At 36.4% G+C, this 41,612-nt stretch carries 33 protein-coding genes and 3 pseudogenes; 19 read left to right on the top strand and 17 right to left on the bottom strand.

What is annotated here, in order from left to right; genetic code table 11:
- Positions 1–61: 61 nt before the first annotated feature.
- The 8 genes and pseudogenes from PVK71_RS19040 to PVK71_RS19010 all read left to right on the top strand — a co-directional run bounded on the left by PVK71_RS19040 (position 62) and on the right by PVK71_RS19010 (position 7,997).
- A complete protein-coding gene (locus tag PVK71_RS19040) occupies positions 62–835 on the top strand; it encodes a helix-turn-helix transcriptional regulator (protein ID WP_274420717.1) in 774 nt (257 codons plus the stop codon).
- A gap of 24 nt (positions 836–859) precedes the next feature.
- Complete coding sequence (locus PVK71_RS19035; protein ID WP_274420718.1) at positions 860–1,729, top strand: EAL domain-containing protein; 870 nt, start codon at positions 860–862, stop codon at positions 1,727–1,729.
- A 1,154-nt stretch (positions 1,730–2,883) separates the two neighbouring features.
- Positions 2,884–3,600: pseudogene (locus PVK71_RS20560) on the top strand (methyl-accepting chemotaxis protein); the annotation flags it as partial.
- A pseudogene (locus PVK71_RS20555) lies at positions 3,597–3,776 on the top strand (methyl-accepting chemotaxis protein); the annotation flags it as partial. The pseudogenes PVK71_RS20560 and PVK71_RS20555, both read left to right, overlap by 4 nt.
- Before the next feature lie 576 nt (positions 3,777–4,352).
- Positions 4,353–5,087 carry a nicotinamide riboside transporter PnuC gene (pnuC, locus tag PVK71_RS19025; RefSeq protein ID WP_274420720.1) on the top strand — a complete coding sequence of 245 codons (735 nt, stop codon included), beginning with the start codon at positions 4,353–4,355 and terminating at the stop codon, positions 5,085–5,087.
- The gene (locus tag PVK71_RS19020) at positions 5,084–5,818 is read left to right on the top strand and encodes a nucleoside phosphorylase (RefSeq protein WP_274420722.1); all 735 of its coding nucleotides are present in this window, start codon (positions 5,084–5,086) and stop codon (positions 5,816–5,818) included. The genes pnuC and PVK71_RS19020 overlap by 4 nt, the downstream gene beginning before the upstream one ends.
- 130 nt (positions 5,819–5,948) lie before the next feature.
- Positions 5,949–6,632 (top strand): Crp/Fnr family transcriptional regulator, encoded by a 684-nt coding sequence (locus PVK71_RS19015; RefSeq protein WP_274420724.1) that lies wholly within the window; start codon positions 5,949–5,951, stop codon positions 6,630–6,632.
- 351 nt (positions 6,633–6,983) lie between these two features.
- Positions 6,984–7,997, top strand: coding sequence for a LacI family DNA-binding transcriptional regulator (locus PVK71_RS19010; protein WP_274420726.1), 1,014 nt, complete (start codon positions 6,984–6,986; stop codon positions 7,995–7,997).
- A 78-nt stretch (positions 7,998–8,075) separates the two neighbouring features.
- Here the strand turns inward: PVK71_RS19010 and edd are convergent, their stop codons facing one another.
- Both edd and PVK71_RS19000 read right to left on the bottom strand, forming a co-directional pair.
- Positions 8,076–9,875, bottom strand: a complete 1,800-nt coding sequence (gene edd, locus PVK71_RS19005; protein WP_274420728.1) for a phosphogluconate dehydratase — start codon at positions 9,873–9,875, stop codon at positions 8,076–8,078.
- Entirely contained in the window at positions 9,872–10,408 is a 537-nt protein-coding gene (locus PVK71_RS19000) for a gluconokinase (protein ID WP_274420730.1), read from the bottom strand. Before PVK71_RS19000 ends, edd begins: the two co-directional genes overlap by 4 nt.
- Before the next feature lie 160 nt (positions 10,409–10,568).
- On the opposite strand from PVK71_RS19000, the gene PVK71_RS18995 reads away from it, so the two are divergent.
- The 3 genes from PVK71_RS18995 (at position 10,569) to PVK71_RS18985 (ending at position 13,625) form a co-directional block, all read left to right on the top strand.
- Positions 10,569–11,945 (top strand): GntP family permease, encoded by a 1,377-nt coding sequence (locus tag PVK71_RS18995; RefSeq protein WP_274420732.1) that lies wholly within the window; start codon positions 10,569–10,571, stop codon positions 11,943–11,945.
- Between the two features lie 9 nt (positions 11,946–11,954).
- Entirely contained in the window at positions 11,955–12,563 is a 609-nt protein-coding gene (locus PVK71_RS18990) for a bifunctional 4-hydroxy-2-oxoglutarate aldolase/2-dehydro-3-deoxy-phosphogluconate aldolase (RefSeq protein WP_122034886.1), read from the top strand.
- Between the two features lie 249 nt (positions 12,564–12,812).
- A complete protein-coding gene (locus tag PVK71_RS18985) occupies positions 12,813–13,625 on the top strand; it encodes a hypothetical protein (protein WP_274420735.1) in 813 nt (270 codons plus the stop codon).
- A 37-nt stretch (positions 13,626–13,662) separates the two neighbouring features.
- Here PVK71_RS18985 and PVK71_RS18980 read toward each other — a convergent pair whose 3' ends face one another.
- The 5 genes and pseudogenes from PVK71_RS18980 to PVK71_RS18960 form a co-directional block, all read right to left on the bottom strand.
- The gene (locus tag PVK71_RS18980) at positions 13,663–13,989 is read right to left on the bottom strand and encodes a PTS lactose/cellobiose transporter subunit IIA (RefSeq protein ID WP_274420737.1); all 327 of its coding nucleotides are present in this window, start codon (positions 13,987–13,989) and stop codon (positions 13,663–13,665) included.
- A 1-nt stretch (position 13,990) separates the two neighbouring features.
- The gene (locus PVK71_RS18975) at positions 13,991–14,302 is read right to left on the bottom strand and encodes a PTS sugar transporter subunit IIB (RefSeq protein ID WP_274420738.1); all 312 of its coding nucleotides are present in this window, start codon (positions 14,300–14,302) and stop codon (positions 13,991–13,993) included.
- Positions 14,303–14,316: 14 nt separating this feature from the next.
- Positions 14,317–15,279 (bottom strand): N(4)-(beta-N-acetylglucosaminyl)-L-asparaginase, encoded by a 963-nt coding sequence (locus PVK71_RS18970; protein WP_274420739.1) that lies wholly within the window; start codon positions 15,277–15,279, stop codon positions 14,317–14,319.
- A gap of 2 nt (positions 15,280–15,281) precedes the next feature.
- Positions 15,282–16,604: a PTS cellobiose transporter subunit IIC gene (gene celB / locus PVK71_RS18965; RefSeq protein WP_274420740.1), complete on the bottom strand. Its 1,323-nt coding sequence runs from the start codon at positions 16,602–16,604 to the stop codon at positions 15,282–15,284.
- 285 nt (positions 16,605–16,889) lie between these two features.
- Positions 16,890–17,109, bottom strand: a pseudogene (locus PVK71_RS18960) (transposase); the annotation flags it as partial.
- A gap of 236 nt (positions 17,110–17,345) precedes the next feature.
- On the opposite strand from PVK71_RS18960, the gene PVK71_RS18955 reads away from it, so the two are divergent.
- Positions 17,346–18,992: a methyl-accepting chemotaxis protein gene (locus PVK71_RS18955; protein ID WP_274420758.1), complete on the top strand. Its 1,647-nt coding sequence runs from the start codon at positions 17,346–17,348 to the stop codon at positions 18,990–18,992.
- A 62-nt stretch (positions 18,993–19,054) separates the two neighbouring features.
- Here PVK71_RS18955 and mtnK read toward each other — a convergent pair whose 3' ends face one another.
- The 10 genes from mtnK to PVK71_RS18905 all read right to left on the bottom strand — a co-directional run bounded on the left by mtnK (position 19,055) and on the right by PVK71_RS18905 (position 27,967).
- Positions 19,055–20,224, bottom strand: coding sequence for an S-methyl-5-thioribose kinase (mtnK, locus tag PVK71_RS18950; RefSeq protein WP_274420742.1), 1,170 nt, complete (start codon positions 20,222–20,224; stop codon positions 19,055–19,057).
- Positions 20,225–20,230: 6 nt separating this feature from the next.
- Entirely contained in the window at positions 20,231–21,181 is a 951-nt protein-coding gene (locus PVK71_RS18945) for a metallophosphoesterase family protein (protein WP_274420744.1), read from the bottom strand.
- Positions 21,181–22,572 (bottom strand): sodium:solute symporter family transporter, encoded by a 1,392-nt coding sequence (locus PVK71_RS18940; protein WP_274420745.1) that lies wholly within the window; start codon positions 22,570–22,572, stop codon positions 21,181–21,183. Before PVK71_RS18940 ends, PVK71_RS18945 begins: the two co-directional genes overlap by 1 nt.
- A gap of 40 nt (positions 22,573–22,612) precedes the next feature.
- Entirely contained in the window at positions 22,613–23,227 is a 615-nt protein-coding gene (locus PVK71_RS18935) for a TIGR04282 family arsenosugar biosynthesis glycosyltransferase (RefSeq protein ID WP_274420746.1), read from the bottom strand.
- Positions 23,224–23,913 carry a TIGR04283 family arsenosugar biosynthesis glycosyltransferase gene (locus tag PVK71_RS18930; RefSeq protein ID WP_274420747.1) on the bottom strand — a complete coding sequence of 230 codons (690 nt, stop codon included), beginning with the start codon at positions 23,911–23,913 and terminating at the stop codon, positions 23,224–23,226. The genes PVK71_RS18935 and PVK71_RS18930 overlap by 4 nt, the downstream gene beginning before the upstream one ends.
- Positions 23,910–24,866 (bottom strand): arsenosugar biosynthesis radical SAM (seleno)protein ArsS, encoded by a 957-nt coding sequence (arsS, locus tag PVK71_RS18925; protein ID WP_274420748.1) that lies wholly within the window; start codon positions 24,864–24,866, stop codon positions 23,910–23,912. The genes PVK71_RS18930 and arsS overlap by 4 nt, the downstream gene beginning before the upstream one ends.
- Before the next feature lie 42 nt (positions 24,867–24,908).
- Positions 24,909–25,325 carry a hypothetical protein gene (locus tag PVK71_RS18920; protein WP_274420759.1) on the bottom strand — a complete coding sequence of 139 codons (417 nt, stop codon included), beginning with the start codon at positions 25,323–25,325 and terminating at the stop codon, positions 24,909–24,911.
- Between the two features lie 113 nt (positions 25,326–25,438).
- Positions 25,439–26,167, bottom strand: coding sequence for a MipA/OmpV family protein (locus tag PVK71_RS18915; protein ID WP_274420749.1), 729 nt, complete (start codon positions 26,165–26,167; stop codon positions 25,439–25,441).
- Between the two features lie 51 nt (positions 26,168–26,218).
- Positions 26,219–26,623 (bottom strand): VOC family protein, encoded by a 405-nt coding sequence (locus PVK71_RS18910; protein ID WP_274420750.1) that lies wholly within the window; start codon positions 26,621–26,623, stop codon positions 26,219–26,221.
- 492 nt (positions 26,624–27,115) lie between these two features.
- Positions 27,116–27,967, bottom strand: coding sequence for a WYL domain-containing protein (locus tag PVK71_RS18905; RefSeq protein ID WP_274420751.1), 852 nt, complete (start codon positions 27,965–27,967; stop codon positions 27,116–27,118).
- A 218-nt stretch (positions 27,968–28,185) separates the two neighbouring features.
- Between PVK71_RS18905 and PVK71_RS18900 the strand changes: the two genes are divergently transcribed.
- The 7 genes from PVK71_RS18900 (at position 28,186) to PVK71_RS18870 (ending at position 41,544) form a co-directional block, all read left to right on the top strand.
- A complete protein-coding gene (locus PVK71_RS18900; protein ID WP_274421891.1) occupies positions 28,186–31,848 on the top strand; it encodes an ATP-binding protein in 3,663 nt (1,220 codons plus the stop codon).
- Positions 31,845–32,483, top strand: a complete 639-nt coding sequence (locus tag PVK71_RS18895; protein WP_274420752.1) for a hypothetical protein — start codon at positions 31,845–31,847, stop codon at positions 32,481–32,483. Before PVK71_RS18900 ends, PVK71_RS18895 begins: the two co-directional genes overlap by 4 nt.
- Positions 32,483–33,781, top strand: coding sequence for a hypothetical protein (locus PVK71_RS18890; protein WP_274420753.1), 1,299 nt, complete (start codon positions 32,483–32,485; stop codon positions 33,779–33,781). Before PVK71_RS18895 ends, PVK71_RS18890 begins: the two co-directional genes overlap by 1 nt.
- A complete protein-coding gene (locus tag PVK71_RS18885) occupies positions 33,778–34,623 on the top strand; it encodes a DUF7281 domain-containing protein (protein ID WP_274420754.1) in 846 nt (281 codons plus the stop codon). Before PVK71_RS18890 ends, PVK71_RS18885 begins: the two co-directional genes overlap by 4 nt.
- A gap of 225 nt (positions 34,624–34,848) precedes the next feature.
- Complete coding sequence (locus PVK71_RS18880; protein WP_274420755.1) at positions 34,849–36,468, top strand: class I SAM-dependent DNA methyltransferase; 1,620 nt, start codon at positions 34,849–34,851, stop codon at positions 36,466–36,468.
- Entirely contained in the window at positions 36,458–37,894 is a 1,437-nt protein-coding gene (locus PVK71_RS18875; protein ID WP_274420756.1) for a restriction endonuclease subunit S, read from the top strand. The genes PVK71_RS18880 and PVK71_RS18875 overlap by 11 nt, the downstream gene beginning before the upstream one ends.
- A gap of 350 nt (positions 37,895–38,244) precedes the next feature.
- Positions 38,245–41,544, top strand: a complete 3,300-nt coding sequence (locus PVK71_RS18870) for a type I restriction endonuclease subunit R (RefSeq protein WP_274420757.1) — start codon at positions 38,245–38,247, stop codon at positions 41,542–41,544.
- The last annotated feature ends 68 nt before the right edge of the window (positions 41,545–41,612 follow it).

Genomic DNA, 41,612 nt, shown 5'->3' with positions numbered 1-41,612 from the left:
ATTTAAAGTAAGTTTAAAAATAAAAATAAAAAGGAAAAAGAACTGAAATTAGGATTGGAAATTGTTTAAAGCCTCTACCTATGAAGGGAATAATGTACAAAAACTTAAAAATGTTGTAATTAATAATCCATGTATAATCTGGATTGTCTGTGGCGTAAAAAATATATCAGTGGATGGTTATAAATATACTCTAAGAAAAGATGATGCTATATTTTTAAGTGGCAATAGCAATATAAGTTTTGAGAATTTCACAGAAAATGGTTTTTTTATTTCAAAACAAATAACTTTTATTAGAAAACCAAATGTAGAAACAGTTCGGAAAAATAAGTTTGAGTTAAGTAAATATAGGAGTGTGAAATTAGATCATCAATTAAAAATGACTATAGAATGTTTGCACCAAGCTGATTCTGTTTTAAATAATATAAAAACGAGGAGTATGTGGCTAGATGGTTTATATTTGTTACTATTAGACTATGATTATCTTGAAATGTTATTCCGACCTAATGAGGTAAGTTTTAATGAAAAAATATATGAAATCTTAGATAAAATGGATCCTAAAGAACATAAAATAGAAAATATATGTTTGGTTTTAAGTATAAGTAAAGCAACTCTTATTCGTCGTTTGAAGAAATCGGGAACACAATTCAAAAAAATAGTAAGACAGGTTAGAATGAATAAAGCTCTGTTTCTTATACAGAAAAGAACAATACCTTTAGATGAAATATCATTCTCTTGTGGATATCAGTCAGTAGAACTTTTCAATTTATATTTTGAAGCTGAATTTGGTGTGTCTCCAAAGAATTATATAAAAACGTGTAATGGTATATTAACGTAATTAAATTTTAATTATGGAAAATTAATGAAATTAACTGAAGCAAAATTGGCATATCAACCTAAAACAAGAAATAATAAGCTTGTATCATTAGAGGTATTGTTAAGGCCTTATAATTGTTCGAATGTAGAAGAATTTGTCAAAAGTTACAAATCACCTATAAAACTTGATTGTAAAGTATTGGAAATGACTTATTCAGATATGATTAATGCTAATTTAATCTATCCTGTATCTATAAATGTATCTTACTTTAGTTTAACTGATACGAATTTTATTCGTAATGCAATAGCTTTATTTAGAGGGTTTGATATTACATTTGAATTAACTGAACATTATAATGTTGAAAATTTAGATAAGCTTAAGAAAAATATTGGAATATTACAATGTAACGGATTTAATGTTTCTTTAGATGATTTTGGCAAAGGTTTCTCTAGTGTTAAACTACTAACTCAAATTGATTTTAATGAGGTTAAAATAGATAAGTCGATTGTATCCAATATAGATAATGATTTTTATAGTTATAAGCATCTTGTTTTTTTATCTGAAAAAATAAAAACTCTTGGTGTTAATAATATTGTATATGAAGGGATAGAAAGAAAAACACAACTTAACTTGATTAAGTTATTTGATAACAATGCAATAATTCAAGGTTATTATCATTCATATCCATTGGCATTAGAATGTATAATTAAAAATAGATACAGTGTTGAAAAAATGGCAGTATCTTTAAGAAGAACCACTGTTTTAGAAGAAATTGAAAAGAAAATATTTAAAATGATTATTTCTGAAGGAAAGGATGAAATTAATAGTGAAATAAAAGATATTGATACAATGTTAGAAGTTTACGATTCTAATTATGAAAACACTATTTTAAATTTCAAACAAATTTATTATTGATTAATATTATAAGTTTGTATCATTCTTTATTAAGAATGAAAAACCAAGTTTTTACTTTAGTTTTAGGCATGTTGAGTCTAGGTCAATATTTTATGGAATAAGTAGGTTAATAGTATATAACTAATTCTTGCTCAGGATTATGAACATAGAAATTAAGTCTGCTTATTTATCATGTATATAGATTTAAATCTTAAGATTATTTGTAAAAAATAAAACAAAAGCATAAAACAAATGCTGTTAATTAAAACCAAGTTAGTCTTTTTAGGATATAAGTATAAATGAATAAAATAACATTAAAAATGTTTTTTAATATAATGATAAGCATAATAATCATAATATCTACCTCATCTATTTTAATCTTCAACATAACTACTATTGAGATTAAAGAGAAAGAAAACTTTTTACAAGAACAAATTATTGGATCGCTTAATAGTATTAATAGAATAAATGGTCTAATTAATTAAATAAGAAAGAGTGACATTCTTATATTCAGCAATATTAATATAGAGAGTGCTAAAAAAAATCGTGAAAATTTTAATGAGGAATTAGTTAAAGAGCTTAATACATATTCTCAGTTTCATGCTAATGAAGCTGATGCGAAAGCTTTTGATAAGTTGAAAATCACAATATCAAAATACAATGAAACCTTAACATTTGACATGGTTGATTATGAGCATAGCTTGTCTCTTATAGTTGATATACTAAAGCTAACTGATGAACTAACACTTATTAATAATGGCTATGTTTCAGATTACATGGAAAGTAATGAAAAAAATCTAAATGATAATATAAAATACATATCTATCTTTTTCTTGGTTACTTTAATTATTACTATTTTGTTTACGATGAGAATGATGAAAGATATTAATTCAAGAATTAAACTCATTAATGATGCAATAAAGAGATTTGTAAGTCTAGACATTAGAACTAGTGAGCTATGTTATTTTATAGAATCTAATAAATTTAAAAATGATGAAATAGGTTCTATTATGCTAAATTTGAAAGAGTTTAGAATTAAAATAACGGAAGTTTTAACTTTAACTAGTAACTCTGTAGATAATAATAAGATTGGTGTTGATAAAATCGGAGGTTCTTTATCTGATAATAAAAATTTTATGATTACACAATTTGATAATATGAGTCAGTTAGTAACTGCGATAAACGAACTTCAATGCGCAGCAATGGAAGTTGCTAGTAATATTAATCAATCGGCTGGGTTAACACAAGAATCATCACAGCAATGTATTGAAACAAAAGATGTAATTCAGGGAACAAAAAAAGCAATTAATAATACAAGTTTAAGTCTCGAAGAGTGCAATAGTATCGCTGATCTTCTTCAAAAAGATAGCGAACAAATTGCATCTGTTTTAGTTTTGATAAGAAATATTGCAGACCAAACGAATCTATTAGCGTTAAATGCAGCAATTGAAGCAGCACGAGCGGGTGAATCAGGTCGTGGTTTTGCTGTTGTAGCAGATGAAGTTCGTAACCTTGCTTCTAAAACTCAAGAATCGACACAGAGCATTCAAGAAATTATTACTCAATTGCAAGCTCAATCTGAAAGAGCTAATGATAATATGATAAGCAATGTAGAACTTATTCAAGAATTAGTTGTTCTATCTGAAAACGTAAAATCATCTTTTGGCTATATTGAGAATTCAGTTCAATCAATTTCCCAAATGAATGCTTTGGTAGCAACTACTTCTCAAGAACAATTCACTCTTACTGAAAGGATTGGACTGAATGTTAGCAATACAGTTAATTTAGTTAACCAAAATGTGCTAACGATGAATCAAACGCAGCAATCAACTAAAGAATTGTCGCAATTAGCTGTAAAACAAAAAGAAGAACTGGAATTTTTTAAAGTGTAATAACTACTTCTCAAGAACAATTCACTCTTACTGAAAGGATTGGACTGAATGTTAGCAATACAGTTAATTTAGTTAACCAAAATGTGCTAACGATGAATCAAACGCAGCAATCAACTAAAGAATTGTCGCAATTAGCTGTAAAACAAAAAGAAGAACTGGAATTTTTTAAAGTGTAATTAATGGCTTTATTCACAAGAAGTATGTGTAATTGGGGTTAAATAATTTAACCCCGGTAGAAGCTTAATCTAATGAAGAGCAGTTTTATGCTGCTTATTCTATCGTAATTACTCGAAGTATATATAATCTTTCCCTGTCTCAATTCGGTTACAGGGTCACTATATTTAAGTTGCTACAATTTCCCTCCTTTTGGACGTATACATAATCCTAACCAGCAGATAATTTATTTTCTTTTCTCGTTGAAGCGACTGCTCTTATCTATCTATCTATCTATCTATCTATTACCTCCTTTGAATCTCGTTACTTTAGACTATAGAGCAACTCTGTAATAGCTGAGTGGTTATGTTGATTATCCAAAAGCAGCACATCAAACAGTCCAAACAATTGATGGTTTAATTTCATCGATAGGCTGTATTTGAGATTTTGCTGAAATTTGAATGCGTTCAAGTTGGTATATTTAAGGGCTAGTATATAAAAATCAGATAACGCTCTATTGTGAGGGGACAAATGTCCTCTTCATTCTATATGATCCTGTTTTATGATTCTGGCACTGATAATAATAAAGGATAAAAAACATGGACCTATTTTCTCTATTAGATATAAATAATACGCTAGTCAATATTCCAATTGGTGGTGGGTATGCCATGAGTTGGGTAGAGGGCTTTGGTACTATTTTTGGTTTATTGTGTATTTGGTTTGCAAGCCAAGAAAAAACCATTAATTACGTTTTTGGTTTACTGAATGTCACATTATTCGCTGTCATTTTCTTTCAAATACAACTTTATGGTCTGTTATTACTTCAGCTCTTCTTTTTCTGTGCCAACATTTATGGCTGGTATGCATGGACAAAACCTAACTCTAGTGGAGAAACACTTGAAGTTCGTTGGTTAAGTCAATCTAAACTTCTTGCTATATCAGGAGTGAGTATTGTTGCTATAACTTTACTAACTATCTACATCGATCCATTTTTCTTTAGTTTAGCAACCATCGCTGTTGATGGAATGAATCTATTTGGTGCTGAGCTAGCTAAACCAGTATTAGCGCCTGATGCATTTCCGTTTTGGGATTCGACTATGACCGTTTTATCTATCGTCGCTCAGATTCTAATGACTCGTAAATATGTTGAAAACTGGATGCTCTGGATAGTCATTAACATCATTAGTATTGGTATTTATGCAACTCAAGGTGTTTTTGCTATGTCTGTTCAATACTCAATTCTTATGTTTATTGCCGCTAATGGTGCTCGTGAGTGGGCTCGTACAGCAAAAGAAAATAGTAATGATAAAAAAGTAGAAAAGGCAATCGCATGAGTAAACAACCACATATTTGTGTTAATGAAAATCAAGTTGCCCCTTATGTCATTGTGTGTGGAGAACCAGATCGAGTAAATCGAATCGTTGAATTGATGGATAACGTAGAGCTACTTGCTGAAAACCGAGAATATCGAGTGTTTAATGGTGTGTATAAAGGCACAACGATAACGATTTGTAGTACAGGAATTGGCGCACCATCCATGATCATTGCTGTTGAAGAGCTGAAACTATGCGGTGCTACACACGTTATACGAGTGGGTTCTGCTGGTGCAATGCAAGATCATATCCAGTTAGGAGAATTGATTGTTGCTGAAGGTGCAGTGCGTGATGAAGGAGGATCTAAAGCTTATATTAGCTCTGCTTATCCAGCTTATGCGAGCTTTGCTTTATTAAAAGAAATAAGCCATTTTTTAGAAAATCAATCTGTAAAGCACTACTTTGGCGTAGTTCGATCTCACGATAGCTTTTATACCGATGAAGAAGAGCAACTCTGCCAGTACTGGAATAAGAAAGGTATCCTAGGTGCCGATATGGAAACATCAGCACTATTCACTGTAGGGAGACTTCGTGGATTACAGGTTGCTTCTATTCTTAATAATGTCGTTCTTTACCAACAAGATGTTAAAGAGGGCGTAAATCAATATGTGAATGATAATGAAGCAATGATGAACGGTGAAAGGTTAGCCGCCATTACCGCATTAGAAACTCTATGTAAGCAAGGAGCATAGAGTAATTAAAATTGTGCTTTAGTGAATTAAAGCGATCTAAAGCACAACTTATGGGCAAAAGGCTAGAAAGAGTTGTATTTATGGTTGGATCTAATTAACGTTGCAGCCATTGTTTCTCGATGAGTTCATTATGAAAATCAGTCCTTATTCTTCTGGTCGCTTTTACTCATTTTTAGCCAGTAAAAGTAATAAATTTAAAGAGCTGCTTTATCAATGCCAAGTAAGTACGGGTTATGTTGATGTAGGTACTGAAATTCTTCGTCAAGGAGAGGCGCTAGACTACATTTATATTGTTCCTGGCGGTCGTGTGTCTATGAGTATTTTGGCTATTAATGGGCGACGATTTCAGCTTGGTGAGGCTAATTGTGATTATCATATTTTTGGCGAAATGGAGTTTTTCACTCAAACGCCTTGTCAGTGGACAGTCGCAGCGGATGAGTATTTGCAAGTAGATACTATTTGCTTAAAAGCATTAACTAAAGCCTTATATAAACAGCCAGAGATGATGTTCTTTTTTGCGGCAGCATTAGCAGAAGATTATCAAGACTCAATGGATATTTATACCAACCGTTTGTTACATCCTATTGCGTATAATATTGGGTATGACCTATTAATGCAGAAAAGTGGTATAACTGCGGCATTAGGGAGTTTTGATAAAGTACTCCAAGAAGCAGAGCGATTTGGAACATCAGAAAGAGTATATCGAAGAGCGGTTAAAAGCCTAGTAGATAAAAATCTTATTGAAAAAAGTGATCAAGGTTTAGTAATTATTAATGAAGATGAATTAAGAGCTTTTTTAGAAGGACATGAATAGAATATAAAGCTCGCATCGAAAGGTGCAGGCTTTTTGTGTTTTTGCTAATTTGAAAGCCAAATAATATGTGTGGATCGGCTCCTTTAAAATTTGGTGTCTTGGGATACGTAAATTATGGTAAACCTTAATACTGGTAGAATCAATAAATTCAATATACATTGGTTCCCTTTCGCGATACTTTTCTTCTTGGGCGAAAACTCTGATCGAAGAACTAGCTTTTATTTTCTATCTATTTTCACCCTGAACTCAGGTTCATTAAGTAAATAAGTGATTAAAAAATAATAATTAAAATATTGAAATCAAGAAGTACAACTGCTTTACTTGTTACAAGTAACATTGATTGAGATTTTTATGAGCAACTTACATACACAACGAAAAACACGACCGACATTGCAAGATATTGCTGATCGCGTTGGCGTAACAAAAATGACAGTGTCTAGATTTATCCGTGATCCTAATTCGGTTGCAGAAAAGACTCGTGAAAAAATATCTGACATAATTAATGAGCTTGGTTATATTCAAAATCGAGCGCCCGCAATGTTATCTAAATCTTCCAGTAAAGCAATTGGCATTCTTCTCCCATCTCTATCTAACCAAGTTTTTGCCAATTTAGTTCAAGGTATTGAGCAAGTAACAAAACAGCGTGGCTACCACACGCTTATTGCACATTGTAATTACAATGAATTAGAGGAAGAGGAACAAATCGCATTTTTACTTTCTTATCAGGTAGATGGCTTAATTCTTACCGAAACAAAACACACTGAAAAAACACGCCAAATGTTGAGATCTGCAGGGGTGCCTGTTGTCGAAACTATGGAACTACCAGAACAACCGATTGATATGGCTGTAGGGCTAAATCATATGGAAGCGGCTTATCATGTGATCAATAAAATGATAGCGAGTGGAAAGCGTCATATTATGTATTTCGGTGCTCGATTAGATACTCGAACCAAGCTACGAATGGAGGGGTATAATAAAGCAATGTTAGAAGCAGGTTTAACGCCTCAACATATTTTGACTGACGAACATTCAAGTTTTACCTTAGGTGGTGAGTTACTCCTCGAAGGCCTTAAACAAAATTCTGAGCTTGACGGTATTTTCTGTACTAATGATGATATTGCAATTGGAGCGATGATGGAGTGCGCTAATAAAGGTATATCAGTGCCTGAGCAGATTAGTATTGTTGGTTATAACGCCTTAGATATAGGCCAAGCTATTTCTCCAAAGCTAGTCAGTGTTGATACACCACGTTTTGAGATTGGAAAGAAAAGTGCAGAATTACTGTTAGATACATTAGCAGGAAAGAGACAGAAAAATAGTCTTGTAGATATGGGGTTCTCATTAACACTTGGTGAGAGTTTATAGTACAAAGGTTAAAGGGGGAGTTATTATTAAATAGCTCCCCCTTAACTATATATTCCAAGTTATTGCTAAAACTCGGAGTTAATTATATAAGAATGATGCGCCTTGATCTGCACTTGAGACGTTATCTCTGAATACTTTAAAAATATCACGGCCCCATGTTTGTTGGCTCTGCTCTGTATCTAGTGTTACAGAACTGCTGTGTATCGTATCTGAAAGGTTCTCGACGGTGCCAGTTGTCGCATCTAATCGAATAATATCTCCTTCCTGAATTAACCCAATAGCACCACCACGCAAGGCCTCCGGTGAAACATGGATTGCGGCAGGTATTTTACCCGAAGCTCCGGATAAACGACCATCTGTAACTAATGCAACTTGATAGCCTAATTTTTGAATGTTCCCTAAAATTGGCATCAGCTTATGAAGTTCTGGCATCCCATTAGCCGCAGGGCCATTGAAGCGAACAACAACAACGCAATCTTTATTTAACTCACCACGTTTATAGGCAGCTTCTACGTCATGTTGGCAGTGGAATACTTTAGCAGGAGCTTCGATAATTCGATGCTGCTCAGAAACAGCGGACACTTTAATGACAGCTTGTCCAAGATTGCCAGATAATACTTTAATACCGCCAGACGATTGAAAAACATGGCCTGATGGGGCGATTACTTCAGGGTCGGTCGTTTCACCACAATTGTGCCATTCAAGTATACCATTCACTAATGCTGGGCGTTTCATACAATCGGTAAAATCTCCGAAAGCAGGTAAGGCATCAGTGTTTAATAGTCCAAGTTCATTCAAGCGTTTCATTAGCATTGGAACGCCACCTGCTTGCTCAAACTCATTGATATCAGCAGATCCGTTAGGGTAAACATTGACTAATAATGGAACCACATCAGATAAATCACTAAAGTCTTCCCACGCAAGATGAATACCAGCTGCTCGTGCCATCGCAACAAGGTGAATAGTGTGATTAGTACTACCACCAGAAGCAAGTAACGCCACTACACCATTCACGACACTTTTCTCAGTTACAACGTCACAAAGAGGGCGGTAATTTGATGAATCTGCCGTCATAGAGGCAATTCGAATCGTCGCATGTTCAGTTAAGGCATCACGAAGTTCTGTATGAGGGGGAACAAAAGCAGAACCAGGCAGCATTAAGCCCATGGCTTCAAATACTAATTGGTTCGTATTGGCTGTGCCATAAAAGGTACACGTTCCAGAAGAATGATAAGAGCCACACTCCATGTCTAATAATGCATTACGATCAACTTTCCCTGCTGCGTATTTTTGACGAACATCGACTTTTTCATCGTTAGTCACACCTGTAGACATAGGGCCTGCAGGAATAAAGGCGGTAGGAAGGTGTGCGTAAGTTAGTGCGCCCATCAGTTGTCCGGGAGCAATTTTATCGCAGATACCAAGTAATAAAGTACCATCGAACATATTATGACTAAGTGAGAAGGCGGTTGCTTGAGCAATTAAATCTCGTGAGAAAAGAGACATGTCCATGCCTGCTTGTCCCTGTGTGACGCCATCACACATAGCGGGTACACCACCTGCAATTTGTGCAGTATGTCCGTAATTTGCTAGAGCTTGTTTTATCTTGTCTGGGTAGTTCTTGTAAACCTGATGAGCACTTAGCATGTCGTTGTAAGCAGTAATAATAGCCAGATTTACACGAGTTAAATTTAAAATATTTTCTTTTTCAGTAGAGCAAGAGGCCGCCACTGCGTGTGCTAAATTACCGCAAGAAAGTGATGCTTTGCCTTTTCCACTAAGTTTTTGTGCTTCTATCTTTGCCATAAAAGCAGAACGAAGAGGCTTACTTCGCTCTATAATTCGTTGAGTTACGGAAATGATTGTATTATTAATCATGCGGTTACCTTTATATTGTTGCGTGTTGTTAGCGCATGTAATGCAGTGATAGAGTTGCTAACTACGGCATCAATGTCAGTATCAATATCAACAACAGCGACTTGGCCTTCATTATCTGGGCGCTCTAATGTATTGAATTGACTCTCAACCATGTTTGATTTCATAAAGTGACCTTTACGTGCAGCCATACGATTCATAATTAGATCAAAGCTGCCATCAAGAAAAAGAAAGGTCACATTTTTATTGCCATCACGGATCTGATCTCGGTAACTTTTCTTTAATGCAGAGCACACAATAATACCTTGCTCATTCTTACTTTCTAGGCTGAATGCTGCATCGCGAATACGTTCTAGCCAAGGCTTACGATCATCGTCATTAAGTGGCTCACCACGTGACATTTTTAGAATGTTGGCTTTAGGATGAAGATCATCCCCATCAATAAATTTTGCACCAAGGCGTTGTGCTATCTTTTCGCCAATAGTGGTTTTACCACTAGCACATACACCCATAACGATAATGCTATTACCACTCATACCTGACTCCTGTTTAGTAATTTGAGCGAGCTCTCATTTTTGATAGATACTGACAAATTTGACTTTAACTTATTTAAGTTACGGGTAACATGTTACCCGTAACCTTTGGGGCTGTAAACTAAAAACAACCAATAAAATAGATAATATTTAGGTGAATAAAATGGAATTAATTAGTCAAAGTAATGATCCGGTTTACTTATTAACACTAGCTGCATGTTCAATTGTTGCTTTGTTAATATTAATAATGAAGTTAAGAATCCACGCTTTTGCGGCATTAACATTAGTGAGTTTAGGCACGGCTTTAGCTGCAGGTGTTTCAGTAGACAATGTAGTACCTACAATGATGTCCGGTTTTGGCGGAACGCTTGCATCAGTTGCTCTACTCGTTGGTTTAGGGGCAATGATTGGTAAAATATTAGAAGTGACGGGTGGGGCGAAAGTGCTCGCCGATACATTAATCAATCGCTTTGGGGAAAATAAAGCACCATTAGCATTAGGTGTCGCTTCTTTACTGTTTGGCTTTCCAATATTTTTTGATGCCGGTCTGATTGTAATGATGCCAATCATTTTTAGTGTCGCAAAACGTTTTGATGATTCTCCAATAAAATATGCCTTACCTTCTGCTGGTGCATTTGCGGTAATGCATGCCTTTGTTCCTCCTCATCCAGGACCTGTTGCTGCCTCTGAGTTACTAGGTGCTGATCTAGGTTTACTACTGATGGTAGGTATTCTTGTTGCAATTCCAACATGGTACTTTGGTGCGTATTTATTTGGCTTGTATGCAGGTAAAAAATTCAACATCCCAATGTCAAAAGGGATATTTGGCACTGATGTTATTATCGATGAAGATAAATTACCTAAGTTCGGTACGGTGCTTGCGATCCTTGTAATGCCAGTATTACTTATCTTTATGGATACAGGGTTAAACACATTAACGGTTGCAGGTGTTATTGAGGGCAAAACTCCAGTTGTTGAATTTTTACGCATGCTAGGTAAGACACCAGTAGCACTTCTGATTACTCTACTTACCTGTTTAGCTGTATTTGCTAAAGATTACGGAATGAAGCAATTAGAGAAATTATGTGGTGACTCTTTAGCTCCAATCTGTGCTGTTATCTTAGTAACTGGTGCTGGTGGTATGTTTGGTGGGGTTTTACGTGCAAGTGGTATTGGTGAGGCGCTTGCGGGTGTTTTATCTGACACAGGCATGCCAATCATTGTTGCTGCGTTTTTAATATCTACCTGTCTACGTGTTGCACAAGGTTCAGCAACAGTTGCACTTACAACAACGGCGGCACTTATTGCCCCAATAGTTGCTCAAACAGTGGGATTAAGTCAATTTGATTTATGCTTCATTGTTATCGCAATTGCTGGCGGCGCAACGGTATTGTCTCATTTCAATGATTCAGGCTTCTGGCTGGTTTCTCGTTTACTTGATATGGATGAGAAAACAACACTTAAAACATGGACAGTAATGGAAACATTATTAGGAACAATCGCATTTGTGATTGTAGCTGCGCTAAGCGTTATTTTATAAGGTTAAAAAATGAAAACTATTGAACAACGATTAAAAGAAATAAAAATTGTCCCTGTAATTGCAATTAATAGTGCAGATCAGGCGTTACCATTAGCAAAAGTATTAATGGAAAATGGCCTTCCTTGCGCAGAGGTAACATTCAGAACAGAAGCGGCTGTTGAATCGATTCGTTTAATGCGTGAAGCTTACCCAGATATGCTGATTGGTGCGGGCACGGTACTAACAGCAGCGCAAGTTGATCAAGCTATTGATGCTGGTGTAGATTTTGTTGTAAGCCCTGGATTCAATCCAACTACAGTGAAATACTGTCAACAGCGTAACATGCCAATTATTCCTGGGGTTAATAACCCAAGTTTAGTAGAGCAAGCAATGGAGATGGGATTAAAAACACTCAAGTTTTTCCCGGCTGAGCCATCTGGTGGTATCTCAATGTTAAAGGCATTGACGGCGGTTTATCCTGTAAGCTTTATGCCAACGGGCGGTGTAAGTCCAAGTAACGTAAATGATTACTTAGCGATTAAATCGGTCGTTGCTTGTGGTGGTACTTGGATGGTCCCAACTGATTTAATGGATAAGGGCGATTGGGATAGTATTGCTGAATTGATTAAAGCACTGTAAATAAAATAATTTTAGATAAAACTCACGATAGCCTCTATCGTGAGTTTTTTGTTTTTATAATTAGATTATTAACTCTTTTAACTCTTAATATTTACTCTCTTTCTATAAGTGAATTTCTTAGAATAGATTCCATATTTAAAATTAATAAAAGAACATGTAACAATACATATGTTAATGACTAGTAACCCTTGATATTATTGAGTTTTTAATTTAAGTTTGTAGTAACTTAACCAATCCGAGAATATGGATATGGAACTTAAATTACATTCAAATGCCAGTACTACACCGCGAACACGAAAGTATATTCAGTCTTCGGATAAAACTGATTCTGAATTAGCAAATGAATTGAGTATATCCATTGATACCGTCAAAAAGTGGCGTAACCGTGATTGTTTTCATGACAAATCACATAGACCTAAAGTAATTCATAAAACCTTAACCCCTGAACAAGAAGTTTTTATTCTTTATCTTAGAAAACGACTTTACCTTTCATTGGATGAATTACTTGAAGTAACTCGATTATTGATTAATAAAGGCGTTTCAAGATCAAGCTTAAATCGCTGTTTAAGTGCTCATAAAGTAGGGCGTTTGACTAAACCTAAAGTAGAAGGAAATAAAAACACAATAATTATTGACGCTTTTACTATCCCTGAAATAATAGCCGCTCAAAGCGTTTTATTGATTTTTGTTGAAAAGTTCAGTAGCCATATTAGTTTTGCTTTAATTAAAAAAGATGATGGACTAGCGAAACAGAAAATAGCTAGATTTTTAACTAATGCACTTCCTTATAAGATTGAATCAATAAGCTCATCATCAAACCAAATTGCCCAAGATATCTCGGCATTAATCTTAGATGAGTTTGAAATACATACGGGTTTAGAGCTAAATAGTGATACCAATTTTGACCAAATGATGCCTGATTTATTAGCAGGGGAGTTATTTGATAGGAGGTTAGGTCTTGGCGCGACAATTTTAGAATATGAAGATATTTTGAATAAAAGAGTTATAAGAAAGAGATTTAGAAATTTAACCCCGCACGCTTATATTGCATCAACTTATTGAAAAAATAGGGGAGTTATTCTCCCCCTATAAATTATCTCTATTCTGAAATTATTCGTTCTTTATGCAAATAGATAATCTCTGTTGCCATGTCCATCAATAAAACGGCGTTCATAAGATGGTCTTGCGCGTGAACCATTACAATATGAACGGGAAGTTTTCCTTCTCCTTCATCAAATTCAATAAGTCTAGTTTGAATTGAATGTGCTTCTTTTAATGCCGCTTGTGCGCCTTCAATATGACGGTCAGACTGCTCAAAATTTTTCTGACGAGCAGCTCTCATTGCTTCCATTAATTGGCTACGAGCAGATCCCGCATTAACAAGAAGCATCATTATTTTTTCTTCGTACTCTTCACTGTTCATCATTTTAGCCTTGGTTCATCATATCTAATGCTTGAGCGAGGATCTTATCGCCTTTTGTCATACCGTAATCCATCATGTTGATGAGAGCGATAGGCTTATTATGTTCGTTGGCAATATTGGTGAAGTCATTTATTTTATAAGCAATTTGAGGTGCTATAAGAAAACAATCAAATTCAGTTGCTGCAGAGCTAAAATCTTGAGAGCCTTTTGCTTCAATTTCAACATCAATGTTTTCTTTTTCTGCGTGCTCAAGCATGCGTTTAACAACTAGGCTAGTAGACATACCCATATCACAAATAAGTAGGATCTTTTTCATTTTAAACTCCAAAATTATACAATAGGTGCAGTAATTCGTGCTTGATAAGCATCTAACCATTCTTGGCTAGCAATACTATGTTCTGTGTGCTCACCATTACGAGCACAGGTATATATCGTCGGTTGTTGTTTGTAAGTAGCGACAGAGAACGAGAAGCCATCAATATTGGTGGCAGCTCCAAATTCACCTTCCTTGTTAATACAAACAACAGAAAGGTCACCAGAGCGGCCATAACGTTTTTTTAGTTTTCTTTCTAAATCATTAACGGTACTTTCAGCAGCTTCTTGTGGTGTCATTCCGCCGCCCATACGTCGAACTATTTCATAGCTGACGCAACCTTTCATTAAGTCTTCGCCTAGCCCTGTTGCGGTTGCGGCGCCAATATCACTATCTGCATAGAATCCAGAGCCTGAAATTGGAGAATCACCAACACGACCAGCACGTTTCATAAATAAACCACTGGTTGAGGTTGCTACTGATATTTCACTATTAAGATCAACCGCAGCGACACCAACCGTATCATGCCCAGTGTAAGGGGATAATCCTCGGTCTAAGGTTTCTTGGCAGCGTTTAGCGTAATGTTGTTTTGCGCGTTCTGTTAGCATGTCTTTTTCTTCAAAGCCATGAGATAACGCCCAACTTTCGGCACCTGAGCCAACCATAAAACTGTTGAATCGTTCATTACTTAATGCTTCAGCAACGAGTATTGGATTGGCTACATTTTGTATACTAGCAACAGCACCAATAGCCATTGTTGTCCCATTCATAAAAGCAGCGTCTAATTCAACAACCCCATTTTCATTAGGCAAACCACCATAACCCACACTTTTATAAAAAGGATAATCTTCAACCATTTTTACTGCTTGAATTACCGCTTCTTGTGATGTTTTGTTTTCTTTCAGACGGGTCGCCCCTTCACTGATCCCATCAAAGGCCATACGCCAAGTTGCAATGATTCCCCATTTAGATTCATTCATTATTATGCTCTCTCTAAAGTAGCTTCAGAAGGTGTAGGTTCGTCCGAAACAATAGGGGTTTCTTGAGAACGGTATTGTTTATCAATAATTCGTAAAAATGGTAAGTAAATCATGGCACCAATAGCCAGATTAATTACCTGCATTACAGCGCCAGAAATACTAGCGGTTACAATAAAACCAGAGAAGACCGCAGGTAAAGTCCAAGGAATAAAGACCCCAGTTGTTGTGGCAACTAAGCCTGATGACATTGCAATGTACTGTGTCGTAATTAATATCATAGGAACAAGATTAAAAGGGATTAACATGATTGGGTTCATAATGATTGGTAGACCAAAAAGAACGGGTTCATTAATGTTGAAAATTGATGAACCAACGGCTAACTTACCCACTTGGCGTACATGTTGAGATCGAGCGAAGAGTAACACTGCAATCATAAGTGATAGTGTAGCGCCTGCACCTCCCATCCAAATAAGATCAAAGAACTGCTCTGTAATTACGTGTGGGGGAGTTAATCCATTTGCAACAGCGGTTAGGTTGTCTTGTTGGTTTTCTGCCCATATAGGACGCATGATCCCGTTAACCATAGAGCCACTGTTAATACCAACAGACCATAATAATGTAATAGCCAGACCGGTAAGCATTGCCCCAAAATAAGAGGTGCCAAAAGAGCGAATAGGGGTTGCGACCATGTCATAAATGAATTGGTGGATAGTGCCATACTCAGTGGTTGCAAAACTTAGTCGAATAGCTAAAGCAAGGCACATAATTACGGTCGCAGGAACTAAAGCCGCAAAGGATTTTTCAACTGCAGGAGGCACGCCGTCAGGCATTTTTATTGTGATTTTTCGATCAATAAACCATTTGAATATTTCAGTCCAAACTAATGCTCCAATCATAGCGACGAATAGGCCACGAGAACCTAGCCACTCTGTAGGGATAACAGTTCCAAGCTCAGGATCACTAGCAAAAGGTGTTAATATAAAAAATGCAGATAAAGAGAGAACACCTGTTGATATTTTGTCTAAATTATAACGTTCAGCTAGACGGTAAGCGACTAAGAATGAAATAAAGATCGACATCCCTGAGAAGATAACTGAAAACGGAATTTCAATGTTATTTCCCCAATTGGCACCAAACATAGAGGCCATAAATTCTTTGTATGCAGTACTAGGAAAAGAACTGATAACTAAAAGAATTGAGCCAACGATGATGAATGGCATAAATGAAATATACGCATCACGGATGGCTCCTAAATGACGTTGTTGTGCGACTTTACCTGCGATTGGCATCAGTCTACTTTCAATAAAACTCATGACACTTTTCATAAGAACCTACTTTAGTAATGTTAAGTTGCAATCAGGTGAAACTATTTATTTGTTTTAATTATGCTATCAACATATTTAAAGCAGAAACAACGTTCATGTCACACTTGTAATCTTATTAGTTTCATGTGATTGCTTTATTTATTTTGGTTGTGATTAAGATCAAAATATTACTTTTAGCTAGCTAAAGGTGATCAATTTTATAGATTCTTTCATGAAAAAGAGGACTTTGGAGGTTGGTCGAGTAAGCTGGGCGTTTAGGTGTATCAAATAACCTAATAGCGATAAAGTATGATCAAGGGATGCTAACGGTACTTCCATTAGTTTGAAAATCGAGTTAATAAAGCTCTGAAACGTATTCAGGGAGGGAAAATATCCCTTTTATCATCAGTGCGGTCTCTATAGCAATATTTGAATACTGAAAGTCTCTGCCGTACTTGCCATGATATGTCGTACATTTCCATGTTTCAGCTGCTGAATCGTCAATCAAGAATGTAGCAGAGCCTTGTTATGCTCCGTTCAGGAAGTGTATTTTGTATAAATGAAAAATATCATATAAATATGAGGTATAAATAAATATTTTGAGGGTAACTATTACCCTCAAGTAAACAAATATCTAATATAGTCTTAATTGTATTTTAACCGTGACACCTTTGTTTTTAGTGAGATTGTATATTAAATTTGTTAGTTATAGAGTAAGATAATCATCTTTCTATATAACATAGATGATTAAACGGAAAACAAATTATGGATAGTCTTTCAAAATTAACAATTAGAACCAGGCTTATTATTGGTTTTGGAGTAACCTTATTTTTAATGTTGTTATTAACTGTTTTAGGAATACAAAAAGTTAATACTATCGATCATACATTAACTGAAATGACGGATGTAAACTCAGTTAAACAGCGTTATGCCATCAATTACCGAGGTAGTGTTCATGACCGCGCTATAGCGATTAGAGATATTGCCATAGCACGAACGCCGCAAGAGATATATAAACTAGAACAAGAAATTAATAAATTAAAAGAATTCTACCTTCAATCTGAAACTAAGATGAATCAAATGCACTCACAAGGTGTAGTATTTACAGCAAAAGAACAAAATATTTTAGCTGAGATTAATAAAATTCAAAAACAAACACTGCCTCTTGTTGATCGTATTATTAACGATAAAAAATCAGACTCTGTAATGACGGATACCATCCTTGACTCTGCACGCCCAGCCTTTATTCAATGGTTGAAAGTAATTAATGAGTTTATTGACTATCAGGAAGAGCATAATCAAGTATTAACTCTTGAAGCCAGAAATGTCGCCGGTGGTTTTCAACAGCTAATGTTATTACTTAGTGTTTTTGCTTTAACTATGTCTTTACTTATTGGTTTTATTATTGAACGCAGTTTTAGAATATCTTTAGGTGGTGAACCATGGGAATTATCTGAGATGATTAAAAAAATATCAGAGGGCAATTTATCTCAAGATTTTAATCATTCGTCGAACGCTGTAGGCATATATCATTCTTTAATTATTTTGAACAAAAAAGTTGGAGCTGCAATTAGAAATAGTAGTGACATATCAACTCATGTAGCTACTTCATCTGAGCAGTTAACTATTGTGATGAAAAATACGGCAAGTAATGCTCAATATGAATTAGCACAAGTCGAAGAAATTTCACATGCAATCAGTGAGTTGTCGACAACCTCAAGAGAGGTGACTTCTAATGCTGTTCACGCTGAAGAAGAAGTGAGTAAATCAATTGATAGTGTATCCCAAGGAAATAAAACGTTAGATGAATCGATTTTATTAACACAAAAAATTAATGAATCAGTACAACAAACAGCCAGTATGATTGAGGAGTTAAAAACTAATGCAATGGATATTGGTGAAGTGACAGCTGTTATTAGTTCTATTTCTGATCAAACTAATTTATTAGCGTTAAATGCCGCGATTGAAGCTGCTCGTGCTGGTGAATATGGCCGTGGTTTTGCTGTTGTAGCAGATGAAGTTCGTAACCTTGCTTCAAAAACGCAAGAATCAACACAAAGTATTCAAGAAATTATTGCTCAATTGCAAGATCAATCTGAAAGAGCAAACGATAATATGATAAGTAATGTAGAGCTTATTCAAGAATTAGTTGCTCTATCTGAAAACGTTAAATCATCTTTTGGTTATATTGAGAATTCAGTTCAATCAATTTCAAAAATGAATGCTTTGGTAGTAAGTACGTCTCAAGAACAATTCACTCTTACAGAAAGAATTGGACTTAATGTTAGTAATACATTTGATTTAGTGAATCAGAATGTGACGGCGATTAATCAAACGCAACAATCAGCTAAAGAATTGTCACAATTAGCTGTATCACAAAAGAAAGAATTGGAATTTTTCAAAGTGTAATTAGCTGTATCATAAATAAGCCCTTATAACTTTAGTTACAAGAGCTTTAATCCTAAATGGTATTAAATTTTTAATGATTTAATGCCATTTAAAAGTTCATTAGGATTCTTAATCTTATGAAGATTCAATATTAAAAATTGACCGATAATAAGAGATAATCGTTGTGAGTACTCCAAATCGATAGGAGATTTAATTATATCAAAATCACTGACTTTAGCTACGCCGATAGTCCTTCGGATCATTTCTGTACCCGCATATCCTAAACTATCTTTCCAAACATTATTTAAGAATGAATCTATGACTGCTTCGTTTGATTGGTTCATTGCTTTATTCTTAAAATTATGGCTAAAAGTTTGCCATAATATAACTATTTCAGTAAGAGAGTGAGTGTGGGAATTATCGTAATTGTTAATTTTAGTGCAATAACTTAAAAATAAATTCCCAATCAATGAACCCATATCAAAACCAATAGGACCAAAAAAAGCGAACTCTGAATCTATTAATTTACATTCTTTTTCTGACACCATAATAGAACCAGTATGAATATCTCCATGTAATAATACCTCTGTATTGTAATTAAATTTATGCTCTAATGAAGTGATTTCTTTTCTTAACTTATCATGATTCCAAAGCGTGATTACTAAATCCATTATTTTTGGGTTTATATTATTTCGATCACAATCATAGTATGGATCAGAAAAGAAAACTTCAGCTGTTGTTGCACACATCGCTGGGGAGTTAAATTTTTCTTTTAGTTGTTCTTTATCTTTAGTTGATAAATAAAAATCTGAGCTATGATAATAAATATCAGCCATACAAGATCCTATATGGTGAGCCCTGGATGTGAATGATTTATTATCAATCAAAACTTGGCGCCAAATCTTAAAGTTAGATAAATCTTCCATTATGATAGCTGATAATTTTTCATCAAAGTGTAATACTGATACGATATTCTTTTTACTGTATTTTTTAAAATAGCAGAGAGCATTGAACTCTATTTTTATTCTATCTTGGGTAAGAGGCCAGCCTTCACCCATAATTCTAATATAAGGTGGCGCTTGTTTTACTATATAGCTTTTTTTATTTGCAGGATCCGAAATACGATAAACTATATTTAGATTTCCATCACTGATTTCCTCAGCGTTCATTAATGATGGTAGTGATACATTGGGTATATTATTAGTAACAAATAATATAGCGTGTTTTTTACTTAATGGGATGAATTTATTCATGAATTATTAAATATCCTTCGTTGTGTTTAATCGGATTGCTTGATCAATTGTAAAGTCAGGGCCATTAATAAAGCGAGAATAATAAGATGACGATGCCGGAGATCCTGAGGGCCAATGTTGAATAAACCAATAATCCCATTCTGAGTTCCAATCAATTGCTATTGCGTCTATATAACAATCTTTCAATTTAGTTCCATAGAGGGTAGGGAGGTTAGTTTTATGGGTACTAATTCGAGTAATGATACCGGATAGTTCGGTTTTAAAATTTGGCATTCCTGCTGAACCATTATTAACGACTAGGCGATCGTCAAAATCTTGTATAAATGGTAGGCAAGTATGACTACAAGCAAAAACATCTGCCTCAGTTTGAGTGAACCATGATGATATACACTTACTATTTTGTCCGATAGGTGGCATTGCATCTATTCCTAAACCCCAACCAGCAATAGAATCTGGATCACCATGTAATGCAGTGATTTTTAACTCACCAACAGATACATTGAGAAAGCTTGGTAACTCAGCTAATTTTGCAATTATTTCTTGATTATAAGCTGCGATTTTTTGTAATTTTTTTATTATATTATTCGAATGGGTTACCGTTTGATCTGAAATAGAGTCTGGGTAGGCGCAACCACAACCAGCTCCTTGTGTAGGTGTGGCTATCTCACATTCAACATTTCCTTTTAATGCTAAGTGCTTAAACACTTCTTGGTTAATTGATTTAAATGTTTCTCTCGTAGAGTTTAACCAATTGAAATCCCCATTAAATAGTAAAGTGATTGTCGAGTTATTTTCTGCTTCTTCTTGCCTCTTTCGTTGCAAAATCGTATTGAGTGCTGCCCAGTTCCCGTATAAGCCACCAATAATATAGATAGTTTCACAAGAAGTTGATGTTGATTCTTTTATGTCCTTTAAATTAATTCGATAATTTAAAGGACATATTCTACCTGCTGTCATCAATTTACCCTCGTTAATTTTTCATTTTTAATGCCTAGAGAAAAAATAATAAGTCCAAATAATATAATAAATGCAGTTATAATTAGCAATTTGCTATAACTATGTGTAACACCAAAGATTGATTCAATTAAATTTATATATTCATTTTTCTCAAAGTAATATATCGCCGCACCTATTATAGATACTATAAAATTAGTGATAAAACACCAAGTGGCAACACGTATTTTACCAAAAAGATTAAAAATAATAACAGGAGTTAAGGTGAGTGAAATTGTTCCACTAATAGCAACAGCATCATAAAGATCATTATTACCAAAAAAAACTAGTATTAATCCGCCTATAGCAAAAAGCATCATGGTTAATCGACCTTTTAGTATGGAAATATTATTTTTTCCTATATCGACGACAATAAGTTTTGCTGCACTAGAGAATGTTGAATCCATAGTTGAAGCGGCTGAAATGGTAAGTGCGATGGCAATGATAAACATCATTGGTGTACCAAATAAATCTTGTAGAGCAGGTAATACTCCAGCGGTTATTCCTGATGTTATTTTAGCAAATACACCAAGTAAACCAAAGGCGAAAATTAATATAGTAGATAGAATAAAAGCATATATAAAACTTTTTTTCGTTGTTTTTATATTAGCGATAAATCCACGGTCCATCATTACAGGATCATGCATCGGATAACTAAGTACTTGTAGTAGAGCAATAACAAATAAAATCCACCCAGGATTATCAATTTTAGGACTACTAGTTAAAATAGCATGAACATCAAATAATGGATGGAAAGCAAGGGCTGCCGTTAATGTGATAATTGAAATTATTAATATAGCCGTTTGAAAAACATCAGTTTTTAAGGAGGCTCTTAGACCACCATTCATAGAGTAAAATAATGTTATTGCTGATACTATTATAATTGACCAAGTATAAGATGAAGATCCAATACTGCCAAAAACAATACCGATAACAAGTAAATTAGCAAAAACTTCTGTCAGTAGACGCATTGATATTAATGCATTATAACAATGTTCACCCCATCGGCCAAATTGCTGATGTAAGAAGCTTTGAATACTAGAGACATGATGATGTTTTCTAAGGCTATTAATGATCAGCCATCCGGTAATGAATGAACCGTAATAAGTACTATATGCAATAACTCCTGATATTCCAAATAAATAACCCAAGCTAATTGCATTAAGTAATGAACGAGCAAATATCCAAGTGGTTACTTGTGAAAATGTAAGTGTTAATAGATTAGGCTCTTTTCCTTTTGAGCTAATACCTGAAAAAAATCCTTCTACTGTTTTAGCTCTTGATGAGATATATAAACTAATGAGTGCAATAATTGATAAGATAATGGTTAAATAACCAATATGGATATTAAACATAAAATTCCCTTTGTATTTTAGCAATGGTTATTTGATAGAATTAGTTAAAACCCCAGCTTTTTGGTAGCCACTTTAGATCCTCAATAATATCAATGTCATGTAATTCTTTAAGCTTAGTTACTGACCAGTTGAGATCCTTTATTCGTTGCTCCGTTAGTGCGTAAACTTGATTAGTACTCCAGGGAATATTATTAAAAAGTGAATCATGATGCTTAGTTAATCCAAGTAAAGAGTAACCACCATCACTGACTGGAACTAGACATGAATCTGAATTGTGTAATGAATGAGCAGCAGATTGTAAAATATCACGTGTTAGAGCAGGGCAATCTGTCCCAATTATTATGTATGCTGAATAATCACGGGTTGCCTTTCTTGAAACAGAGGTTAGACGATCTCCTAGATTTCCTTCTCTTTGAAGGCTCCATGTTACTGTTGGTGGAATTGAAAATAGTTTCCAACAAGATGAATTTAGACTAGGTGTTACGCATAATTCAATTGGACCTATGTCTGATGAAATCGCCTCATTTATAGTATGTTGAAATAACATCTTGGCTAAACGTCCTGAATTTTCCATTCCTATTGAAGGAATTAAACGTGTTTTTGCCATACCAGCAACCGGGGTTTTAGCCATAATTATAATTTTAGTTTCGTTCATCTGTATTCCTTTGCGAGAGATTTTGCTGATGAGCCTAGCCAATAGAGTAGACGGAGCTTCCACATCAGAAATATCGTGTACCAAACTCCATTGTTTTCCCACCTTCGGCCTGATGTTGTTACGTGCTTTTTTAGGCAAATAGGAGTAGATATCCGGCAAAGTTTTTTAGATAATTCGATATCCTCCATTAAAGGTTGTTCGACAAAATGGCCAATTTCATTAAAACTACTTCTTCGAACAAAGATAGCTTGATCCCCTGTTGCAATCCCAGTTAAAGCAGAACGAAAATTGACCATTACTGAAACAAGACGGAGTATTTTAAGGTTACTATTAATTTTTATATTAAATCGACCCCATATTTTTTTTCTATTTTTCAATGCTGCGATTATTACATCATCAGCATCTTTAGGTAGTTGAGTATCGGCATGAAGAAATAATAAGATAGAACGAGAGCTATATAATGCTCCTATATTCATTTGGGTAGATCTGTTTTTTGGTGATGAAATTACGGTTAGCCCTTTTGAATTTAAATATGAAACTGAACCATCTTGACTACCACCATCAACAATAATTATTTCACAGCCGCGATCTTGCCAATAATTAAGATGTTCAATTAAAGTATTTAAATTGTTCTTTTCATTTAGTATTGGGACTATAATAGATAATTCTTTTATAATTTCACTCATAATGCTCCGCCACAACTGCTTCCTTGTCCTGCAGTACAAGCAAAGCAATGATCTGCTACACAGATAGGGTAGTTTTCCATTGGTAAATTTATTAATGATGTTAAATGCGCTTGAGTATTTTTACCTAAGTTCATATTAAGTTGTTGATTGAAATCGCAATCATATAAATAACCTTGCCAATCTACACTAATGGTTGTTCGGCACATCAGATTTTCTAAGTTTGCTTTATTAAAGTTGTTTATAAGTAAATTCAAGTAAGAGGTAAATTGACCTTTTGACTTTAATTGATAACCAAACCTTTTTATTGGTACATTTGTTATTGTGTATAACTCATTAAAAGAAATAGAGAATAATTCAAAAAGTTCTTTTTTATAATCTTGTTCTAGTTGTAATTGTGAAGGAGGTAAATTAGTTCCTTGAGGATTAAAAACAAGATTAAGCTTAAGCGGAGAGTTGTGATGTCCATAACCTAGAGAATTAAGTTTTTTTAATGCTTCGATACTCTTATTAAATGTGCCTTTTCCTCTTTGCTTATCGACATTATTTATTGAATAACATGGTAAAGATGCAATTATTTCCACATTATGTTGAGCCAGGAACTCTGCAAGATCTTCTTGATTTTCTTCATATAAGATAGTGAGATTACATCGATCAATGATATGAATATCGGCTTTAAATGCTTCTTTAACTAGATACCGAAAATCTTCATGTAATTCAGGAGCACCACCAGTTAAATCAAGCGTCTTAATATTATGATGCTTAATTACAGGTAATATAAGATCGATGTTCTTACGAGACATCATTTCTTTTCTATTTGGACCTGCATCTACATGACAATGACGACAAGTCATATTGCACTTATAACCTAAATTTACTTGTAAAGTATCTAGTCCTTTTCTTGCGATTTGTGGAAAATTAAATTTTTGTAAATCATTTGGTAAGATAAAATTCATAAAAAACCTTATGTAATATATATTATAAATAATAGGGTGAAGTTATTTTTTTATCTTAAAGGTCCATATGTCATAATCTCTTAATATATAGAGAGTCAAACAAGCAGCAAGCATTGGCCATGCGGTAAAAAACAATAAATTATTAAGAGGGTCAAAATATTTCAAATATGATGAAAATGTAGAGCCCATATGGAAGATAAATATGATTAAATAAGTGATATTTTTCCATATGCCTAAAAGAAAAATGGCAATAAATATAAGCTGACTGATCCCCATTAAAATAGATATATCTGTTGATAAGCTCAGACCATAAAAGTTTGAGAACACACTTAATGCATGTTCTGGAGCTACGACTTTATCAATGGCCCAAACTGTAAAAACTAAGGCAATAGTTATGCGTAAAGTTAATAAACTAATAGCTAATCTTCGAGTTAAATTTAAAGTATCAGAATGAATCATGTATTGAGTGTCCTTATTTTCGTCTTTCAGAATGTTTCTTAAAACTTCAGACATGAACTAAACCGTTTAGTTCATTTGTTGTTTAAATTTAGTGTTCTATAATTTGACGATAGTTAATCAGTAAATTTATAGACAATACCTAAGCTAAATGACCAACCTAAATCACGTTGAATTAAGGGGCTATCAGAATCATGGTGCTCTAGTTCCAATTTTGTTAAGACTAACCAGGTTGGTGTAAACGAGTAGATACCAATAATACCAGTTTGATATACCCAGGTGCTGTTGGCACTAAATTCAGTTAAAGTTGAATTTAGTGCTTCTTGGTAAGTTATAGAGTAGAGATGTTGAGATAAATTTTTATCTCGATAATCAATTTCTAAGTATGGTGTTAAAGTGAAATTTTCAATTGGTATATTCAATGTACGGCCTAAATGAAGCTGTATTTCGTAACCTCTATGTATATTAGTCACATCATGTAAATAGGTTAAGCGGGCACCAACTGTACCAATAGAGATCCCTAACTCGCCATTTTCATTGCGGTCATTTATACCTAATGGCATGACATCTGAATGTTCTGAAAATCGCCATTGGCCAGTTAAACCAAGGTAGGGAAGTAAGGCGATGTTAGCTAAGCTGCCATCAATAAAACCGTTTTTACTATTGTAAAATAGACTTGGTTCAACGCTTAAATTTTGCTCATTAGGAGCAGAAAAAGCCGATTGTCCGTACACACTACTAAATCCAAGAAAACCAAAATTATGGTATTGAGCTTGAGCTTGAGCTTGGGTTGAAGTGAATGATGTGTATATAATAGAAAAAATAAATAATATTTTTTGATTCATATTCTTTTATTAAACCAATATAAATAATGGATAACTGATTAACATGTGCTGTTATGACTGATGACATGTCCAGATAAATTCAATTCGAATTCCACTTGGGTCATAACACATCATATGTGTACTAGGACCTATTTGAAGAGGTTCAGGTGAGAATTCAATTAATGTCCCCGCATTTAATAATCGTTTATAAATTGTAATGAGCATATCTTCACTTTCGACTGATAGCGCTAAATGATGGAGTCCAACATTATTTTTTCTATCAAACTTGATTGAACTATCAGACTTTACTGACCAGAGTGTCAGCATAATAGAACCATCGCTGACAAATATTGCAGGGTAATTCATATCTCTTTTTACTTCTTTCCATCCTAATAGTTCAGTAAAAAATTGTACACTTTCTTCTAGCTTTGATACTGACAACCCAACATGGTGGATCCCACTGGTTAATCCTTTCATTAAATATCCTTATTTTTTCATGAGTAAGATGATGGTCTCATTTAGTAAAAATGAATTCACATCAAATATAAACTAAACTGTTTAGTTTATATTTGCAAGATAATAATGAATGCTTGAGCGAGTTAGATTTCCTATCAATATTTGATACTTAATGTTCACTATTGTGTGATGGAATAGTGAAAATAATTGTTATAACTATACTTAATTGGAAATGGAAAAAATTGTGGTAATTTTATCTGGTTATAGCGTGTTTGATGGGGCGGAGATTCATGAGGCGGCACCACATTATACGAAATAACCCACCTAGTGCGGGCTATTTTTTGTCTGTAATTTATTTATAATCAATCAATCAATCAATCAATCAATCAATCAATCAATTAGTTAGTTATTATTTTCATATTTCTGCTTTGTGAAATCTATTATTTGAAGTAACACCGTAAGTAACCTTTTATCACTCACATATTTTTGGTGTTACTTCAGCAATTTAAATAACTAAAAACTGTTTGTGTCGAAACGTGCGGTTAATTGATGAACTTCCGGTTCTTTTTTTAGTAACCCTTCGTCTTGTGTTGTTCCCATTCGGCGTAAGTAATAATGTACTAAAGCTTTACGAGTTGTGATTTCTAACTCTTTATTTTCCATAGCATAATCGTCAGCAACGATGCATTGTTGTTTTTCAGATAAGTAGGGATTAGGTATAATCGTTAACTTAACTTGGTTATTCCAATCATCATCATATTCTCGCGTATTTGGTGATTTATCCATTAAGTCCGGTTCGTTCCTAAAACGGCTTAATACGAAGTCGCGATAATTACTTCTATCTTCACAAAATGCTCTCACATGCCATCTAATACCATCATAAACCAAGCTATGGGGAGCAATTATACGTCCTCGAACTTCAGGTGTAGAGAGAGACACGTAATCAATATCGATGCGAAGATTAGCTCTTGCGGCAGCAATTAAACTTCGAACGATTTTTGGTGATATAGCCCTTTCAGGAACATTCAATACTGTCGATTGAGCTTCCCCCCAATTAAAGAATTCAAATGTTTCTTCTTGATTATATTGTTGATGAAGCATCATAAGGTATTCATGAGCAGTACCTTGAGTAAATAGAGGCTTAAAGCTATCTGCTGGCCTGTAACCCTTAATTGTCCTATCTAGTATCAATTGATCTTGGCCTGTAAGGCTAATGTACTTATTGATATCTCTAGAAGCCTGTTGGCGGCCTATATGAAAAGCGTCACAAAGGTGATTTGTTGTCAGTCGACCTTCCCATTGAGCGACGATTTCAATTAGTCGAAATCTTACTTGTTGGTCCCACTTAATATCTACTTGAATCATGTTCCTGCTCACAAATGTTACATGTTGATGTGTACAGTATATACATGTATACAAAAAGTACATATATTTATTGTGGATATTGAGAAGGGCGTATTAGATTCAGAAGCCATTTCTGTGAGAGCATAAATTATATGGCAGCTGCAACCTGATTTAGTTGCCATAAATTCAAACTGGTTGATTTTCAGTCAAGAAAAACAACATAACCCGAGATAGATACGATGATGTATGCCGGATTGACCAAAGTTATCGCAATAAATTCTTATCAGAAAAACAAGATGTTTTCTGAGTATTCTTTTGACGCTTCCACTCAGATCACTGGCGGTAACGGAGAAGGAAAAACATCATTATTAAGGCTCATTCCGTTCTTTTATGGAGCGACTGGCACACAGATCGTCAGGAAATCGAATGTTAATAAACCCTTCGCAGAATGGTACTTACCACACAACAATAGTTATATTGTTTTCGAGTACATTACTGCTCGTGGTCAAGTTGCTCATGTCATTTGTTATCGAAACCTTAGTACTAAAGGTGGCATTGTGTACCTTTTCGTTAAAGGTCAGTTTGAGCAATCAGTGCTCATTAAACAAGACAGCGAAGAAAAGCCTTACGCTATCGGCTGTACAAAGCTGGCCGCGGAGCTGAGCGCTAACGGCTTAGATTACGAGTCGCGTATTACTAGCGTCAAAGAGTACCGCGAAATTATCCAAAATATTAATGCAGGGAATTTGAGTAATCAGTTCCTAAGCTACTCTTTGTGCTCTGGTCGTCATGATGTCCGTCATATCGAAAAAATCACCGCCGCATTGATTCAGGGTGAATTCAACATGGCCGACACAAAGGCGCTTTTCCTGGATATCCTTGAGCAAGGGAATAGTACATTAGAGTTTGGTGTGGATGCGAACAGAATTGAACAATGGTGCGATGACTACAGCGGTCTAACAGCTTTCCTAGATAAAAAAGACGCATTCAATGAAGCTATTGCGAATAATCAGCAGATCGCGTACCTAACCACTCAGCTCGCCAATGCCTTAACAATCATTCGTGATGCGTCTGAAAGCCTTGAGGGATCGCTTAAGAAAACCGAACTGGAGCGCTCAGATTTTCTTGAAACTAGTGGCATTCAGATTGGCGAGATTAATGAAAAAAAGCTCGATAAAGAGGTTCGAAAGAGCGCACTTCAACGCTCAATCACAAGTCTTAACTCTGAGATCGAAGTACATCACAGCAAGCTTATAACATACGAAAATAATGGTTACCCAGAACTGTCCGTTAAGCTAAAGCAATTGCCAGAAATGGAAGACTGGGTGGCACAACAAAGACAAAGTTACGCCGATCTTGAAACTAAGGTAAATGATGCCAAAGCAAAGTATGAGAAAGACAAACAAAGCCTTGTTAGTAAGTTCAATAAAGAAAAGTCTGACCTAACAGAGCAAAAACTTGATGCCGAGAAAGAGTGCAAGGTTAAAAAAGACAAGATAGACGATGTATATCAGCCACAGTTAAAGGAACTGACCCAAACCCATACGATTTTTACAGCGGATAAATCTCAGGCTCTTATGGAGCATAGGGCTGAACTCGCTACTCAAAAGCAGCGACTAAAGAACCCAGATATTGATGAGCTTCTCATTGAGCAGAGAGAGCAGTTGGAGTCTGAGAAAGACAGATTGCAAGAACAAGTAGACACGTTAAAACACACGACAACTTTGAGTGAGAAGGACGGAATCAACTTACAAATTAAACGTGAAAAGCTACTCGAAAGATTAGAGGCCACTCGTCGAAATATGCGCGATGCTGAAGCCCGGTTAAAGGTAGTCAGTAACCGATTAGACCCAGATTCAGGAACCTTGTTCTCGTTCCTGGAGGCTAATCGACAGGGGTGGCAAAACTCTCCACTTGGTCGTGTTCTTACCGATGAGCTTTTGATGGACACGACACTCACACCATCAATGACTGAAGATTCAGGTTCAATGTACGATTTATATATCGATACGAGTAACCTAGCAGATTGTAGTGTCACCAACAAAGCTGATGTGGAAGAGCAGACTCACTTGATGGACCGTATCGTTGAGCTTGAAGACGCAGAGGCTGATTTCAATAAGCAAATTTTGAAAAATGATTTTGCTGTTAAGCAGTCAACGCTTGAGTTATCACGATTACGCAATGAACTGCGAAACGCTGAGGGTGACCTATCACAAACTAAGGTTAACCTTAAAAACAAGAAAATAGAGATTGCCCGTGCAAAAGAGGGCTTAATCGAAAAAATAAATATAAGCATCAAATCGATTGAGAAAGCTATATCCCAGATTGAGCGAGAAGACTCAGTGGCGCTTGAACGTTTTGAAGAAGCAAAATTAGAGCTAAACAACGACAGGCTTACTCAAATTAGCAATGTAGAATCATCACTTGATCTTACGATCGGAGCTATTGACGAACTACTTGCAAAAAGTATTCTGACGTTAGGCGAGAACAAGCAGCGCATCAAAACGGAGTATGAACAGCGGTTGAGTGAGCAAGGTATTAGCGGTGAAATCTATCAACGCTATAAAGAAGAAATTGAATTTCTTGATAATGAGATCAAAAACTTAAAAGCGAAGTCTCATAAGATCAAAGAATATGAGATATGGCTTGCTGTTTATGAAGTGGATGATCCTAAGAGACGTGATGATCGCAATACTAAGGTCAAAGAACTTGAAACGGTGCATCAAGAAGTTAAATCTTTAGAAACAAAACTGAAAGAGTTGAGAGCCAAAGCTCATCGAACCCAAAAAGAGTTTGATGAGAAGCTTTCTATCTTGAGAAACCACAAACAGCGAGCTGACAGTGCAATCTCTCGCCTAACTAACTACGTGATGTTTGAGGGCGAAGAAGGGAGCCAAGAAGAGCTCGACTATAACGGTGATTTAAATTCACTATTGAATGATGTGGAGAGCAAATTCCCAGAGTTAGAGAGACTTACTAAGCAACGTAAAAAAGATATACAACAAATGGAAACTATCACTCTCAACCTTGGTGACGGGGAGCTGTATCGTTTCTGGAATGAAAGCAGCCGAAACACCATTACAGAGGATATTGTTGCTAGTGACTCTAAGCGAATAGATATTCTTGAAATAATCATGAATGACATTATACCTCAAGTGACTCGTATAACAATTGAAAGCGCGGTTAACATGGGGCGTATGCTCGTTGACTTCAAGCATCGTCTACTTGGCTTCGATCGTGATATTAAGAAACTTGGTCGCAATATCTCTGAACAAGTAAAACTCAATAATACGTTCTCGGTGGTTGGTTCTATTGACATTAACGTCGAGAGCTCACTTTCCAAACTACAAGGTTGGCAAGATATTATTAACTTCTCTGAGATTTACGAAGAGTGGGATAAAACGGGATCGGCTGAGCTACCAACCAAAGAGTTTTTCAACGCTTTAAGTACACTGACGTACCATATTAGTGCCGAGAAAGTTAAGAAGCCTACTGAGCTGTTTGACATCAAATTTGAAGTCATCGAGAACAACCAGCGTAAAACGGCCAAAACAGATAAAGATATGCGTGATTTGGCCAGTAATGGTACGAACTTGCTCATTCAATCCATGTTGTATTTAGCACTACTGACGCAACAACGTGGAGCCAGTCGACTATCAATAACTTACCCAACCGATGAGATTGGTAAGCTGACGGCAGAAAACCAAGCTAAATTACTTAAAATGATGGGGGCACACAACTTCAATGTTATTGCGGCTCAACCAGATGGCAATAACCGTACAGCCAATTTATTCAAGTATCTGTACCACTTAACGCCTTACAAGAACATTTTCAACAAACCTAAAGTAAGCAAACTTGCGTTAGCTAAAGCCGCTGAAACTAGCACAGGAGTAGAAGCATGAAGCCAGTATCACAAGTCCTAGAATCTCTACTTAGTGGTAGCTTTATCTGCCCAGCAACTGATCGTGAAGCTTACAAGACGCTTAAAGAGGATCGTACACGCCGAGAAATCAATCAAGCGTTGACTCTTATGGGCCGCGAGCTCCAATGTACGAGCAGAACCAGCGCCTATTATGTCACCTATAAAAGTATCGACGACCACAATCGTCGTCAAGTGACCGCGTTGATGAGTAATGTACACGGTATAATTCGACCTGTAGTTAAGTTCGTGGCGACAGTGAGTGAGGCTGCTCAAGTTGAAGCTGTGATGGTTGGTGGTGATGAGTTAAATGTGCCGGCCTTGAGCGCGCAAATCCAATCGTCTCCTAGCTTGATGGAGAAACTCGATAGTATTTATCGACTTCCGAAAGTGAGTCGAAAAAAAGTGCGTGATAGTGCAGCTGATAAACTAAATGTGGTTGTTGAATTTCTGGTTAAAGAAGGGGTGGCTCATTTAGTAAACAAAGAGCGCCAACTTTATGTGATGACGGGAAAATTAGACTTTGTTTACGAGGTGCTCGATTTTATCGATACCCATGAAAAGATCGTTGAAGCAGTTAACAAAGCAAACGAGAACCAAGAGGAGTTCGACTTTTGATGAGCTCTCAAAACAATGGGAAACATGGTGGTGTCAACCACATGCTTCGCTTAATAAGCCAAGCAAAGGACACATTAACTCATGTTTTTGAAAATGGCACGATACGTGAAACTCATGAGAACGCCAACGACCTACGTAAATTAAAAGAAGCCCGTGTTGTTATCGTGACAAGCCGCGGCTACCGTGTGCATCCTAAGATGGAGGCACTGATGAACTATTTCCTTGAAACGGAAGCAAGTTCATTTCTTGGAACTCAACACGCTGAGCGTATTCCAGAGATTCAAAGCCTTGCACAAGAATATCTGGAAGCTAAATTAAATGGCAAAAGAGAACAAGAGGCTGATCGGTTTAATAGTTTAGAAGGTGTCGTTTATGAAATCACAATGGATTTGCAAGAATCTTGTCGTCGCTTAAGAAACCGTATCAGTTATGACTTTGGTTATGGTCATACGCTCGTCCAAAAGCAAAAAGAGAATCAAGTTGCTATAGAGCAAGCTGAAAAGCTTGTTAGTGGCATGAAAGCTTTCTCTTTTAAGTTGTTGAGTGATACTGCAGGAGATAATTCAGAGCTAAACACCTTGTTTTGTACTGAAATGCACAGTGCGATTCGTAGTTGCCAACAAGAGCTCGGCTCTATCCTAATTCAACTTCGAGCTTTGATGCTGAAGTATCGTAACCGAGAGCGTGATAAGGACCTGATCAATGCCTTTGATCGGTTTATTGATCAAGAGCCACATTGGACACCAAATGACGATTTGATTTTGCCCGATGAGATAGCAAAGCACGATGGCATACCGACGTTTTGGCTTTCAGAGCCTATTCAATTTACGCATCACCCAAATCCTGATGATATGGACCAAGAGCCGGAATTGGCCGATATTGTTGAGAAAATTACGGCACAACCTGTCGAAAAAGAAGAACTTCCGGTTGTTGAAGAGGCTGAGCGCCGAGAATTGGCACTTGATGTTGAAATACAAGAGCTGATTGAAGCGGACATTGATTCACATTGCGATACTTTTTTTGCTGAAGCTTTCATTGGGAAGGGAAAAACCAGCATTTCCGCCTTGGAATATTACGAGCAAATCAATAGTGATTTACCAGAAGATCTTGACCAGCTCACTTGCGCTAAAGACGTGTGGTTATTTAGCGTGCTTAACTTCCATAGCTCAATGCTTCCCGAAGATAGCAAAGGCTTCATCGTCGAGCCTATCGGGTCTTATACCTATTTAGCAAAAGGTAGCAATATAGGTTATGGCAACCTTCACTTAGAAGATGTATCTATAGCGAGGAAACTGTGAGTAGAATTATTGATGATATAACTGGTAGTGATTTGAATCGGCTAAAACAATTGTTCTCTCCAGCGAAGGTTAAAGAAGGGGCCAATGTAGCGTTGAGTGGCGTTTTTGAGATTTTTCACCTCGACTTTGGTGTTGGGATTGCCAGAGGAAAAAAGTTACAGCTTACATCTAGAGATATACGTCAAATTAGAAAAGTAATTAAAGAACAATCAGGTTTTGATCTTTTAACTGATCCTATTCCAAATTCTCGAACGGATATGGCTCAGTTCTTTCCAAACGAGAAGTTAAGCTCAAGGCCAGTCAAAGACAAGGTAATTAAAGTTTATGGGATTTTGTCTACGAACATAAATGGCAGAAAGTATGATTTAGAAGAGGGCATGAACATTGAAATCTCTCTAAGTTGTTTGAAAAGTATCGAACACAATCAAATCGTGATTGTTGAAAACTACGAAGCATTTTCTAAGTTTAGATTGGTGAAAACGGATATGGAGCCTAATCCTCTTATCGTCTACCGAGGAGATAAGGATTGTAGCGTGATATCAAAAGAAATTGCCCTAACTTTTCCAGATATAGAACTTGTCGCTTGGTTTGATACAGATCCTAAAGGTATTTCTTTAGCCTTTGCATCGGGGGCTGATTATATGCTCGTTCCAGATTTATCAAAAGAGGTGCTTAAACGGCATGGACGTTCAGATCTATTTAGTAATCAGTACCAAAACTGGAAACGAGTATCAGCACTAATTCCTTCTAATCTAGAGTTATTAATGGCTAATGTAGCAAAAGGGATAAGCCAAGAATCAATAATAGCAAACGATATAAATGTAAGTTTATATAAAATCTAGTTACGAGATTGTTCTAAATACAAGCATCATGAATGAATTAAATCACAGAGGCTTGTTATTAAAGTTATGCCACAGCTAGTGTGGCATTTTTTATCCCTATTTCTGCCATTAACCCTTCAAAATTACTCCCCATATCAATGATTTCTTCCTAACTTAATGTACAATACGCCGCATTAAATCTTGTATCTTTTGCAAGTAGAAATAACAGAATGAGAAGTAAACGTTATGGCTAAAGCTCCAGCGAAAAAAGCGATCAAAGCAAAACCAAGCAAAGGCTTTGAAGAAACCCTGTGGGATACCGCGAATCAACTGCGTGGCAGCGTTGAATCATCAGAATACAAACACGTAGTATTGAGCCTTGTTTTCTTAAAGTTCGTCAGTGATAAATTTGAAAAACGTCGTCAACAACTGATTGATAACGGACAAGACGCTTTTGTTGAAATGGAAGCTTTCTACCAACAAGACAACATCTTTTATCTTCCTGAAGACGCTCGCTGGTCAAAAATTAAAGCCAACGCCAAACAAGATGACATTGCCGTTCAAATTGATACCGCGTTATCAACCATTGAAAAGCGTAACCCATCATTAAAAGGGGCATTGCCAGATAACTACTTCTCACGCCAAAATTTAGAAGTGAAAAAACTCGCGTCATTGATCGACACCATTGAAAACATCGAGACAATGGCGAAAGAAAACGATCTGACCGAAGAAGATTTAGTAGGGCGAGTGTATGAATACTTCCTTGGTAAATTTGCAGCGACCGAAGGCAAAGGCGGTGGTGAGTTCTATACGCCAAAATCAGTGGTAACATTATTAGCCGAGATGCTAGAACCGTACAGCGGTAAAATTTACGATCCTGCCTGTGGTTCAGGCGGTATGTTCGTTCAATCAATGAAGTTCATCAATAGCCACCAAGGTAACCGTAAAGACATCTCTATCCACGGACAAGAGCTAACGGCCACCACGTACAAACTAGCAAAAATGAACTTAGCGATTCGTGGTATGGCAGGTAACTTAGGTGAAAAGCCAGCAGATACTTTCTTTAACGATCAGCACAAAGATTTAAAAGCCGATTACATCATGGCGAACCCACCGTTTAATCTTAAAGATTGGCGTGCCGATTCAGAGCTAACGGATGATCCGCGCTTTGAAGGCTACCGCACACCACCAACAGGCAACGCCAACTATGGCTGGATATTACACATGTTGTCTAAGCTAAGTGAAACCGGCACAGCTGGTTTTGTATTGGCAAATGGCTCTATGAGTTCAAACACCAGTGGTGAAGGCGAAATCCGCGCTAAAATGGTAGATAACGATGTGGTGGAATGTATGGTTGCCTTACCGGGTCAGCTGTTCTACACCACGCAAATTCCAGTTTGTTTATGGTTTATAACTAAAGATAAAACTGCCAATGTAGGCAAGGGCTATCGTAACCGCGAAAAAGAAACCTTGTTTATTGATGCTCGTGAAATGGGCACCATGATCAACCGTACAAATAAAGAATTAACGGTTGATGACATTGCAAAAATTGCCGATACCTTCCATGCATGGCGCAGCGATGATGCCGAGCTTAAAGCGCGAGTTGAACGTGAAGAGTGCAAGATTGAACAATATGAAGACATCGCAGGCTACTGCAAAAGCTCAACCATTGATGAGATAAAAGCCAACGATTACGTGTTAACACCAGGACGTTACGTAGGCGCAGCAGAACTTGAAGATGATGGTATTCCATTTGAAACCAAGATGCGTGAGTTATCTCAAACGCTATACAGCCAAATGAACCAAGCGGAAGCGTTAGATAAAGCGATCCGTGTGAATTTGGAGGCGTTGGGTTATGGGGAGTGAGTGGAAGAGTGGTGTATTAGGTGATCTAATTACAAGTGGAAATGCTATTTTACAGACAGGCCCTTTTGGTACAGCATTAAAAGCTGAAGAGTACTCTAGTCACGGAGTGCCTCTTATTTCTGTTCGAGAAATTAGAGAAGGCTTTATTCAAATTGAAGATATCACACCAAAGGTAGATTGTTGTGTGACAACTAGATTACCTAAGTTTGTGCTTGAATTAGGCGATATAGTGTTTGCTCGTAAAGGTGGTATTGAGCGAAATGCTTTAATTACAGAAAGAGAAAAAGGATGGTTTATCGGTTCTGATGGTATTTATTTGCGTCTTTCAGATAAGTTTGATTCAACATATTTTAGCTACGTAATGCGAAGCCCACACGTAAAAACGTGGTTAATTAAGAATTGTGAAGGAACAACAATGCCTTCATTAAATCAAAAAATATTAGCTCGTATTCCTATATTTTTGCCTCCGAAAATAGAACAGCAAAAAATATCTGATTTGTTATGTCATTTTGATAAAAAAATCGCCCTAAACCGTCAAATCAACCAAACCCTAGAACAAATGGCGCAAACGTTGTTTAAATCTTGGTTTGTTGATTTTGATCCTGTGATCGATAACGCCCTTGATGCTATTGCCAGTGGTCAGGATATTGAAATTCCAGAATCACTAACGAAACGCTTTGAAGCGCGTAAAGCGGTGCGTGAAAGTGAAGGTTTTGAACCATTACCTGCGGATATTCGCCAATTATTTCCTTGTGAGTTTGAGGAGAGTGAATTAGGATTTGTGCCGAAGGGGTGGGGATATAAACCAGCACAAGACATTGCTTCTATTTCTATTGGTAAGACCCCCCCAAGAAAAGAAACTGAGTGGTTTAGTGACGTAAAAGCAAAAAATGTTACGTGGATTTCTATTCGAGATATGGGGAATTGTGGTGTATTTACACAAGAATCTAACGAGTATCTTGTACCAGAAGCTATATCTAAATTCAATGTGAAGGTTATACCTAAAGATTCAGTCATTTTGAGTTTTAAAATGACTCTAGGCAGAGTTTCGATTGCAAGCACTGAGTTAGCAACAAACGAAGCTATAGCTCATTTTGTTAATCCAAAATTCGGCATTAATAAAGAATATTTATATAGTTACTTGATGACATTTAATTATGACTCTCTAGGAAGTACTTCTTCTATTGCTACAGCTGTTAATTCGAAGTTAATAAAGCAGTTACCAGTATTAGTGCCTGATTCTTCAATATTAGATACATACTTTGAGCGTGTTACTGGGATATTTGAGAAGTTACAGTCTGTTGATTGTGAGGTTTCAACATTGATTAACCTCCGAGACACACTATTACCAAAATTAATCTCAGGTGAATTACGCTTAGATTCACTACAAGGTGAAGCATTGCAACAAGCGGTGAGTGCGGAGTAACCCCCTCTAACTCCCCCTTGTTAAGGGGGAGAACTAGTTTTTTACTTGTGGTGGGTTTAACTGGTAGCAATGAAAACTGCATTTGCGTGGTGTTTCAAAGCAAAACAAGGAATAACGTAACGTTACAGATTAAGCAAAAGAAAGCGCAATAACCAACAGCACCAAAGAAAACTCTCCCCTTGGTCACCAATGCCAAGGGTTCGAATAAGTCGATATAAGGGGGAGCTGGAGGGGGTTGTTAGCACCAAAACCAAAAGGTGACAACAGATCACCAAATCTACAAACAACAATAAAAATAGGAATGCATTAGACATTCAACTTCTTAAAAACAGTGGTATTAGGAAAAGGCGATGAGCTTAAAATTTACAGAAGCCAAATTAGAACAAGCCATTATCGAACTACTCGGTAAGCAAGGCTATTCACACGCAATTGGCAGTGATATTACTCGAAAAGACAAGGAAGAAGTACTCATCCTCGATGATCTACGCCACTACCTCGCAAAGCAGTACCAAGCGGATGGAATCACCGAGAGCGAAATTGAATTCATCATTCGTCAGTTCATCACATTGCCAGCCAGTGATCTCTATGAAAGCAACAAAACCTTCTGTAAATGGTTAAGCAACGGGTTTCTATTTAAACGAGAAGACCGCAGCCAAAAAGATCTCTATATCGAATTAATTGATACCAAGCACTTACCACAAGCATTATCAGAGATGTTTGCTCCTAATGTGTTACAAGAGCATGAATCAGAGCAAGCGCTAGAAAGTAAAGTAGCAGAAACAAAACTCAGCTACCTTTCCAATACCTGCAAAGACAACAACCAATACAAAATCGCCAATCAATTAGAGATTGAAGGCAATGCCGTAAGTGGTGAAGCAGGACAAATCCGAATTCCCGATGGCATTTTATACATCAACGGATTCCCACTCGTGGTGTTTGAATTCAAAAGCGCGATCCGAGAAGACGAAGCCACAATTTACGACGCATGGCGACAAATTTGCGTGCGTTACAAGCGTGATATTCCACAATTGTTTGTCTACAACGCCATGTGCATCATCAGTGATGGCGTAAACAACAAAATGGGTAACGTGTTCGCCCCTTATGATTTCTACTACGCATGGCGTAAAGTCACGGGTAATGAATCAAACGAAAAAGAGGGCATTGATTCTCTTCACACCATGCTACAAGGTCTGTTTAATAAAACACGCTTGCTTGATGCGGTGAAGAACTTTATCTACTTTCCTGATACCTCTAAAAACGAACTTAAAATTTGTTGTCGTTATCCGCAATACTACGCCTCACGTAAGCTCTATTTCAATATTAAAAAAGAGCGCAAACCGATGGGCTCAGGCAAAGGCGGAACTTACTTTGGTGCCACTGGCTGTGGTAAGAGTTTCACCATGCAGTTTTTAGCGCGTCTATTAATGAAAAGTGTCGATTTTGAAAGCCCAACCATCGTGCTTATCACCGACCGTACCGATCTCGACGAGCAATTATCAAAGCAATTCACCAGTGCCAAAACCTATATAGGTGATGAGACGATTAAAGCGGTAGAAAGCCGTGAGAACCTGCGTGAGTTATTAAAAGGACGCAGCAGTGGTGGCGTATTCTTAACCACCATTCATAAGTTTACCGAAGACATTCAATTATTGTCAGAGCGTAGCAACATCATTTGTATTTCTGATGAAGCGCACCGAAGCCAAATCAATCTTGATCAAAAAGTCACGGTAGACCATGAAAAAGGCACCATCAAAAAGATCTATGGTTTTGCTAAATACCTGCATGATTCCTTACCAAATGCGACGTATGTTGGTTTTACTGGCACACCGATTGATGCCACATTAGATGTGTTTGGTGAAGCGATAGACAGCTACACCATGACAGAATCAGTTAATGATGAAATCACGGTACGCATCGTTTATGAAGGCCGTGCAGCTAAAGTCATTCTGGATAACAGTAAACTAGAAGACATAGAAAAATATTACCAAGATTGTCTTGATTCAGGGGCAAACGAGCATCAAGTTGAAGAGAGTAAAAAAGCCTCTGCCAACATGAATGCGATCTTGGGTGATCCAGACCGAATTGAAGCTCTCGCAAAAGACTTTGTTCAGCATTATGAGCAGCGAGTGGAAGAAGGCTCAACCATCAAAGGCAAAGCGATGTTTGTCTGCTCAAGCCGTGATATTGCTTATGATTTCTACAAACAAGTGAAGTTATTGCGTCCAGAGTGGTTTGTAGAGAAACACGCAGTCGATGGTGTTGAGCTAACAGAAAAAGAGAAGAAAGAGATCTTACCGTCTGAGATGGTCAAATTGGTAATGACACGCGGCAAAGATGATGAGCGTGAACAATACGATCTGTTAGGCACAAAAGAGTACCGCAAAGAGCTAGATAAACAGTTTAAAAACGAGAAATCCAACTTCAAAATCGCCATTGTGGTGGATATGTGGTTAACCGGATTTGATGTGCCGTTTTTAGATACCATCTACATTGATAAGCCATTGCAAAAGCACAACCTTATTCAAACCATTTCTCGTGTTAACCGTAAGTACGAAGGGAAAGAGAAAGGCTTGGTGGTAGATTACATCGGCATTAAAAAGCAGATGAACCTTGCACTTGCGATGTATTCAAAAGCTGATGAAACCAATTTTGAAGACATTCGTTTATCCGTGATTGAAGTAAAGAACCATTTGGATTTACTCAAGCAAGTATTTCATAAGTTTGATAGCAGCGATTACTTCTCAGGAGAGTCGGTTGCACAACTTGGTTGTTTGAATCGCGCTGCTGAATTTGTACTAACCACCAAAAAGATTGAAGCGCGTTTTATGGGCTTAGTGAAACGCTTAAAAGCCGCTTACGATGTGTGTTGTGGTAGCGAAAGTTTGTCTCAACAAGAGCGTGATTTTATCCATTTCTATATCGCGGTTCGCTCTATCGTATTCAAGTTAACCAAAGGCGACGCGCCAGATACGGCACAAATGAATGCACGTGTTCGTGAAATGATAGCTGAAGCCTTAAAAGCTGACGGCGTAGAAGAGATCTTTAAGCTAGGTGAAGAGGATGCAGAGTCAGTTGATATTTTCGATAAAGATTACATGGACCGAATCAACAAGATCAAACTGCCAAACACCAAAGCGCAGTTACTGCAAAAGGTGCTAGCCAAAGCCATTAGTGACTTTAAAAAAGTGAATCAACTTCAAGGGATTAACTTCACTAAGAAGTTTCAAGCATTAGTTGATCATTACAACGAACGCAAAGAAAACGATGAGCTAAACGGTGAAGAATTTGAAGTATTTACTGACGAGATCGTAAACCTAATCGGCGAGTTAGAAACTGAGATGACAGCTCATAATGATTTAGGTATTGATTTTGAAGAGAAAGCCTTCTTCGATATCTTGGTATACATGTCACAGAAGTACGATTTCACCTATCCAGATGAGAAGTTATTAGAACTCGCCAAGCGCATGAAGGTTATTGTGGATGATAAAGCCCAATATCCAGACTGGAGCCAACGAGACGATATCAAAGCCTCATTAAAAGTAGAGCTAATTGTTTTGCTGCATGAGTTTGGTTATCCACCAGTCACCTGTGATGATGTGTATATGGGCGTGTTAGAGCAGGCAGAGAATTTTAAGAAAGGAAAAAGTTAATGAGCAGTGATATTAATCAGAAGCAAACTGGTGATGTGGCAATTGATGAAATCAATTATTACTTAAAA

The sequence above is a fragment of the Aliivibrio sp. S4MY1 genome, from assembly GCF_028765545.1.
Classification (GTDB): domain Bacteria; phylum Pseudomonadota; class Gammaproteobacteria; order Enterobacterales; family Vibrionaceae; genus Aliivibrio.
This window is presented reverse-complemented; position numbering and strand designations above follow the sequence as displayed.

Coding starts and splice junctions, on each gene's coding strand:
- PVK71_RS18940 (WP_274420745.1), bottom strand. CDS start 22,572: ATGTTTAATATCCATATTGGTTATTTAACCATTATCTTATCAATTATT.
- PVK71_RS18890 (WP_274420753.1), top strand. CDS start 32,483: ATGAGCTCTCAAAACAATGGGAAACATGGTGGTGTCAACCACATGCTT.
- PVK71_RS18980 (WP_274420737.1), bottom strand. CDS start 13,989: ATGATGAACAGTGAAGAGTACGAAGAAAAAATAATGATGCTTCTTGTT.
- PVK71_RS18915 (WP_274420749.1), bottom strand. CDS start 26,167: ATGAATCAAAAAATATTATTTATTTTTTCTATTATATACACATCATTC.
- mtnK (WP_274420742.1), bottom strand. CDS start 20,224: ATGAATAAATTCATCCCATTAAGTAAAAAACACGCTATATTATTTGTT.
- PVK71_RS18990 (WP_122034886.1), top strand. CDS start 11,955: ATGAAAACTATTGAACAACGATTAAAAGAAATAAAAATTGTCCCTGTA.
- PVK71_RS19020 (WP_274420722.1), top strand. CDS start 5,084: ATGAGTAAACAACCACATATTTGTGTTAATGAAAATCAAGTTGCCCCT.
- PVK71_RS18870 (WP_274420757.1), top strand. CDS start 38,245: ATGAGCTTAAAATTTACAGAAGCCAAATTAGAACAAGCCATTATCGAA.
- PVK71_RS19015 (WP_274420724.1), top strand. CDS start 5,949: ATGAAAATCAGTCCTTATTCTTCTGGTCGCTTTTACTCATTTTTAGCC.
- PVK71_RS18970 (WP_274420739.1), bottom strand. CDS start 15,279: ATGAATGAATCTAAATGGGGAATCATTGCAACTTGGCGTATGGCCTTT.
- PVK71_RS18875 (WP_274420756.1), top strand. CDS start 36,458: ATGGGGAGTGAGTGGAAGAGTGGTGTATTAGGTGATCTAATTACAAGT.
- PVK71_RS18905 (WP_274420751.1), bottom strand. CDS start 27,967: ATGATTCAAGTAGATATTAAGTGGGACCAACAAGTAAGATTTCGACTA.
- PVK71_RS18920 (WP_274420759.1), bottom strand. CDS start 25,325: ATGATTCATTCTGATACTTTAAATTTAACTCGAAGATTAGCTATTAGT.
- PVK71_RS18930 (WP_274420747.1), bottom strand. CDS start 23,913: ATGAGTGAAATTATAAAAGAATTATCTATTATAGTCCCAATACTAAAT.
- pnuC (WP_274420720.1), top strand. CDS start 4,353: ATGGACCTATTTTCTCTATTAGATATAAATAATACGCTAGTCAATATT.
- PVK71_RS18985 (WP_274420735.1), top strand. CDS start 12,813: ATGGAACTTAAATTACATTCAAATGCCAGTACTACACCGCGAACACGA.
- edd (WP_274420728.1), bottom strand. CDS start 9,875: ATGATTAATAATACAATCATTTCCGTAACTCAACGAATTATAGAGCGA.
- PVK71_RS19000 (WP_274420730.1), bottom strand. CDS start 10,408: ATGAGTGGTAATAGCATTATCGTTATGGGTGTATGTGCTAGTGGTAAA.
- PVK71_RS18910 (WP_274420750.1), bottom strand. CDS start 26,623: ATGAAAGGATTAACCAGTGGGATCCACCATGTTGGGTTGTCAGTATCA.
- PVK71_RS19035 (WP_274420718.1), top strand. CDS start 860: ATGAAATTAACTGAAGCAAAATTGGCATATCAACCTAAAACAAGAAAT.
- PVK71_RS18900 (WP_274421891.1), top strand. CDS start 28,186: ATGATGTATGCCGGATTGACCAAAGTTATCGCAATAAATTCTTATCAG.
- arsS (WP_274420748.1), bottom strand. CDS start 24,866: ATGAATTTTATCTTACCAAATGATTTACAAAAATTTAATTTTCCACAA.
- PVK71_RS18975 (WP_274420738.1), bottom strand. CDS start 14,302: ATGAAAAAGATCCTACTTATTTGTGATATGGGTATGTCTACTAGCCTA.
- PVK71_RS18935 (WP_274420746.1), bottom strand. CDS start 23,227: ATGAACGAAACTAAAATTATAATTATGGCTAAAACCCCGGTTGCTGGT.
- PVK71_RS19010 (WP_274420726.1), top strand. CDS start 6,984: ATGAGCAACTTACATACACAACGAAAAACACGACCGACATTGCAAGAT.
- PVK71_RS18880 (WP_274420755.1), top strand. CDS start 34,849: ATGGCTAAAGCTCCAGCGAAAAAAGCGATCAAAGCAAAACCAAGCAAA.
- celB (WP_274420740.1), bottom strand. CDS start 16,604: ATGAAAAGTGTCATGAGTTTTATTGAAAGTAGACTGATGCCAATCGCA.
- PVK71_RS18945 (WP_274420744.1), bottom strand. CDS start 21,181: ATGACAGCAGGTAGAATATGTCCTTTAAATTATCGAATTAATTTAAAG.
- PVK71_RS18895 (WP_274420752.1), top strand. CDS start 31,845: ATGAAGCCAGTATCACAAGTCCTAGAATCTCTACTTAGTGGTAGCTTT.
- PVK71_RS18995 (WP_274420732.1), top strand. CDS start 10,569: ATGGAATTAATTAGTCAAAGTAATGATCCGGTTTACTTATTAACACTA.